Annotated in this window: 53 protein-coding genes, 1 other RNA gene and 1 other annotated feature (1 of these 55 running past the window's edge); of the genes, 48 read left to right on the forward strand and 6 right to left on the reverse strand. The window is 40.9% G+C overall.

Annotated features, from left to right (window positions below):
• Window positions 1-202: 202 nt before the first annotated feature.
• Window positions 203-739, reverse strand: a complete 537-nt coding sequence (locus AAHB15_RS21850) for a transcription repressor NadR (RefSeq protein WP_335571320.1) — start codon at window positions 737-739, stop codon at window positions 203-205.
• Between the two features lie 59 nt (window positions 740-798).
• Window positions 799-1,941: an IscS subfamily cysteine desulfurase gene (locus AAHB15_RS21855; RefSeq protein ID WP_342043344.1), complete on the reverse strand. Its 1,143-nt coding sequence runs from the start codon at window positions 1,939-1,941 to the stop codon at window positions 799-801.
• 99 nt (window positions 1,942-2,040) lie between these two features.
• Here AAHB15_RS21855 and nadB point away from each other — a divergent pair, with 99 nt between their 5' ends.
• From nadB to yajC, 12 genes are all read left to right on the forward strand, one after another.
• The gene (gene nadB / locus AAHB15_RS21860; protein WP_335571322.1) at window positions 2,041-3,618 is read left to right on the forward strand and encodes an L-aspartate oxidase; all 1,578 of its coding nucleotides are present in this window, start codon (window positions 2,041-2,043) and stop codon (window positions 3,616-3,618) included.
• Window positions 3,587-4,435 carry a carboxylating nicotinate-nucleotide diphosphorylase gene (gene nadC / locus AAHB15_RS21865; protein WP_335571323.1) on the forward strand — a complete coding sequence of 283 codons (849 nt, stop codon included), beginning with the start codon at window positions 3,587-3,589 and terminating at the stop codon, window positions 4,433-4,435. Before nadB ends, nadC begins: the two co-directional genes overlap by 32 nt.
• 1 nt (window position 4,436) lies before the next feature.
• Window positions 4,437-5,534, forward strand: coding sequence for a quinolinate synthase NadA (gene nadA, locus AAHB15_RS21870; RefSeq protein ID WP_335571324.1), 1,098 nt, complete (start codon window positions 4,437-4,439; stop codon window positions 5,532-5,534).
• Between the two features lie 263 nt (window positions 5,535-5,797).
• A complete protein-coding gene (gene safA, locus AAHB15_RS21875) occupies window positions 5,798-7,675 on the forward strand; it encodes a SafA/ExsA family spore coat assembly protein (RefSeq protein ID WP_342043345.1) in 1,878 nt (625 codons plus the stop codon).
• Window positions 7,662-8,651 (forward strand): phosphotransferase, encoded by a 990-nt coding sequence (locus AAHB15_RS21880; RefSeq protein ID WP_335571326.1) that lies wholly within the window; start codon window positions 7,662-7,664, stop codon window positions 8,649-8,651. The genes safA and AAHB15_RS21880 overlap by 14 nt, the downstream gene beginning before the upstream one ends.
• Window positions 8,652-8,738: 87 nt before the next feature.
• Complete coding sequence (locus AAHB15_RS21885; RefSeq protein ID WP_335571327.1) at window positions 8,739-9,428, forward strand: YhcN/YlaJ family sporulation lipoprotein; 690 nt, start codon at window positions 8,739-8,741, stop codon at window positions 9,426-9,428.
• Window positions 9,429-9,561: 133 nt separating this feature from the next.
• Window positions 9,562-10,110 carry an intercompartmental signaling factor BofC gene (locus tag AAHB15_RS21890; RefSeq protein ID WP_335571328.1) on the forward strand — a complete coding sequence of 183 codons (549 nt, stop codon included), beginning with the start codon at window positions 9,562-9,564 and terminating at the stop codon, window positions 10,108-10,110.
• 212 nt (window positions 10,111-10,322) lie between these two features.
• Entirely contained in the window at window positions 10,323-10,934 is a 612-nt protein-coding gene (gene ruvA / locus AAHB15_RS21895) for a Holliday junction branch migration protein RuvA (protein WP_335571329.1), read from the forward strand.
• A gap of 10 nt (window positions 10,935-10,944) precedes the next feature.
• Window positions 10,945-11,946 (forward strand): Holliday junction branch migration DNA helicase RuvB, encoded by a 1,002-nt coding sequence (gene ruvB, locus AAHB15_RS21900; protein ID WP_098529866.1) that lies wholly within the window; start codon window positions 10,945-10,947, stop codon window positions 11,944-11,946.
• Between the two features lie 51 nt (window positions 11,947-11,997).
• Entirely contained in the window at window positions 11,998-13,026 is a 1,029-nt protein-coding gene (queA, locus tag AAHB15_RS21905) for a tRNA preQ1(34) S-adenosylmethionine ribosyltransferase-isomerase QueA (protein WP_098529867.1), read from the forward strand.
• Between the two features lie 27 nt (window positions 13,027-13,053).
• Window positions 13,054-14,193 (forward strand): tRNA guanosine(34) transglycosylase Tgt, encoded by a 1,140-nt coding sequence (tgt, locus tag AAHB15_RS21910; RefSeq protein ID WP_335571330.1) that lies wholly within the window; start codon window positions 13,054-13,056, stop codon window positions 14,191-14,193.
• A gap of 28 nt (window positions 14,194-14,221) precedes the next feature.
• The gene (yajC, locus tag AAHB15_RS21915) at window positions 14,222-14,521 is read left to right on the forward strand and encodes a preprotein translocase subunit YajC (protein ID WP_098529869.1); all 300 of its coding nucleotides are present in this window, start codon (window positions 14,222-14,224) and stop codon (window positions 14,519-14,521) included.
• 142 nt (window positions 14,522-14,663) lie between these two features.
• Here the strand turns inward: yajC and AAHB15_RS21920 are convergent, their stop codons facing one another.
• Window positions 14,664-15,080 (reverse strand): TIGR04086 family membrane protein, encoded by a 417-nt coding sequence (locus AAHB15_RS21920; RefSeq protein ID WP_335571331.1) that lies wholly within the window; start codon window positions 15,078-15,080, stop codon window positions 14,664-14,666.
• A gap of 191 nt (window positions 15,081-15,271) precedes the next feature.
• Between AAHB15_RS21920 and AAHB15_RS21925 the strand changes: the two genes are divergently transcribed.
• Window positions 15,272-15,934 (forward strand): DUF421 domain-containing protein, encoded by a 663-nt coding sequence (locus tag AAHB15_RS21925; RefSeq protein ID WP_335571351.1) that lies wholly within the window; start codon window positions 15,272-15,274, stop codon window positions 15,932-15,934.
• Window positions 15,935-16,037: 103 nt separating this feature from the next.
• Here the strand turns inward: AAHB15_RS21925 and spoVB are convergent, their stop codons facing one another.
• On the reverse strand, window positions 16,038-17,588 hold the full coding sequence (spoVB, locus tag AAHB15_RS21930) for a stage V sporulation protein B (protein WP_335571332.1): 1,551 nt from the start codon (window positions 17,586-17,588) through the stop codon (window positions 16,038-16,040).
• A 148-nt stretch (window positions 17,589-17,736) separates the two neighbouring features.
• Between spoVB and AAHB15_RS21935 the strand changes: the two genes are divergently transcribed.
• The 6 genes from AAHB15_RS21935 (at window position 17,737) to dtd (ending at window position 26,351) form a co-directional block, all read left to right on the forward strand.
• Window positions 17,737-18,033, forward strand: coding sequence for a post-transcriptional regulator (locus tag AAHB15_RS21935; RefSeq protein ID WP_335571333.1), 297 nt, complete (start codon window positions 17,737-17,739; stop codon window positions 18,031-18,033).
• 127 nt (window positions 18,034-18,160) lie between these two features.
• Window positions 18,161-20,425: a protein translocase subunit SecDF gene (gene secDF, locus AAHB15_RS21940; protein WP_335571334.1), complete on the forward strand. Its 2,265-nt coding sequence runs from the start codon at window positions 18,161-18,163 to the stop codon at window positions 20,423-20,425.
• Between the two features lie 101 nt (window positions 20,426-20,526).
• Window positions 20,527-22,890 carry a single-stranded-DNA-specific exonuclease RecJ gene (gene recJ, locus AAHB15_RS21945; protein WP_335571335.1) on the forward strand — a complete coding sequence of 788 codons (2,364 nt, stop codon included), beginning with the start codon at window positions 20,527-20,529 and terminating at the stop codon, window positions 22,888-22,890.
• A complete protein-coding gene (locus AAHB15_RS21950; RefSeq protein WP_335571336.1) occupies window positions 22,881-23,393 on the forward strand; it encodes an adenine phosphoribosyltransferase in 513 nt (170 codons plus the stop codon). The genes recJ and AAHB15_RS21950 overlap by 10 nt, the downstream gene beginning before the upstream one ends.
• Window positions 23,394-23,702: 309 nt before the next feature.
• Entirely contained in the window at window positions 23,703-25,898 is a 2,196-nt protein-coding gene (locus AAHB15_RS21955) for a RelA/SpoT family protein (protein ID WP_335571337.1), read from the forward strand.
• 12 nt (window positions 25,899-25,910) lie between these two features.
• Window positions 25,911-26,351 (forward strand): D-aminoacyl-tRNA deacylase, encoded by a 441-nt coding sequence (dtd, locus tag AAHB15_RS21960; protein ID WP_335571338.1) that lies wholly within the window; start codon window positions 25,911-25,913, stop codon window positions 26,349-26,351.
• Between the two features lie 160 nt (window positions 26,352-26,511).
• Here the strand turns inward: dtd and AAHB15_RS21965 are convergent, their stop codons facing one another.
• A complete protein-coding gene (locus AAHB15_RS21965; RefSeq protein ID WP_335571339.1) occupies window positions 26,512-28,266 on the reverse strand; it encodes an SH3 domain-containing protein in 1,755 nt (584 codons plus the stop codon).
• A 166-nt stretch (window positions 28,267-28,432) separates the two neighbouring features.
• On the opposite strand from AAHB15_RS21965, the gene AAHB15_RS21970 reads away from it, so the two are divergent.
• The 8 genes from AAHB15_RS21970 to AAHB15_RS22005 all read left to right on the forward strand — a co-directional run bounded on the left by AAHB15_RS21970 (window position 28,433) and on the right by AAHB15_RS22005 (window position 35,486).
• Window positions 28,433-28,609: a hypothetical protein gene (locus AAHB15_RS21970; RefSeq protein WP_186446430.1), complete on the forward strand. Its 177-nt coding sequence runs from the start codon at window positions 28,433-28,435 to the stop codon at window positions 28,607-28,609.
• Between the two features lie 60 nt (window positions 28,610-28,669).
• Window positions 28,670-28,908 (forward strand) — a binding site (T-box leader).
• A 114-nt stretch (window positions 28,909-29,022) separates the two neighbouring features.
• Window positions 29,023-30,294: a histidine--tRNA ligase gene (hisS, locus tag AAHB15_RS21975; RefSeq protein ID WP_335571340.1), complete on the forward strand. Its 1,272-nt coding sequence runs from the start codon at window positions 29,023-29,025 to the stop codon at window positions 30,292-30,294.
• 13 nt (window positions 30,295-30,307) lie between these two features.
• Window positions 30,308-32,077 (forward strand): aspartate--tRNA ligase, encoded by a 1,770-nt coding sequence (aspS, locus tag AAHB15_RS21980; RefSeq protein ID WP_335571341.1) that lies wholly within the window; start codon window positions 30,308-30,310, stop codon window positions 32,075-32,077.
• A gap of 67 nt (window positions 32,078-32,144) precedes the next feature.
• A non-coding RNA gene (ssrS, locus tag AAHB15_RS21985) (6S RNA) lies at window positions 32,145-32,338 on the forward strand.
• Between the two features lie 314 nt (window positions 32,339-32,652).
• Window positions 32,653-33,420: a tRNA threonylcarbamoyladenosine dehydratase gene (locus AAHB15_RS21990; RefSeq protein WP_098529882.1), complete on the forward strand. Its 768-nt coding sequence runs from the start codon at window positions 32,653-32,655 to the stop codon at window positions 33,418-33,420.
• A gap of 194 nt (window positions 33,421-33,614) precedes the next feature.
• On the forward strand, window positions 33,615-34,544 hold the full coding sequence (locus AAHB15_RS21995; protein WP_335571342.1) for an ABC transporter ATP-binding protein: 930 nt from the start codon (window positions 33,615-33,617) through the stop codon (window positions 34,542-34,544).
• On the forward strand, window positions 34,537-35,106 hold the full coding sequence (locus AAHB15_RS22000) for an ABC transporter permease (protein WP_342043346.1): 570 nt from the start codon (window positions 34,537-34,539) through the stop codon (window positions 35,104-35,106). The genes AAHB15_RS21995 and AAHB15_RS22000 overlap by 8 nt, the downstream gene beginning before the upstream one ends.
• Complete coding sequence (locus AAHB15_RS22005; RefSeq protein ID WP_342043347.1) at window positions 35,079-35,486, forward strand: hypothetical protein; 408 nt, start codon at window positions 35,079-35,081, stop codon at window positions 35,484-35,486. The genes AAHB15_RS22000 and AAHB15_RS22005 overlap by 28 nt, the downstream gene beginning before the upstream one ends.
• Before the next feature lie 78 nt (window positions 35,487-35,564).
• Here the strand turns inward: AAHB15_RS22005 and AAHB15_RS22010 are convergent, their stop codons facing one another.
• On the reverse strand, window positions 35,565-36,839 hold the full coding sequence (locus AAHB15_RS22010) for a replication-associated recombination protein A (protein ID WP_342043348.1): 1,275 nt from the start codon (window positions 36,837-36,839) through the stop codon (window positions 35,565-35,567).
• A gap of 224 nt (window positions 36,840-37,063) precedes the next feature.
• On the opposite strand from AAHB15_RS22010, the gene cymR reads away from it, so the two are divergent.
• The 21 genes from cymR to AAHB15_RS22115 all read left to right on the forward strand — a co-directional run.
• Complete coding sequence (gene cymR / locus AAHB15_RS22015) at window positions 37,064-37,483, forward strand: cysteine metabolism transcriptional regulator CymR (protein WP_098529886.1); 420 nt, start codon at window positions 37,064-37,066, stop codon at window positions 37,481-37,483.
• Window positions 37,484-37,584: 101 nt separating this feature from the next.
• The gene (locus AAHB15_RS22020) at window positions 37,585-38,727 is read left to right on the forward strand and encodes a cysteine desulfurase family protein (RefSeq protein WP_342043349.1); all 1,143 of its coding nucleotides are present in this window, start codon (window positions 37,585-37,587) and stop codon (window positions 38,725-38,727) included.
• 35 nt (window positions 38,728-38,762) lie between these two features.
• Window positions 38,763-39,881 (forward strand): tRNA 2-thiouridine(34) synthase MnmA, encoded by a 1,119-nt coding sequence (gene mnmA / locus AAHB15_RS22025; RefSeq protein WP_342043350.1) that lies wholly within the window; start codon window positions 38,763-38,765, stop codon window positions 39,879-39,881.
• A 257-nt stretch (window positions 39,882-40,138) separates the two neighbouring features.
• The gene (locus AAHB15_RS22030; RefSeq protein WP_342043351.1) at window positions 40,139-40,792 is read left to right on the forward strand and encodes a tetratricopeptide repeat protein; all 654 of its coding nucleotides are present in this window, start codon (window positions 40,139-40,141) and stop codon (window positions 40,790-40,792) included.
• A gap of 30 nt (window positions 40,793-40,822) precedes the next feature.
• The gene (recD2, locus tag AAHB15_RS22035; protein WP_342043352.1) at window positions 40,823-43,234 is read left to right on the forward strand and encodes an SF1B family DNA helicase RecD2; all 2,412 of its coding nucleotides are present in this window, start codon (window positions 40,823-40,825) and stop codon (window positions 43,232-43,234) included.
• Between the two features lie 25 nt (window positions 43,235-43,259).
• Window positions 43,260-43,736, forward strand: coding sequence for a PRC-barrel domain-containing protein (locus tag AAHB15_RS22040; protein ID WP_335574130.1), 477 nt, complete (start codon window positions 43,260-43,262; stop codon window positions 43,734-43,736).
• A gap of 11 nt (window positions 43,737-43,747) precedes the next feature.
• Entirely contained in the window at window positions 43,748-43,939 is a 192-nt protein-coding gene (locus AAHB15_RS22045) for a hypothetical protein (RefSeq protein WP_098529891.1), read from the forward strand.
• 50 nt (window positions 43,940-43,989) lie between these two features.
• Window positions 43,990-44,124: a YrzQ family protein gene (locus tag AAHB15_RS22050; RefSeq protein WP_144564148.1), complete on the forward strand. Its 135-nt coding sequence runs from the start codon at window positions 43,990-43,992 to the stop codon at window positions 44,122-44,124.
• Between the two features lie 93 nt (window positions 44,125-44,217).
• Window positions 44,218-45,282: an AI-2E family transporter gene (locus AAHB15_RS22055; protein WP_335574129.1), complete on the forward strand. Its 1,065-nt coding sequence runs from the start codon at window positions 44,218-44,220 to the stop codon at window positions 45,280-45,282.
• 516 nt (window positions 45,283-45,798) lie between these two features.
• Window positions 45,799-48,435, forward strand: coding sequence for an alanine--tRNA ligase (alaS, locus tag AAHB15_RS22060; RefSeq protein WP_335574128.1), 2,637 nt, complete (start codon window positions 45,799-45,801; stop codon window positions 48,433-48,435).
• Window positions 48,436-48,547: 112 nt separating this feature from the next.
• On the forward strand, window positions 48,548-48,814 hold the full coding sequence (locus tag AAHB15_RS22065) for an IreB family regulatory phosphoprotein (RefSeq protein WP_098529895.1): 267 nt from the start codon (window positions 48,548-48,550) through the stop codon (window positions 48,812-48,814).
• 3 nt (window positions 48,815-48,817) lie between these two features.
• Window positions 48,818-49,234, forward strand: coding sequence for a Holliday junction resolvase RuvX (ruvX, locus tag AAHB15_RS22070; protein WP_098529896.1), 417 nt, complete (start codon window positions 48,818-48,820; stop codon window positions 49,232-49,234).
• Between the two features lie 13 nt (window positions 49,235-49,247).
• On the forward strand, window positions 49,248-49,547 hold the full coding sequence (locus tag AAHB15_RS22075; protein ID WP_098529897.1) for a DUF1292 domain-containing protein: 300 nt from the start codon (window positions 49,248-49,250) through the stop codon (window positions 49,545-49,547).
• 176 nt (window positions 49,548-49,723) lie between these two features.
• The gene (gene mltG, locus AAHB15_RS22080) at window positions 49,724-50,860 is read left to right on the forward strand and encodes an endolytic transglycosylase MltG (protein WP_335574127.1); all 1,137 of its coding nucleotides are present in this window, start codon (window positions 49,724-49,726) and stop codon (window positions 50,858-50,860) included.
• Window positions 50,861-51,153: 293 nt separating this feature from the next.
• Window positions 51,154-51,798: an O-methyltransferase gene (locus tag AAHB15_RS22085; RefSeq protein ID WP_335574126.1), complete on the forward strand. Its 645-nt coding sequence runs from the start codon at window positions 51,154-51,156 to the stop codon at window positions 51,796-51,798.
• 5 nt (window positions 51,799-51,803) lie between these two features.
• Entirely contained in the window at window positions 51,804-52,733 is a 930-nt protein-coding gene (locus AAHB15_RS22090) for a peptidase U32 family protein (protein ID WP_335574125.1), read from the forward strand.
• Window positions 52,734-52,799: 66 nt separating this feature from the next.
• Window positions 52,800-54,074 (forward strand): peptidase U32 family protein, encoded by a 1,275-nt coding sequence (locus tag AAHB15_RS22095; RefSeq protein WP_335574124.1) that lies wholly within the window; start codon window positions 52,800-52,802, stop codon window positions 54,072-54,074.
• Window positions 54,071-54,706, forward strand: coding sequence for a uridine kinase (gene udk, locus AAHB15_RS22100; RefSeq protein ID WP_335574134.1), 636 nt, complete (start codon window positions 54,071-54,073; stop codon window positions 54,704-54,706). Before AAHB15_RS22095 ends, udk begins: the two co-directional genes overlap by 4 nt.
• 160 nt (window positions 54,707-54,866) lie before the next feature.
• The gene (gene greA / locus AAHB15_RS22105) at window positions 54,867-55,343 is read left to right on the forward strand and encodes a transcription elongation factor GreA (RefSeq protein ID WP_098529902.1); all 477 of its coding nucleotides are present in this window, start codon (window positions 54,867-54,869) and stop codon (window positions 55,341-55,343) included.
• A 56-nt stretch (window positions 55,344-55,399) separates the two neighbouring features.
• Window positions 55,400-57,166, forward strand: coding sequence for a peptidoglycan D,D-transpeptidase FtsI family protein (locus AAHB15_RS22110; RefSeq protein WP_342043353.1), 1,767 nt, complete (start codon window positions 55,400-55,402; stop codon window positions 57,164-57,166).
• Window positions 57,167-57,235: 69 nt separating this feature from the next.
• Window positions 57,236-57,671 carry the 5' portion of a YrrS family protein gene (locus AAHB15_RS22115; RefSeq protein WP_342043354.1) on the forward strand. Its footprint extends 170 nt past the window's final position, so the window shows 436 of its 606 coding nt (coding positions 1-436); its start codon is at window positions 57,236-57,238; its stop codon lies beyond the right edge, outside the window.

The following is a 57,671-nucleotide window of genomic DNA, read 5'->3' on the forward strand; positions in this document are numbered from 1 at the left end:
ATCTGCAGCGGGTCTCTTATTACTAAGAAATGAATATTGACTTCGAGAATTGTCCAGCTCCAGCTCCCAGCGACTAGTAGACTTCGCCCATCTCCCTACGATAGGTCAACATCGAATCGCTTTCGCTCTTCGTGTTTCCTTTATCTAAGTCGAAGTGCTCCAGTCTATACGTCGCTAAACGGTCGCTTCCGCTTTTCTTTTTTTATTCAATTATATATCCCTCAGCTTTCAGGGCTTGTTCCGCCTGATCTAAGACTTGCGTACTTGAAGCTGAAATCGTATGAAGGTGGAAGCCTCCGGTTAATTCAGATAATAAGGAAGCCTTCGAGTTTTTAATATTTTCCATAAATTGCTTCACCTCATGGCGGTTAGAAACCATGATAGAGGCAGTTAAATCGCCGTATACGGAGTGTTCAATTTTAACATCTTTTACAAGCACACCATGGTCAACAAGTAAATTCAATTCATTCTCTGTGTCTTCCGGTGTATGTTTGCAGGCAATGGTTCTCTCAAATCTAGGGGTGCCGGAGCTGGTCTTTAAATAGATATAGCCTTGGCTCGTGGCAATGATTGGTTCATTTTTAGCTTTAAGAAGGGTAATATCTCCAACAATAACTTGTCTGCTAACATTTGTTCTAGTTGCTAGTTCACTGCCGGTGAGCGGTTCAGAGCTGTCTTTCAGCTGCTGGAGGATGAACGACCTTCTTTCCTCTCCCAAAATTTTCTTTTGCTCAGCCATAAAAGATCTCCTTTAAATTTAATCTATCTACCTATTCTAGCACAGTTTGTTTCTTTCTATCACGGAAGCCGTTTGAACGATTTCACAATGCTGACCACTGTTTCCCCAAGTTTAACGACTTCCTCAATTGTTGAGGATGAACCAAAAGAGATCCGAATAAATTCCTTTGCTTCGTCTTTCTCTAAGCCTAGTGACTCCGTTACTTTTGCAGGGGTTTGCATTCCGATTTGGCAGGCGCTTCCCGTTGAGATGGCAAATCCAAGACGGTTGCATTCGAGCATCATCCATTGTCCCTCAATACCAGAAATCCGCAACCCAATAATATTGGCAAGCTGTCGATCGTCATCGGCTTGATAAATGTCCACCCATTCTTTTACCGGCTTCAGTGCTTCAATAAATGCTTTTCGGAGAGATTGAAATTTAGTTTGGTCCTCTTCAAGTCGTCCGATAATTTTCTGAGCAGCCGCCGTCATGGCAGCGACCGCCGGAACATTGACTGTTCCAGGCCGAAAGCCGCTTTCATGTGAACCCCCCGGGAAAAATGGCTCCCAAGAAAGGTTCGGGTTAATATAGACCCCGCCAATCCCTTTAGGCCCATAGATCTTGTGACCGGAAAAAGAAAAGCTGCTGACCAAGGGGGTGATATTTTTTACATTTATTTTTCCAAAGGACTGGACAAAGTCGCTGTGGAAATGAATTTTGTTTGCACTGGCTATTTTCGCCATTTCCTCGATTGGCTGGATGGTCCCAATTTCCGAGTTAACATGCTGCAATGTAATTAAAATCGTTTCTGGTCTAATCGAACGGAGGACGAGGTCCAAGTCAATCAAGCCATTTGAATTAAACGGAATAAGGGTGACTTCGTAGCCATCCTGTTTGTGCCGCTTTAAAACACCATGGACAGAGGAATGTTCTGCCATGCCCGCTATAATATGTTTGCCGCTCTTTAGTGGAGCAGACAAAAGGGCCTCGATCGCTAAGAAGTTTCCTTCCGACCCGCCGCTTGTAAAATATAAGCCTTTTTTATCAATGCCAAAAATATTTGCCAATTCTTCCCGGCAATTTTCCAGTAAAAATTGAGACTGACTGCCGATATCATGCAAACTTTGGGTGTTCCCAAAGTATTCTGTTGCCACTTTTACATAAACCTCAGCAGCATCCCGATCTAATGGAGTTGTCGCAGCAAAATCAAAATATATCATCCTAATTCTCCAATAATCTATTTTTTTAGTACTTGTTTTTAGTTTAATTCTGTGTAAATATATATGTCAAGACACCTGTTAATGCCAGGAGGGTCATCCATGATAAATGACGATGTAGTAATTATTGGAAGTGGGATAGCCGCGTTACAGCTGGCTGTTCAATTAAATAATCATTTAAATGTGAGAATACTCACAAAGGGGAAATTAAGAACGGCAAACTCTTATCTAGCACAAGGGGGCATTGCTGCCGCTTTAGGAGCAAATGACCACCCATCCAAACATATCGGGGATACACTTGAGGCGGGAAGATTTCATAATAACCCAGATACTGTCAGGGAAATAATTGCCGCTGCCCCATCCTTAATCCGAAACCTGTCACAGCAGGGAGAGGTTTTTGATAAGGATTCAAATGGTGAATTATTTTTAGGAATGGAAGGAGCCCATAGCGAAAAGAGAATTGTCCATGGCGGTGGTGATGCCACTGGTAAAAACGTCATGGAACATTTAATCAGCAGGCTCCCCAATAATGTAACGATTGAAGAAGATGTATTTGCTTACGAATTACTTTTAAACGCTGAAAAAACTCGCTGTGTGGGCGTTAAAGCAAAACAATCGGATGGGACGATACAAAAGTTCTATGGAAGCCATATCATTATGGCCTCCGGCGGCTGCGGGCAATTGTTCACTTACACCTCAAACGCTGGTACTGTATGTGGTGATGGCATCGCGATGGCCTACTTAGCAGGTGCAGAAATTGTCGATATGGAATTTATTCAATTTCATCCGACCCTTTTGTATATCAACGGTGAAACAAAAGGATTAATTTCTGAAGCCGTTCGAGGTGATGGGGCGACCCTTGTGACCGAAGATGGAACCCCTATTATGGAAGGGATTCATCCCATGAAAGACCTGGGTCCAAGGCATGTGGTTTCACAAAGAATCTATGAATTTCTTAAAAAAGGGAAACAAGTATTTTTAGATATTAGCAGTATTAAAGAATTTAGCAAAAGATTTCCTACCATTACGGCTATTTGTGAAGAAAACGGAATTTGTTTAGCGGACGGGAAAATCCCGGTTGCTCCAGGCAGCCACTTTTTAATGGGCGGTATTAAAACGGACTTAATGGGCCGTTCTTCCATTAATGGGTTATATGCGATCGGAGAAGCTGCCTGTACAGGACTGCATGGCGCCAACCGCTTGGCGAGCAATTCTTTATTAGAGGGGCTTTATCAAGGTGACCAATTATCAAAATGGATCAATGGCACCGGAACAGAGTATCAAGAATTTGATTCTAGAGATTTCTTACCACCAGTTATCACTAAGACGCTGAATTTACCGGATATTCAGCGAATCAAGGATTTGATGATGGAGCGGGTAGGGATTGTTAGGAATGGAGCCAATTTGAAAAAGCAGCAAGCTTGGCTGGCTCAATTTAATGCCGATCAAATCCAGTTAGATACATGTTCCAGATCGGATCTATCCAAAATCTTTATGGTGATTACAGCGAGTCTGATTACTGAATCCGCCTTACAAAGGACAGAAAGCCGCGGCGGTCACTATCGGAGTGATTATCCGTTAGAAGACAATCAAAATTGGTTACGTCAATCAATTACTCATAAAAAGAATCTGGGATTGGAGAAAAATAATGAACTCATTAAAACTGCGCTCGCAACTTGAGGAATTTTTTATTGAAGATATTGGCGAACAGGATTTAACAACCGATTACATTTTTTCGGATGATACCACGGGGAAAATTGTTTTTCTTTCAAAGGATGAGGGTGTCTTTTGCGGGGAGGAAATTATCAAATCCGGTTTCCATCTTTTAAATCATGACCTTATCATTGAGCTGTTTGTGAAGGATGGCCAAGCAATCGAGAAGGGCCAAGAGCTTGCCCATGTCTCAGGGAAAATTGCTGACTTACTAAAAGGAGAGCGCGTGGTCCTTAACCTTGTTCAAAGAATGAGCGGCATCGCCACCTTAACGCAAAAGACGGTTCATACTCTAGATAGCGGTCATACAAAGGTATGTGATACACGAAAAACAACTCCAGGTTTAAGAATGCTTGAAAAATACGCGGTTCGCTGCGGTGGAGGTTTTAATCATCGCTTTGGTTTATACGATGCAGTCATGATTAAGGATAACCATATTTCGTTCGCAGGCTCGATTTCAAAGGCAGTGGAAGCTGTCCGAAAAAAGGCTGGTCATATGGTAAAAGTTGAGGTTGAGGTAGAAACGGAAGAACAAGTGCTGGAAGCAGTTCAAGCTGGTGCGGATGTAATTATGTTTGATAACCGAACACCTGATGAAATTAAGGAGTTTATTAAACTGGTCCCAGCTGGTATCATTACTGAGGCTTCCGGCGGTATCCAATTAGCGAACATCGCTGACTATCGTGATACAGGTGTAGATTATATTTCCCTCGGGCTTTTGACCCATTCCTATAAAGCTCTTGATATAAGTGTAAAAGTAATATGGGATAAAGGAGATGAGTAGAATGAGCTTCTTAGAAACTTTACAAAAGAATGTGATGATTCCTGAAAAATACAAGCAAATGACGAGGGAAGAACTTGAAAACCGCGTAATCGAGGTAAAACAACAGCTTGGCTCACGTCTGTTTATTCCAGGTCATCATTATCAAAAAGACGAAGTAATTCAGTTCGCCGATGCAACCGGTGATTCTTTAAAGTTAGCACAATTATCGGCTGAAAACACGGAAGCAGAGTTCATTGTATTTTGTGGTGTACATTTTATGGCAGAGACGGCCGATATTTTAACAAGCGACAATCAAAAGGTATTTCTGCCTGATATGCGGGCCGGCTGTTCAATGGCCGATATGGCCGATATCCAGCAAACCGAAAGAGCTTGGGAAAAGCTTCAAGAACTGTTTGGAGACACGATCCTTCCCTTAACATATATCAATTCAACCGCGGCCATTAAGGCGTTCGTTGGTGGAAAGGGTGGAGCAACTGTCACCTCCTCCAATGCAGAAACAATGGTTAAATGGGCGTTAGGTATCAAAGAACGGATTTTATTTTTGCCTGATCAGCATTTAGGCCGGAATACGGCAGCGGATTTAGGGATTGGATTAGATGAGATGGCGATTTGGAATCCAATCTCGAATGCCCTTGAATATGAGGGAGATGTTTCAAAAATAAAAGTGATACTTTGGAAAGGGCATTGCTCTGTCCATGAAAACTTTACCGTTCAAAACGTCGCCGATACACGCGTTCAATATCCCGATATGAAAATTATCGTTCATCCGGAATGCCGCCGGGAAGTCGTTGAATTAGCCGATATGGCGGGCTCCACAAGTTATATTATCAAGACAATCGAAAAAGCAGAGCCAGGTTCAGCTTGGGCGATTGGAACCGAGATGAATCTAGTAAAACGCATTATCAATGATCACCCGGATAAACAGATTATCTCATTAAATCCGCATATGTGTCCTTGTTTGACAATGAATCGGATTGACTTGCCGCATTTAGTTTGGAGTTTGGAGACATTAGAGGAAACTAACAATATCATTAAAGTAGAATCAGACATTACTGAAAATGCAAAATTAGCCTTAGACAGGATGTTAAAAAATTCATAAACAGCGAAAAAAAGATGTAATTTATCTAATTGCATCTTTTTTTATTTTTAAAAGGGTCATTTTTCTACTTTGATGATATATCGGCGGTTTTTTCTAATATATCGGCAAAACAAGACCTTTTATCAGCGAAACCAATCTCGCCATATCTTTGGGGACTTATTCATAATTTTATAAAAGGAAGCATAAGTTTTTTTGAAGTATATTAGCACTTTGCCCATTTTCACATACACTATATGGACTTATGCCATAGGAGGGAAATCAGAGTGAAGATCCATATCGTACAGAAAGGGGATACTCTTTGGAAAATCGCCAAGAAGTACGGCGTGAATTTTGAAGAGCTGAAAAAATTGAATTCACAGCTCAGCAACCCTGATATGATTATGCCCGGTATGAAAATAAAAGTTCCAACTTCAGGTGGATCGATAAAGAAAGAAGCACCGATGGGAATGAAACCGGAAACGTCAATCAACTTAGGAACTAAAAAGGAAATGCCCATTGCTGAGCATCCGTTTGCCAAAGAAAAACCAGTTCCACTGCCAATCAAGGAAGCACCAATTGTGAAAGAACAACCAATCGTGAAAGAAAAACCGATTGTAAAAGAACAACCAATTGTGAAAGAAAAACCGATTGTAAAAGAACAACCAATCGTAAAAGAAAAACCGATTGTAAAAGAAAAACCGATTGTAAAAGAACAACCGATTGTAAAAGAACAGCCAATTATAAAAGAAGCACCGAAAGCACCATATACTCCAAAAATGCCACTGCAAATCATCCCGGAAATAGATATAAATAATTATTATACGTCTAACATGACAAACATGACCGTCCAGCCACAGCTTCCTCCTAAACCTGCCAATATACTTCCCGAGGTCAAAGAAGAACCAAAGAAAGAAATTCCAGTTCCTCCACCAGCACCAATACAAGAGATGCCGGTTCAGTCACCGCCGCTGCAAGAAAATTGTGTACCGATGACACCTGTCATGCCAGGCCCTGGATTCTGCCCTCCATTTGATGGAATGCCGATGCCGCATTTTATGCCTTATCCTGCAGTCCAAGGAGCAGGTTATCTGCCACACCCTGGAATGGTTCATGGAACACCTGGGTTTAATCCAGCTGTTGCCGGTACTTCGGTTATGCCGGGGCAATTTTTCCATGACGAGTCATCATCGTTCATGCCGCAAATGCCTGGTGTAAACCCTGCTTATAATCCTGGAGCCGCAATGGGATCCCCAATGCCTATGATGGACCCGGCCGCTTATGGTCAAACACCAATGGGCTATGGAGGCATGCCAGGCGGACCAAGCCAAATGCCAATGGAGTATGGAGGAGTGCCAGGCGGACCAGGCCAAATGCCAATGGGCTATGGAGGAGCACCAGCGGGACCAAGCCAAATGCCAATAGGATACGGAGGAGCACCAGGCGGACCAGCGCAAATGCCAGCTGAATATGGAGGAGTGCCAGCCGGTGCAGCGCAAATGCCGACGGGCTACGGAGAGGTTCCTGGAGGATACGGTCAAATGCCAACCGGTTACGGCGAAATGCCAGCTGGATATGGTCAAAACCCAATGGGCTATGGAGGAGTGCCAGCTGGGTACGGTCAGATGCCAATGGGGTATAGTGGAATGCCAGGAGGATACCCTGGAGAACCAATGGCAGGGGCTCAAGGTTATCCCGCTTCATATCAAGGGGGAATGACTCAAGCCCCTCCAGGAACGCCTGGTACCATGTATGGCAACCCTGGAATGGTTAATCCTTACGGAACGGGAACCGCACCATACGGATATCCACAAGTGGGAGGACCTGGACCGCAAGTAATGGGTGTACATGATTTTGAATCTTCTGACCTTCTTCCACCTACTGCAGGGGCACAAATGCCTTATATGCCGACAGCCCCAACACAAGGGCCGCCAGTAGGAACAGGAGCTCTAGGTGACTGCGGCTGTGGTGGAGGAATGCCGCCTGCTGGGATGGTTCCACCAAACGCACCGGCAAGCTTTGTGCCGCCAACACCGCCAATTTACAGTGCACCATATACAGGACCCATGAATGTTGCTCATCCGCCATATATGAATCCTTACGGTGTGGGACCAGCTGGAACAAATCCTTACGGTATGCCAGGTTACCGTGATGAAAGCAATTAAAACATCCCGCAGCCAAAAAGGAGACGATGATTACTTGAATCGTCTCCTCTCTTATTTTAAATCACAGTTTTATGAAAAAATTATTCAGCTGGTTCCGATTCAAAAGTCTGTTTATTTATTAAAAACCGAAAGTAATACTTATATTATGAAAGGATATCGTTCCCATAACAGACTAAAGCTTCAAGAGGCTTTTACAGCAACATTAAGAACAGAGGGATTTTTGAAAACCTATATATTCTTAACTAATCCGATGAAAGAACAGCTCTTTTTTGAGGGAACCTATTTTGGCTGCATCGAATATATTCCTCCACATAAAACAGCCTTTTCCTATCATTCCCATCGTAATCGTCAAGAAGGGCTTGATTTGTTGAAACAATTTCATCAAACAACCGCTTCAGTTGAAAATAGGTACCGTACTTTACTGCCCAAGGGTCTGTTAATTGAAAAATGGACGGAAAGACTCAAAGTCTTTTCGGGCAATCTTCCTTTAATAAAGTATTATCTAGATGATTACATGATTTCTGAATTGATATCTTGGGCCAATTGGTCACTGGCGGGTATGATAAAAAAACGACGCTTTTTTCAAAAGGAACAAGATGTTATTCTTCACGGCGATGTCGCCTATCATAATTTTCTTCGTGACCAAAATGGACAGCTGAATTTAATTGATTTTGATTTAATTAGTATTGGCCCGCCCTCATTTGATTATTTACAGTATGCCAATCGAATTCTTCCCTCTATCGATTGGTCATTGGATAAATTGGGAAGTTTAAAGCAAATAGGAAAATATTTAGATGAAGAAGCCTTTTTGTATGCCTTAGCTTTCCCGAGCGATATTTTTCGAGAATGGAATCGACTGATTCGGCAAAAAGCCTATACCGACAAAGCAAAAATAAGGCAGGTTATGGATTTAACAGTCAATCAATTTCATCTGCGGAAAAAATTTATCAGCCAATTACAGGAAAAAGTGAAATGATTTTATCAGAATGAATTACAACGGAAGATAACACCCTATAAATGAGCAGAATATTATGCTCAGATTGTACTCTAGGGGGTTTATCGCTTGAACAATAAACAGTGGATGATTCCTCTTTCCTTCTCTTTATTATTAGGTGTAACTGGATGTGCAAATGATAATAATCGTGCTGGGAATAATGGAAATAACCTAGCTCGGCCGATTGGTTATTATTCAAATGAAAATCACGCCAATAACGATTATGACATACTACGGGACAATGATGGTACCATAACGGAAATCATGGACCATAATTTAGGCGTGGAAGATCAAGCCGTTGATGAAAAAACCAGAAGGCAGATGCAAAAAAGAGATGAAAATGGGAATCCCCAAAATCCAACGGTCCCTAGAGCCAAAACGGATCGGAACTTTTTCCAGCGTGACAACCGTTTTAGCACAAGTGATCTGAACTATCACGGTCACTTGAGTGCCAAAAATGGGAACAACGGGGTAGTGACAGATCCAGAGTTCCAGGATCGTTTTACAGCTAAAATTAGAAACAAAGTGGAAAATATCGATAATGTCAGGAATGTAAGATCTGTTGCTTATGGCAATACCGTGATTGTTTCGGTTTCTTTGCATGACCATGATCGGTCAGCTGAAACAAAACAAGCTATTAAGAACGCGGTTCAGCCTTACGCAAAAGGAAAAGACGTTCAGGTTATTACTGACGATGGAACGATGGGCCGTATGAAGAACATTCATAATGATGCTCAGAGGGAAAAGGGTGGTAACTAATCCAGTCTCAATCCAGAGGCAAGCTTTCGGGCTTGCCTCTTTTTTTATAATTTTCTAAAGGATAATAAGGCAAATAAAGGCTAAACTAGTACTGTAAGGTATGTTCAATAATTAACATTAAGAGGTGAGTAACATGAGGGTCATTTGGATAGCAATGTACAGGTACACATTAGCCGTATTTGCTGTTATTCTCTTCATGTTTATCGTAAGTGTTCCATGGCTAATACCAACAAGCTCGGCTGCACAGCAGGAATACCAAACACCGAGAACAGAGCCGTTCAACTTGACGGTTATCTTGGAAAGAGTCTATCTTGATGGGGAAGTAAGTCAGGAATTTGTGCACGAGACATGTTGGAAAATGGATAATTTTTGGGCTAAATATGACCAATGGCAGCTTACCAACATTAACGAGTCAACCTATGTATTCCGAAAGCAGGTTGACGATATCTCCCCATTATTAAAAGCAAATGGATTTTTTGGTGTCACAGAAGATGGTGTCTTAACGATCTTTAATGGCCGGCCAGGACAATCACGGATTATTCAGTCATTCTTTCAAATAGATATCAAGAAACTGGAGAGTAAAAAACAAGAAGAATTAATTCAGGGTATCCCAATTAAATCCAAAGATCATTATGTTGAGGTTTTAGAGACATTTGAACCTTATTCTTTAAAAAAAGAGTAAACGTGTCAAATTCAGACTGATTGAGTCAAATCAGCCTGTTTTTTTATGTTAATAGCTTTTTTTACTCCATCTCAACTTTAGACATACTGAATTATTAGACTTTTTAGGAAGAAACGATTTTCTTCAATAACCTTCTGAACTTATGTTAAAATGAAAGACAGCTGATTTTTCAAGAGAAAAACCTTTGAGGTTTATTTGGGGAGAGAAGACGATTGTATGAATTTATAAAAGGGATGGTAGAATTTGTCGGCCCAGAATACATTGTCGTTGAAAATAATGGGATCGGCTACCAAATTTCGACACCCAATCCGTTTATTTTTGCCGGTAAAATGGAAACAATGGTAACGGTTTATACCTATCATTATGTCCGCGAAGATGTTATCGCCCTATACGGATTTGAAACAAGAGAGGAAAAGAGACTTTTTACCAAATTATTAAATGTCTCGGGGATTGGCCCTAAGGGGGCGCTGGCCATTCTAGCTTCAGGTGAAGTCCAGCAAGTGGTAAATGCTATTGAAAATGAAGATGAAAGCTTTCTTGTAAAATTTCCAGGCGTCGGCAAAAAAACAGCGCGGCAAATGATTCTTGACCTGAAAGGGAAATTACATGATATCGTTCCCGATTACTTTCCTAATCTTTTTAATGCGGATGAATTTCAAATGCCTGAGCAGTTAGTCAATTCGTCCTTCGAAGAAGCCATCCTTGCCTTAAAAGCCCTTGGCTATTCTGAGAAAGAAATTAAAAAGATTTCTCCTGAATTACAAAAAGAGCAGCTTTCAACCGATCAATATATTAAAAAAGCCCTTCAGCGGCTTTTGAAATAGGTGATAATTCATGGACGAGCGGATTATATCGAGTGAAGTGAATGAAAGCGAGATTACGATTGAACAAAGCCTGAGGCCGCAAACATTAAAGCAATACATCGGGCAAACTCAAGTAAAAGAAAATCTCGAGATATTTATAAAGGCTGCAAAGATGCGGAAGGAGACGCTTGATCATGTTCTTCTTTATGGACCTCCGGGATTAGGGAAGACAACACTTGCGGTTATTATTGCCAATGAAATGGGAGTGAATATCCGGACAACCTCAGGACCTGCTATCGAACGGCCTGGCGATCTAGCTGCCATTCTAACCTCTCTTGAACCTGGGGACGTTTTATTTATCGATGAAATTCACAGGCTCCCACGGACAATTGAAGAAGTTCTTTATCCAGCGATGGAAGACTTTTGTCTGGATATTGTCATCGGAAAAGGGCCAAGTGCGAGGTCCGTCCGGCTTGACCTTCCGCCGTTTACATTAGTCGGTGCTACTACCCGGGCAGGCTCTTTATCCGCTCCGTTACGCGACCGATTTGGAGTTTTGTGCAGGCTCGAGTATTATAAGGAAGATCAACTAAAAAATATTGTGTTGAGAACAGCTGATTTGTTTGAAACTGAAATGGATGAACCTTCTGCAGCTGAAATTGCCAGAAGGGCAAGGGGAACCCCAAGAATCGCCAACCGTCTTCTACGCCGGGTGAGGGATTTTGCACAAGTGAAGGGGAATGGTACAATTGACCTGTCCCTAGCAAGACAAGCATTGGAATTACTGCAGGTTGACCGTTTAGGACTTGATCATATTGATCACAAGCTATTAAAAGGTATTATAGAAAAGTTCCGCGGTGGACCGGTTGGGCTTGATACGATTGCCGCCTCAATTGGGGAAGAGGCAGAAACGATTGAAGATGTGTATGAACCATACCTCCTGCAAATCGGCTTTTTACAGCGAACCCCGCGTGGCAGGGTCGTAACTGGTGCAGTATATCACCATTTTGGCATGGAGGTGCCAATGGAATAAACTTAAGTTTTACCTGTTTGGAAGATTTCATATAAGTAAGGTGTGTTAGATATGAAAGTAGATTTATTTGATTTTCACTTGCCTGAAGAACTAATTGCTCAAGTCCCTCTAAAAACAAGGACCGACAGCCGATTGATGGTTTTAAATAAACAAACAGGCGAAATCAAGCATGAAGTGTTTAAAAATATCACTGAATATTTGCGTGAAGGGGACTGCCTTGTTTTAAATGATACCAAGGTACTGCCTGCACGCCTTTTTGGTGTGAAAAACGATACCGGTGCCAAGATTGAAGTCCTTCTTTTAAAACAACTTGAAGGCGATCAGTGGGAAACACTTGTGAAACCGGCAAAAAGAGTGAAGGTAGGGACAGAAATCGTCTTTGGCGATGGAGTGCTTACAGCCGTTTGCATCGACGAGTCAGACCATGGCGGCAGAGTATTAGAGTTTAAATATACTGGTATATTCTACGAGGTACTTGATCAGTTAGGTGAAATGCCGCTGCCTCCCTATATAAAAGAACAGCTGGACGACCGTGATCGTTATCAGACGGTATATGCCCGTGAACCGGGGTCGGCCGCTGCTCCAACTGCAGGTCTTCACTTTACGGAGTCCCTGTTGGAGGAAATCAAAGCAAAAGGAGTACATATAGCATTTATCACGCTTCATGTAGGCCTTGGGACCTTCCGCCCTGTCAGTGTGGAAGATGTATTGGAGCACGATATGCACGCTGAATTTTATATGGTTACAGAAGGCACCGCAAAGCTGCTGAACGAGGTTAGGCAGAGTGGGGGAAGAATTGTAACAGTTGGAACCACATCAACAAGGACATTAGAAACCATAGCATCTGCAAATAATGGACAATTTACCGCCGGAAGTGGCTGGACAAGTATCTTTATTTATCCTGGCTATGAATTTAAGGCCATTGACGGTATGATTACTAATTTCCACTTGCCAAAGTCCACACTGATCATGTTGGTTAGTGCTTTAGCTGGCAGAGAGAATATTTTGCATGCCTACAATACAGCCGTCGCTGAACGGTATCGCTTTTTCAGCTTTGGTGATGCAATGTTCATCATCTAGTGTAAGCAGTAGGAAGGAGACAACAATTTGACTGCGATTCGTTATGAATTAATTAAAACATGTAAACAAACGGGGGCCAGGCTTGGTCGAGTACATACACCGCACGGATCTTTTGACACACCGGCGTTTATGCCTGTCGGGACATTGGCAACCGTAAAAACAATGTCACCTGAAGATTTAAAAGAAATGGGTGCAGGGATTATTTTAAGTAATACCTACCACTTATGGCTCAGACCTGGACATGAAATCATTAAAGAGGCTGGCGGCCTTCATAAATTTATGAATTGGGACCGGGCTATTTTAACCGACTCAGGTGGTTTTCAGGTATTTAGTTTAAGTGAATTCCGTAAAATTGAGGAAGAGGGAGTTCATTTCCGTAATCATATGAGTGGTGAGAAACTATTTTTATCACCGGAAAAGGCTATGGAAATTCAAAATGCCCTAGGTTCCGATATTATGATGGCATTTGATGAGTGCCCGCCGTTTCCTGCCACTTTTGAATATATGAAAAAGTCCGTTGAGAGGACGTCAAGATGGGCTGAGCGCTGTTTAAATGCTCATCAGCGTCCACAAGACCAGGGATTATTTGGGATCGTCCAAGGCGGCGAATATGAAGAGCTCCGCAAACAAAGTGCAAATGACCTTGTCTCACTTGACTTCCCAGGTTATGCAGTAGGCGGGTTATCAGTCGGAGAGCCAAAGGATGTCATGAACCGTGTCCTTGAATTTACCACACCAATGTTGCCAACAAATAAACCTCGCTATCTAATGGGAGTTGGCTCACCGGATTCTTTGATTGACGGAGCGATTCGAGGAATTGATATGTTTGATTGTGTATTGCCAACACGAATTGCCCGAAATGGTACGTTAATGACGAGCACTGGACGCCTTGTGGTGAAGAATGCACAATTTGCCCGGGATTTTGGACCGCTTGATCCTGAGTGTGATTGCTATACATGCCGAAATTACTCGAGAGCTTATATCCGTCACTTAATTAAATGTGATGAAACGTTTGGAATTCGTTTAACGTCTTACCATAATCTCTATTTTCTGTTAAGATTAATGGAGAAGGTCAGACAAGCCATCATGGAAGACAGGCTTGGAGATTTCCGCGAAGAGTTTTTTGAACGTTATGGTTTTAACAAGCCTAACGCGAAAAATTTCTAATGGAACTTTTTTGAAAGGAGGGAACAAGATGCAAGGTATTGGTACAATCATTCCATTAATATTAATGTTTGTGTTATTTTATTTCCTATTAATTCGTCCACAGCAAAAGCGCCAAAAAAAGGTTGCGAACATGCAAAACGAATTGAAAAAAGGGGATAAAATCGTCACGATTGGTGGTCTTCATGGCTTTATTGACTCGATTGACGATAATAAAGTTGTGATTAAATGTGGTGACGGCAGCCGTCTTACATATGACCGCAATGCCATCCGTGAAGTAACTGAATCCGCAGCTGGTGCAAGTGAAGGAAGCGTAAGCCTTAACAAATAAGGAATCATAAAAAGGAAGCCATACATGTATGGCTTCCTTTTCTATTAGATAAGAAAGTATTAAATGACTTTAAAATGATCTAGCTGCAGCGCCTAGGAAAAAATGAACTACTTTTTCCCTGTTCAAGGCGCTTCCGCTTTACTTACGCCGACCTCCGAGAATTGTTGGCAGCTATATTTACTCCCAATATTCCGCCCATCATCGCAATCAATGTATAGCAGGTGTGATATATTACTTGTTCCGCATCAAACAAGCGGTCATAGCCAAGGTATTGAAACAAAAAGACAACAAATGAATAAATAATCCCTGTTAGTCCCCCGATAAGCCAGCCTTTTTCTTTTCGTTTTCCTCCTGAAAGAAAACCGCCGCCAAACAGCCCGATGAATGATAAGGCTGTAATCACATATTGAAGTGATCCCTCTTGAGCGGATGTAAATCGAAGGATAAACGCAAAAATAAGACTGCAAACTAGGGCAAAGGCAAAAATAAAAATTAATCCATACAGTATGGATACCCCAAAGCTTTTCGATTCGATTTTAACTCTCCCCCTTCGTTCCAAGACCATACCTTCCTCTTTTTTAGCTGGCCAAGTCCTAGACAGTTATTCTTCCTAGTACAAGCGTATTCAGGCTAAACACAAAGTAGAATAGATATTTCTGCACGGCCATTATTTTTTGGAACTAACTTCCTTTCATAAATGCTTAGAATAAACCCGATACTATTCTGTGATTTAAAAAAAGGGGCGGACCAATAGTGGAATATGTATCGATCGTGTTTCGGACCATTGTATTTTATATCCTCATCCTGATTATTTTTCGGGTGATGGGCAAACGCGAAATTGGTGAACTTAGTATTCTGGATCTTGTCGTATTTATTATGATCGGTGAGATGGCGGTCGTTTCCATTGAGAATCATCGTTCTCCGTTATTACACACGATGGTTCCCATGTTAGTCTTAATGGCCATTCAGATAATCATGGCAATATTATCATTAAAGAGTAAAAGGTTTCGTGATTTAGTTGATGGGAAACCAATCATTATTATTAACAGAGGAAAGATTGATGAGAAGGCCATGCGGAAGCAGCGCTATAATTTTGATGATTTAATGGTGCAATTAAGAGAAAAGGACATCCGCAGTATTGCGGACGTTGAATTTGCTATTTTAGAGCCCTCCGGAAGTTTATCTGTGATAGAAAAATTAAAAAATCCTGAAGATCCGACAAAGCAGGGCGACATCACGATCCCTTTAATAATGGATGGACAAATTGACGAAGAAAATCTAAAACGGATCAATAAAACAAATCTCTGGCTCCGGCAGGAATTGAAAAAGAAGGGATACCGGGAAATTAAAGACATTTCTTTTTGCAGTTTTGAAAATGGAAACTTTTATATCGATTTAAAGGACTACGATTAAGAAGACACGCCCATAAGGCATGTCTTCTTTTAGTTGGTTTAAATTAAATTCGACTTTGAAAATTGTCCAGCTCCAGCGCCCAGCGACTAGTCCGCTTTTCTGATCACGAAGGGATTAGGTTTCCGAACCATGGAATCCGCTTTAGTTCCTCTTTTTTAATTAGGCGGAATAAAACAAGCATGACAATATAAGAAACTATCATAGCGAATGCCGCTGTGATGACACGCACAATTAAATGTTCCTGTAAAAGGAAATGTTCAAAAAGATAATAGCCCAGCCAGCCTGAGAGCCCCATCACGAGGAATCCCTTTAAATAGTCTCTTGTATAAAAGGAAAAGGAAACCTTCTTTAATACGGTTGCAAAATGTAGTCCGGTTACAAGGACAAAACCAACGACAATCCCTAGGGCAGCGCCATTAATCCCGAATGAGGCTTGAGAGGCAAGTAAGAAAATTACAGCTGTTTTAACAACTGAACCAATTAGACTATTAATCATCGCTGCTCGCGCAAGGTTTAAGGCCTGTAACACTGCCTGTAAGGGCCCTTGATAGTAGTAAACCAACATAAATGGAGCCATAAGACGGATAAAAAAGGATCCTTTTGTAGAGCCGTACATCAGGTGCATGAGCGGGTCCGCTAATACATAGAGGATAATCACGGCAAGTCCGCCTGTTAAAAACACAAACCGCAATGCTTGCTGTAATCGATATTCAATAATATTATGTTGATTCTTAGAATTGGCCTCACTAATAGCAGGTACAAGGGAGGTTGCCAGCGAAAAGGTAACAAAGGAAGGCAGCATTAACAACGGCATGGCATAACCGGTTAAGGCACCATATTGCTTTGTAGCATCGCCGGCAAGCACACCTGCTAGGGCTAGACTGTGGGCCACGACAATCGGTTCAAAAAACCAAGATATCGAGCCAATCATTCTGCTTCCCATCGTAGGCAGAGCGATTTCCATTAAGTCTTTAAAAGTTCGCTTTCCTTTTTGAACAAATTGAAAAAAGTTTTTTCTCAGCTTAAACCGTTTTTTTAATTTAAAGGTAGTCAGTAGATAACCGAGAGAAAGCAATTCACCTAAAACGGAGGCTGCCATGGCCGCTGCCGCCGCATATTCCACTCCGTAAGGGAGAAATGTTTTAGTGGCTGTAGCGATTAACGTAATTCGGACAAATTGTTCAAGTATTTGTGAAATGGCTGATGGACGCATATTTTGCCGGCCTTGAAAGTATCCTCGCAACACAGATGCCACTGCGATAATTGGAAGTGCTGGGGCAATCGCGATCAGAGGATAGTATGTTCTTGGGTCGGTAAAGAGTGTGGTTGATAGAATAGGTGCCAGTAAAATCAATGCTGGTGTAAAGATTATCGATAAACCCACCGTGATCGCCAGGGATACGACTAGGATTTTTTTGATTTCGGCATGATCACCTTTGGCCTCCGCCTCTGCAATGTTTTTCGAGATAGCAACCGGAAGACCTAACTGAATAATCGTTACAACAAGAATGAACGTAGGATATGCCATCATATATAAACCGACGCCTTCTTCGCCTATACTTCTTGCCAGAACAATCCGATAAATAAAGCCTAGGACTCTTGTGATAAAACCTGCAACTAAAAGGATAAAAGTCCCTTTTAAAAACTTCGACATTTAGGTTCCCACCTTCTCAAATAAGAAGAATTCATATACAATTAACTATATGCCTAGTGGTGGACAAAGCATGACAAGTTGTATCAGCTTTTTGAATGGTTTTGATAAACGGTGAATTTTCAAACGAGATTTTGGGGAGGCAGAGAGAATGGATAATAGTCACGTAAACGAAGAGTTCCGTACCCAAGTACAGCCGGCAATAAAAAGCAAATTAGAGGAGTTTCGACTGCTGGGAATTGATTCTGTATCAGAACAAGGTTTTTGGGAATTCTTAGTAAAGAAAAAGTGGAAAAAGGTAAAACATGAGATGAGGCTTCACGAAATGATCCAGGATATTCTCTCTGTTAGGGTAAGTGACTATCTAAATTATGTAACAATCGAATCCTATAAAACTTCCGAATTCTCGATTGATAATGTAGAAGAGCTTAAGGAGCTTTTTAAATAAGAAAAAATGTTAAATTGACAGCCTGTATAAGTTATTTCATAATGAAAGAAGTGACTTTTTCATTATTCTTAAATAGGGGTAAACGTACAGTGCTTTATTCACATGCACTAAGGAGGAACATTACATAATGGTAAAGCGTAGTAGAATTATTGCTTTCTTTCTTTTGATTCTCATTTTTGGAAGCACAATTGGAGCAACAACAAAGAACATCTTAAATAATATGAAGCTTGGACTGGACCTTCAAGGTGGATTTGAGGTCTTATACGAGGTTCAGCCAGCGAAAAAAGGGCAAAAAATTACAAAGGACGTCTTGGCTAGTACTGCAGAAGCCCTCGATAAACGGATTAATGTCCTAGGAGTAAGTGAACCTAGCATTCAAATTGAAGGTACTAACCGAATTCGTGTTCAGCTTGCCGGCGTAAAAGACCAAAACAAAGCAAGGGAAATCTTGTCCACACAAGCAAATCTTACTTTCCGGGATGCCAATGACAAATTAATGATGGACGGGTCTGATCTGAAGCAAGGGGGAGCTAAGCAAACCTTTGATCAAAATGGGGCACCAAGCGTTACTTTATCATTAAAAAGTGCTGATAAATTCCGTAAAGTCTCTGAAAAAATTATGAATATGGCGCCAAACAATTACCTAGTTATTTGGCTGGATTTTGAAGAAGGAAAAGATTCCTTTAAAACGGAAGTAACCAAAGCAAAGCCAAAATTTTTATCGGCTCCGACTGTAAAGGAGATCTTTAATCAGGATTCCGTTTCCATTGTCGGCAGCTTTACAGCAAAAGAAGCGCAAACTTTGGCTTCTCTATTAAATGCTGGTTCCTTACCTGTAAAACTGAAGGAAGTTTATTCCACTTCTGTTGGGGCTAAGTTTGGGGAACAGGCCTTACATGAAACAGTTTTTGCTGGAATTGTCGGTATAATAATCATCTATTTATTCATGATTTTCTATTATCGTTTTCCAGGGTTTATTGCTACGATTACGTTAACCATTTTTACATATCTAGTGCTATTAATTTTCGATTGGATGAATGGAGTCCTGACCCTGCCGGGGATTGCTGCAATCATCCTCGGGGTAGGTATGGCAGTAGATGCCAACATCATCACTTATGAACGAATTCGTGAAGAATTAAAGGTAGGCCGAAGCCTAAAATCAGCGTTCGAAGCTGGAGAGAAACATGCCTTTACAGCTATATTTGACGCAAACTTAACAACCATTCTTACCGCATGTGTGTTATTCTTCTATGGGACAAGTTCTGTTAAAGGGTTTGCGACTATGTTAATTGTGAGTGTTCTAATGAGCTTTTTGACCAATGTATACGGGTCAAGGCTGCTATTAGGACTATGGGTGAAGAGTGGTATCTTTAATAAAAAACCTGGTTGGTTTGCCGTACATCCTTCACAAATTAAAAGTATTAATGACAACGTTGATACTGTCGACCTGCCAACCAGATTCGATAAAATTGATTTTATTGGATTAAGAAAGAAAGTATTTATTTTATCTGGAACTCTTATTCTCGCAGGTGTTATCGTTCTTGCTATTTTCCGCTTGAACTTAGGTATTGATTTTTCAAGTGGTACTCGTATAGAGGTACAATCGAAGACGCCATTAACTACAGAAGAGGTTAGAAGCGCTTTTACTAATCGCGGATTAAAACCGGATGATGTAGTAATCTCAGGTAACAACAATCAAATTGGTGCTGTTCGAATGATTGGTGTATTGTCTAAAAATGAGATTGCTTCTTTAAAAGCAGATTTTAAAAAGGAATATGGCTATGAGCCGAATGTCAGCACAGTTTCTCCGACTGTAGGTAAAGAACTGGCGAAAAATGCCTTTATTTCCGTACTGCTGGCATCAATAGGCATCATTCTCTATGTTTCAATCCGATTTGAAGCCTATATGGCCATTGCAGCTATTGCTGCCATCCTTCACGACGCATTCTTTATGATTGCCATTTTCAGTATCACAAGACTTGAAGTAGATTTAAACTACATCGCGGCGATTTTGACGATTGTTGGTTATTCAAACCATGATACAATTGTTACGTTTGACCGGGTTCGTGAAAATATGCAAAAGAAAAAACGTCTTAAAACGGTTCAGGATATTGCTGATGTGGTAAACGTAAGTATTCGTCAAACGTTAACTCGTTCCATTAATACAGTTTTTACAGTACTAGTTACTACAGCATGCATAATGATTTTTGGAAGTCCTTCAATTCGTAATTTCTCAATTGCATTGTTTGTCGGATTAATTGTCGGTGTTTATTCATCCGTCTTTGTCGCAGGCTCTTTATGGTATGTTATGAAGTGTAAGGAACTGAAAAAGAAGGGTGTCATTAGAACCGTTAAGGAAAAAAGAAAATACTCTGATCAGCCTCAAGTCTAGTATGTGTGAAAAAACTGCAAATCTTTTTGCAGTTTTTTCTTTTGATTGAAAGCTTTGATAGGCTCCTGTATAATTAGAAAGTCTGAGGGGTGAACGTACCAATGTTAAAATCAAAAACAAAATGGATTGTTCGCAATTCTGATCACAATCTCGCCCAAATGCTTGTAAATGAATTGAAGATAACACCGCTAGTTGCATCCCTACTTGTAAACCGTGGACTTAATACCGTAGACTCTGCTCGGTATTTTTTATTTGGAAAAGATGAGTTTCACGATCCTTTCTTATTAAAAGGAATGGAAACAGCGGTTAAGCGAATTCGTGAGGCGATTGAAAAACAAGAACCTATCCTCATTTTTGGAGATTATGATGCAGATGGTGTAAGCAGCACCTCGGTGTTAATGATTACACTTCGTGATTTAGGGGCAAACGTCCAATTTTATATCCCTAATCGTTTTACAGAAGGTTATGGACCAAACGAACCCGCATTCCGTCAGGCGGCGGAAAATGGTATAAAATTGATTATTACCGTCGATACAGGAATAGCTGCCGTTCATGAAGCAGCAGTTGCACAAGAAATTGGCTTGGATCTTATTATTACCGATCACCATGAACCTGGACCGGTTTTACCAGAGGCCCTTGCAATCATTCATCCAAAACTGCCTGATAGCATTTATCCATTTCGTGAACTGGCCGGAGTAGGAGTAGCTTTTAAACTGGCCCATGCATTGTATGGGGAAGTTCCCGAGCATTTATTTGAAATCGCCGTTATTGGCACGATTGCTGACTTAGTATCGTTAAAAGGTGAAAATCGCCTTATCGCTAAAAAAGGCCTCGAAAAACTTAAAGTAACTCAAAATATTGGACTTAAAGCAATTTTAAAAGTAGCTGGTGTGGATCTGATGTCGATCAATGAAGAGACGATTGGATTTACACTTGCACCTAGAATAAATGCGGTCGGCAGGCTGGAAGATGCCGATTTAGCCGTTCAATTGTTATTGACTGACGACCCGCACGAAGCGCAAAGCTTAGCAGAAGAAATGGATGCCTTAAATAAAACAAGGCAGGAGATTGTCAATGCTATTACGGTTGAAGCGATCGAAGAGGTTGAAAAAAACTACCCAATTGAGACCAATAAAGTACTTGTTATTGGTAAAGAAGGCTGGAATCCCGGTGTTATTGGAATTGTTGCCTCAAGACTTGTCGAAAAGTTCTATCGGCCAACGATTGTGCTGAATTTTGACCCGGATAAAGGGGTCGCCAAAGGCTCGGCAAGAAGTATTATTGGCTATGATTTATTTAAAAATTTATCCACCTGCCGAGAACTTCTGCCGCATTTTGGCGGACATCCGATGGCGGCAGGGATGACTTTGAAACTTGAAGACGTTGCAGAGCTTCGTGAACGCTTAAACCGCCTTGCTGACGAGCAGCTGACGGATACCGATTTAATTCCGATAACACAGCTCGATGAGGAGATTCGTCTTGGAGATATTAGCTTATCGTCATTAGATGAACTTAGTTTGCTGGCGCCTTTTGGAATGGATAACCCGAAGCCAAAAGTGTTAATAGAAAATGTGGCAATTACAAGTATGAGAAAAATTGGCAGTGAACAGAACCATCTTAAGGTTTTAGTCAATGAAGAAGGTTCAACCCTTGACGGAGTTGGTTTTGGTTTGGGCACTCTCGTTGATCATATTTCACCTGCCTCAAAAATTTCATTAATTGGAGAATTATCTATTAATGAATGGAATAATATACGTAAACCACAAATCTTTATTCATGATATGGCTGTTCATTCGTGGCAATTATTCGATTTTCGCGGGCAAAAGCGAGCGAATCATATCGAAACCACAGTACCTGCTGAAAACAGAAAAATCATCATTTTTAATAAAGAAAACCTTGAGAAATTAAAACCTGAATTGCGGTCTGAAGTGATCTTTATTCAAGATATGGAAGAGGCTAAGGCGTTTGATGGGTACAAAGCTAATGTTGCATTAGTGGATTTCCCTCCGTCAAAAGACCTTTTAAATGGATTGTTCGCTGGAAAAGAACCTGCAAGAATTTATGCTTATTTCTTTAAAGAAGCAAGCGATTATTTTTCCACTATTCCTACACGCGATCATTTTAAATGGTTCTATGCCCTTCTGTTAAAAAAAGGCCCAATCGACCTGAAACTCCATGGTGATACTATCGCGAAACACCGTGGCTGGTCTCAGGAAACGATAAAATTTATGTCAAAGGTGTTTTCTGAACTGGATTTTGTTACAATAAACAATGGATTTATTACTTTAAAAACTGGAGCGCAAAAGCGTGACCTGACTGATTCCAAAACTTATCAAACAAAACAGGCCCAGTATGCTCTTGAAAGAGAATTATTGTTTTCCTCATTTCAAGAATTAAAAGGCTGGTTCGATCAAGTCATTCAAGGATCGGTTGAATCTGAGGAGGCAATTGAAGAATGGATTTAAGAGAATTTATTACAATCGTACCCGATTGGCCAAAACCGGGGATTAAATTTAAAGACATCACCCCTTTAATGAATAATGGTGAAGCCTATAAATACGCAACAGATCAAATCGTAGCATACGCAAAAGACAGGCAGATTGACATTATTGTCGGACCGGAAGCACGTGGCTTTATTATTGGCTGCCCGGTTGCCTATTCGTTAGGAGTTGGGTTTGCACCAGTCCGTAAAGAAGGAAAGCTGCCAAGAGAAACAATTAAGGTAAGCTATGGTTTGGAATATGGTAAGGATGTTTTAACTATCCATAAAGATGCCATTCAACCAGGACAACGGGTGTTAATCACAGATGATTTGCTGGCAACAGGAGGCACGATTGAAGCAACAATTAAGTTAGTAGAGCAGCTTGGCGGTGTTGTAGCGGGTATTGCTTTCTTAGTAGAATTGAGCTATTTAGAAGGCCGTAGTAAACTAGACGGCTACGATGTTCTTACATTGATGCACTATTAATGGAGAATCGAGGGCACTCAGGAAACGAGTGCTCTCTTTATATAATGGTAAAGGTGAGTTTTTTAACGTGAAACTCATGTAGAGCAGCTCCATAAGAGTAAAAAACGACAAAAATTTCGTAATTTAGTAAAAAAACAGCACAATCTCTTTACAACTTCGCTATTTTTTTCGATAATAGTAACAATCATTCTAATTTAGTAACAATTTTTTTCAAAATTATTTATATAGATAGACATTTTGATTTAGTCTAAAAGATAGAGTTCCAAAAAACTTTGATATAAAAAATGAGATGAAAATAAAGGTGATTTCATGGCGAACGATCAAGTGTTAACGGCCGACCAAGTCATCGACAAGACCAGAAAGTATTTGAATGATGAGCATGTTGAACTAGTCAAAAAAGCTTATGAGTACGCGAAACATGCCCATCGTGAACAATATAGAAAATCGGGAGAGCCATATATTATTCATCCTATTCAGGTTGCCGGTATTTTAGCCGACCTTGAAATGGACCCGGCAACGGTGGCGGCTGGTTTTCTCCATGACGTTGTAGAAGATACCAATGTAACCTTAGGGGATATTGCAGAGGCTTTTAACGGCGAAGTGGCAATGCTTGTTGATGGGGTTACAAAGTTAGGGAAAATTAAATACAAATCTCATGAGGAGCAGCAGGCGGAGAATCACCGGAAAATGTTTGTGGCAATGGCGCAGGACATACGTGTGATCCTTATTAAGCTCGCTGACCGCTTGCATAATATGCGGACACTTAAACATCTTCCTATGGAGAAACAGCGCCGAATTTCAAATGAAACACTTGAAATTTTTGCACCTTTAGCTCATCGTCTTGGTATTTCTAAGATTAAATGGGAGTTGGAAGATACCGCATTAAGATATTTAAATCCGCAACAATATTACCGGATTGTCAACTTAATGAAGAAAAAACGTGCAGAACGCGAGCAATATTTGGATGATGTCGTTGAAGAAGTGAAGGGCCGCCTAGATGAAGTATCTATTAAGGCAGAGCTTTCAGGGCGACCAAAGCATATCTACAGCATCTATCGAAAAATGGCACTGCAAAATAAACAATTCAGTGAAATCTATGATTTGCTAGCGGTTCGAATTGTAGTGAATAGTATTAAGGACTGCTATGCCGTTCTTGGCATTATTCACACCTGCTGGAAGCCAATGCCAGGTCGTTTCAAGGACTATATTGCGATGCCGAAACCGAACATGTATCAGTCCCTGCACACAACGGTTATTGGACCAAAGGGAGATCCGCTTGAAGTACAAATCCGGACGTACGAGATGCACCGAATTGCGGAATTTGGGGTTGCGGCCCACTGGGCATATAAAGAGGGAAAAGCGATTAGCGATAGCTCGACCTTCGAGCAGAAACTTACCTGGTTTAGGGAAATCCTTGAGTTCCAAAATGATACGGCGAATGCCGAGGAGTTTATGGAGTCATTGAAAATTGATTTGTTTTCCGATATGGTATTTATTTTTACACCGAAGGGTGATGTTATCGAACTGCCATCCGGTTCTGTTCCTATTGATTTTGCCTATCGGATTCACTCTGAAATCGGTAATAAGACAATTGGCGCAAAAGTGAACGGTAAAATGGTGACACTGGATTATAAGTTGAAGACCGGCGATATCATTGAGATCCTCACATCAAAACACTCATACGGACCAAGTCAAGATTGGTTGAAGCTGGCTCAGACATCACAAGCCAAGAACAAGATTCGCGCATTCTTTAAGAAGCAGCGCCGCGATGAGAATGTCATTAAAGGCAAAGAGCTGGTTGAAAAAGAAATCCGTAATATGGAATTTGATCTTAAAGAAATTTTAACACCGGACAATCTGAAAAAAGTCGCTGAGAAATTTAACTTTATGAATGAAGAAGATATGTATGCGGCAGTTGGATATAACGGTGTAACAGCCTTGCAGGTGGCAAATCGCTTAACGGAAAAAGAACGGAAAAAACGTGATAAGGAACAATCGGCAACCATTGCCAATGCCATTACCGATTTAAAAGCCTTCCCGTCAACGAAAAAGCGGGAATCAGGTGTACGGGTTCAAGGGATTGATAACCTGTTAATCCGGCTGTCAAAATGCTGTAGTCCAGTTCCAGGTGATGAAATTGTTGGTTTTATTACGAAGGGGCGCGGTGTCTCTGTCCATCGTTCCGATTGCCCTAATATTGATTCCAATGATGCTCAATCTAGATTGATTCCGGTTGAGTGGGAATCTTCCTTGAACGACCGTAAGGAGTATAACGTTGATATCGAAATCAGCGGTTATGACCGTCAAGGGCTCCTTAATGAGGTACTCCAAGCGGTTAGTGAGACGAAGACCAATATTTCAGCTGTTACCGGGAAGTCTGATCGGAATAAAATGGCGACGATTATTATGTCGATTGCCATTCATAATGTTAACCACCTCCAAAAGGTTGTGGAGCGCATTAAGCAAATCCCAGATATTTATTCGGTTCGCCGGATCATGAATTAAGGAGTTTCTAGCATGAGAATAGTAGTACAGCGCAGCAAAGAGGCTAAGGTAACTGTCGATGGTGAAATAACCGGAAAGATTACCAAAGGCTTTGTCCTGCTGGTTGGGGTGACACACGAGGATAAGGAAGAGGATGCCGCCTATTTAGCGGATAAAATTGCTAACTTACGGATCTTTGAAGATCATGATGGGAAAATGAATCATTCTTTATTGGATGTTGGCGGAGAAATTCTCTCTGTCTCCCAGTTCACCCTGTATGGGGACTGCCGAAAAGGCCGCAGACCTAACTTTATGGAAGCGGCAAGGCCTGAACAGGCAGTGGTCTTATATGGAGCCTTTAATCAGATGCTTCGTGACAAGGGAATTACTGTTGAAACTGGTGTGTTTGGCGCCATGATGGATGTGGAATTAATCAATGATGGCCCTGTAACGTTGATTGTAGAAAGCAAGTAGGCAGCCTTGGCATTCATGCCGGGCTTTTTTTGTTGGATTAGAGATGTTGTTTATTTTATTAACAAAAAATGGGCCGATATTAACAAATTGGCCAACCCGCCATCTAATTTTCACAAAAAAAAGCTCCGGAAGAATAAACATTCCGGAGCCTTGCAATTAGTTAGTTATTTTTAAAATACCGCGCCAAGCCAACATATAGCCCCGAAGCTGCATTTTCTTGAAACATACTTGAGTTAAGGGTAATTTCTTCTTGGGGGTTACTCAAATACCCCAGTTCAATGAGAGCAGCTGTTTGACTGTTTTCCCGGATGACATGGAAATCACCAAATCTTACTCCACGCCCACTTAAATCCGTTTGGGCAATGGTGGAAGTATAAAGCGAATCTGCCAGTCCTTTTTGATAGTCATAATAATAATAGCCTGTCATTCCCCGTGAACTTCGGTCTAGGCTGCTGTCGTAATGCAGGCTGATAAAGGCATCGGCTCCATTTGCCGTGGCCGCATACACCCGAGATGGCAGGGGAATAAATGTATCCGTACTTCTAGTAAGGTAGACATTGGCTCCGGCCGCTCTTAATTTATCGTATAGTAGTCGTGCGGTTCGAAGTGTCAGTTCTTTTTCTAGTGTACCGTTCGCACCTGTTGTTCCATTATCTCCGCCACCATGTCCTGGATCGAGGATAATTGTTTTATTTTTAAGGTAGCTTTCGGCTCCGCCTTTATGAATTTGCTGATTGGACCCATTGTTTGAAACGATCCATCCAGCCACGTAGCCTGTTTTTCCGTTCCTTAATTGTATCTCGTACCAGTCATTTACAATCCTTTTTACCGTAAACCGATCTCCCTCATCAGCCAGGGCAACTACCTCGGATTGGGCATCTGCGTCTCTTCTAATATTTGTTCCGTTATGTAAAATCGTAACAGTAGTTACTTTTAATGGTTGTTTTCCTTGAGAAGAAGCTGTCGTTTTCTCAAGAAACAAGCCTGATACCCAGCCAAAACTACCAGACTTATACTCTATTTTTACCCAATTATATTTCTCATCTAAAATAGTAAACTGTTGGTCCTGTGAAACAGTACCAATGATGTCCGAGTTTAGCGAGGAGTCTGAACGGACACTTAAACTTTCCGCAGTTACGGTTCCAGTGACCCCTGTTACACTTTCTGTTTGGGTATCATTTGAAGTCTCTGATTGAGTGTCAATAAACTCCGCTCTTACCCAGCCTTTAATATCTGAAAAACTAATTTTCAGCCATTTATTTTGTTTGGAGATAATAGAGACGTCCGTCCCATTTGTTAGTTTTCCGACAATTGCACTTGAGACGTAAGGCTCTTCTCTTATGTTAACTGTATCGGCATTCACTTTCCCCATTTCGGTATTTTCAGATGAATCCGAGGAAGAATTATTTTGTCCGGTTTGGAGATCTAAGAATTCTCGAATGACCCATCCTTCACCGAAGAGGCTGCTGATTTTATACCAATTTTCATTTTGGTCAAGGACTGTTACCTCTTGACCTTGAGTTAAAGAGCCTACCATCGGGAAGCTTGTCCCAGGACCGGAACGTATTCTTAATTGATCGGTATTAACTTTTGCTTTTTTGCTTCCAGTACTTGTTGCTTCGGTCCCTGAATTTGATTCATCGTCCTTCGTGACGAGCCAATTGACTATCCAGCCAGTTTGGCCTAACGATAATTTAATCTCAATCCAATCATCTTTTTCTTTTACAATTTGATACTGTTCGCCTCGTTTTGCTGTCATGATATTGGGATAGCTTAATCCTGGGCCGCTGCGGACATTTACCGTATCTGTGGATATCGTAACAGAACCACTTGAGGCATTGCCTATTCCTTGCGGCAGGAAGGTACCGAAAGCGAGAATAATAGTGAATAAGAGCAGTGTATACTTTTTTGTCATCGTAACCTCCTTCTTCTGTTTATTTTATCGTAAAAAAGCCAGAAATTCATTCCTTAATTGGTTAATTACGCTAATTTTACTAGAAGTAAGCCATAAAAATCACATAAACATGTAAGATTTTTACCAGAGTGGAAATACTAGAAAAAAAGACTGAGGTGATTGGGTTATGAGGTCGAGTGAAAAGGGAATGAACATACAGTCAATGGATGGCCGTCTTTTTGGAGTAGATTTTCATGATTTTATCCAAAAAGAGGGTCATTCGAACTCCATTGAACTTGCATCTGAATTTGGGTTGACGATGGGTGATGTCAGAAAGTTAAAAAAACATATGGGAAGGTCTTAAATGTCTCTTGACATTACCATTGTTGCTACGTATTATTATATAAATATAAAAGATATTTCGGAATAACCAATGATGGAGCATAGTAATTAAGATAATCCATGAAAAGAGAGGAAATGCCTTAGGCTGAAAGCATTTCTACATGTACCTTAGTGAAAGAACACTCCGTAGGCTTCTCTCTGAAAAAGCAGCTGCTTTAGTAGGAGATGAACGTTGCAGGCGTTAACTGTTTAAGAGGAAGAGCATTTTTTCATGTTCTTCAACTAGGGTGGCACCGCGGGACTAAAACTCTCGTCCCTTGTATGACTACAAGGGATGGGAGTTTTTTTGTGTTTCCAGAAAAAGCAAGCACCCCTAACAGCGTCTATTTAACAATATCTACATAAGCGTTATGTTTATAAAGGAGGTAAATCACCATGTCGATCAGCATCCCGAGAGGCACGCAAGACATACTGCCTGGTGAAGTAGAAAAGTGGCAGCTAATTGAAGCAAAAGCAAGAGAACTTTGTGAAAAATACCAATATCAAGAGATTCGTACACCAATCTTTGAACATACAGATCTTTTTTCTAGAGGCGTTGGAGATAGCACCGATATTGTCCAAAAAGAAATGTACACCTTTGAAGACAGAGGCAAACGCAGTATAACGCTTAGACCTGAAGGAACAGCGGCAGTCGTCCGCTCGTTTGTAGAGAAGAAAATGTTTGGTCTTGCTAATCAGCCTGTAAAGCTTTATTACATGGGACCTATGTTCCGTTATGAACGCCCGCAGGCAGGACGATTCCGCCAGTTTGTTCAATTTGGTGTGGAGGCATTAGGCAGTAACGACCCAGCGATCGATGCAGAGGTAATTTCTTTAGCCATGAATCTCTATAAAGAAATGGGATTGCAGAAGCTAAAACTTATCATCAACAGCTTAGGGGATAGAGAAAGCCGGACGGCTCACCGTGAGGCGCTTGTGAATCATTTCAAACCTCGGATTGGGGAGTTTTGTCATGACTGTCAAAACCGTCTTGAAAAAAATCCGCTTCGAATCCTGGATTGTAAGCAGGACCGTGACCACGAATTAATGAAAACGGCGCCTTCAATCTTAGATTATTTGAATGATTTTTCAAAAGCTTATTTTGAAAAATTACAACAGTATTTAACGCAGCTCGATATTCCATTTGAAGTCGATCCAAACTTAGTCCGCGGTTTAGATTATTATAACCATACTGCATTTGAGATTATGAGTAACGCGGAGGGCTTTGGAGCCATTACCACCCTTTGCGGAGGCGGACGGTATAACGGGCTTGCAGAAGAAATTGGCGGCCCTGAGACACCTGGTATCGGCTTTGCTTTAAGTATTGAGCGGTTTATTGCTGCCCTTAATGCGGAAGGTATTGATCTTGAAATCAATCAAGGAATCGACGTGTTTGTAGCTTCACTTGGGGAAGAAGCAAAGGATTATACCGTCGGACTATTGCAGCAGCTTCGAATGGCTGGTTTTTCTGCGGAAAGAGATTACTTGGACCGGAAAATCAAGGCCCAATTTAAAGCAGCTGACCGTTTAAAGGCTAAATATGTAGCGATACTTGGAGACGATGAGCTTAAAAATAACAAAATTAATGTTAAAAATATGGCTACAGGTGAACAAGTAGAATTAGACCTAAACACATTTATTAAACAATTCCAGGAATTGCAAGCTTAAAAGGGGGATAAACATGTTTGGCAGATCGTATTTTTGTGGAGAAGTTCCAGAATCAGCAGTAGGTGAGAAGGTAACATTAAAGGGTTGGGTTCAAAAACGCCGTGACCTCGGCGGGTTAATCTTTATTGATTTGCGCGACCGTTCCGGAATTGTTCAAGTAGTGTTTAATCCAGATACATCAAAGGAAGCACTGGAAATTGCAGAAACAATCCGTAACGAGTATGTTCTAAATGTGGTCGGAACTGTTGTCGGCCGTGAAGCAGGAACCATTAATGAAAACATTACAACCGGAACGATTGAAGTTCAGGCTGAAGAAGTAACGATTATCAATGAGGCGAAAACGCCGCCGTTTCAGATTTCTGATCGGACAGATGCCTCAGAGGATATCCGCTTAAAATATCGCTACTTAGATTTTCGCCGCCCGGTTATGTTTGAGACGCTGAAGATGCGCCATCAGGTAACAAAACATATACGAAACTATCTTGACAGTGAGGGTTTCTTAGATATTGAAACACCAATTTTAACAAAAAGTACACCAGAGGGAGCACGTGACTATTTAGTGCCTAGCCGTGTCCATCCAGGTGAGTTCTATGCATTGCCACAATCACCACAGTTGTTTAAACAATTATTAATGGTGGGCGGAGTAGAACGCTATTATCAAATTGCCCGCTGTTTCCGTGATGAGGACTTGCGTGCAGACCGTCAACCGGAATTTACCCAAGTCGATATTGAAACAAGCTTCTTAAGTCAAGAAGACATTATCAGCATGATGGAAAAAATGTTATCTGGATTGATGAAGGAAGTTAAAGGGGTGGAAGTCCCTGCAAGTTTCCCGCGTATGACCTATGCAGAGGCAATGAGCCGCTTCGGGTCTGATAAACCAGATACACGGTTTGGATTAGAACTTGTGGACCTTTCTGAAATCGTGAAGGATTCAGGTTTTAAGGTGTTTGCTGCAGCCGTTGCAAATGGCGGCCAGGTAAAAGCCATTAATGTAAAAGGCGCAGCCGAAAAATATTCTCGTAAAGATATTGATGCTTTAACTGAATTTGTCGCTGTCTACGGTGCAAAAGGCCTTGCTTGGTTAAAAGTAGATGCTGAAGGCTTAAAGGGCCCAATTGCTAAATTCTTCAACGAAGAGGATGTACAAGCAATCAAGGCTACACTTGATGCGGCTGATGGAGATTTACTATTATTTGTTGCCGATAAAAAGAGTGTTGTAGCAGATGCCCTTGGTGCATTAAGACTAAAACTAGGAAAAGAGTTAGGCTTAATCGACCCAAGCCGGTTTAACTTCTTATGGGTAACTGACTGGCCGCTGTTAGAGTACGATGAAGAAGAAGGCCGTTATTATGCAGCACACCATCCATTTACAATGCCATTTAGGGAAGACCTTGAACTATTAGATACAGACCCTTCCAAGGTCCGTGCACAAGCATATGACATTGTTTTGAATGGATATGAACTCGGCGGTGGATCACTGCGGATTTTCGAACGCCCGATTCAAGAAAAAATGTTTAGTGTGCTTGGATTTTCTCCAGAAGAAGCACAGGAACAGTTTGGCTTCCTCTTAAATGCCTTTGAATATGGAACACCTCCACATGGTGGAATTGCTATCGGTCTTGACCGCTTGGTGATGCTGCTTGCAGGCAGTACCAACCTGCGTGATACGATTGCCTTTCCAAAGACAGCAAGTGCAAGCTGCTTGCTAACAGATGCACCAGGTGAAGTTTCTGAGGCTCAATTAAAGGAGTTATATTTGTCACTAAATGTTAATAAATAGCAAGAATTCGCTTTCATAAAGTCTTGATGACCTTTTTAGGATATGATATGATAAGAGCAATTAAAGAAGAGTCCTGAAATGTACGTTGTGTTACCTGATGTTTTGACCGAACATTAATGATTCGGGAGTCTAGAGTTTTCTACATGCGTAAATGCCCCACCTATACGGTATAGGGACTTACAATAGCGGAAACAGGACACCCACCTGCTAGTAGCGGGATCAAAACGAAGGATCATAAGCGACGGCACCATTGGGACTCTTCGTTATTTCCTAAAAAATCACCTTCTGCTTAGGCAGAAGGTTTTTCTTTTATGAGATAAGAAAGTATAAAAGTTTTTGACTTTGAGAATTGTCTAGCTCCAGCGCCTAGCCCCTCGAGGTCATAAGCCAATCCGTCCAAAAGGTTAAAAAGCAACCTTTCGGCCGGCTCGTCTTATGCTTGTCGGGGCTGACCAAGGCGCTTGCGCTTTTCTAATGAATAATTCCTAGTTGATTACTTGTTTTTATAAGCAAGTATGATATATTCTTATGGTGAAAAAATATATAAAAGTGATTATAAATTTGGAGTGAAACTAATGCTGCATCAATTTTCTCGAAACGAGCTTGCTATTGGTAAAGAAGGATTAACTATTATGAAAAACAGCACGGTTGCTGTTTTAGGAATCGGCGGTGTCGGTTCATTTGCGGCGGAAGCTCTGGCCCGGTCCGGGGTTGGCAGATTAATTTTGATTGATAAAGATGACGTAGATATTACCAATATCAACCGTCAGCTAATTGCGCTTTTATCCACGGTTGGCAGACCAAAGGTAGAAATCATGACAGAGCGGATTAAAGATATTAACCCTGATTGTGAAGTGATTCCGCTAAAAATCTTTTATACAGAAGATACTTATGAAGAAATTTTTAGTCATAAATTGGATTTTGTTGTGGATGCTTCGGATACGATTGTTTATAAAATTCATTTAATGAAAGAATGCCTGAAGCGAAATATCCCGATTATTTCTAGCATGGGGGCAGCAAATAAAATGGATCCGACTCGTTTTAAGATTGCGGATATTTCGAAGACTCATACGGATCCGATTGCAAAGGTTATTCGCACAAAACTTCGCAAAGAACGGATTCACAAAGGGATTCCGGTTGTCTTTTCTGATGAAAGTCCAATAGTGATTCGTGAGGATATTAAAAAAGAAGTGGGAAATGAAAACGCGCCGATTCGGAAAGCGCAAATGCCGCCTGCCTCTAATGCTTTTGTACCTTCCGCAGCTGGCCTGATTATGGCGAGCTATGTTGTCAGAGAATTGTTAAAAGACATTAAAATTCAGCGCGTTGCTGATGAAAAATAAGCGATTTGCCCTAAACTCTTTGACGTTTAGGGTTTTTCTTTTTGCATCAGTCTTAAGACCTAGATAGTATCCATCCGGAGCCGTTTTAAATCGCTCCTCTTATTTGTTACAATACTTTACGAATTAGGAAGGAAATTTTTACTACATTCAGGTAAACTTGATTAGGATCGTTTGTTCCTGAGAGGAGAGAGAAATTGGAGACCATTGTAGAACTTAAAGAGGTTACGAAGGTTATTAAAGGAAGAACCATTATTGATCAAATTAGCTTCCGAGTAAATAAAGGGGAAGTGTTTGGATTCTTAGGTCCAAACGGAGCAGGGAAAACCACCACCATTCGGATGATTGTGGGTTTAATGGGGATTACTTCCGGTGACATAACTATTGGCGGTTATAGTATTAAATCTCAATTCGAGGAGGCAGTCGGTCATATTGGAGCGATTGTTGAAAATCCTGAAATGTATAAATTTTTAACAGGTTATCAGAACTTGGTTCATTATGCACGCATGTCGAAAGGAATCTCAAAAGATAAAATTGCGGAAACAGTAAAATTGGTAGGACTGTCAGACCGAATCCATGACAAAGTAAAAACCTATTCACTTGGAATGAGGCAGCGGTTAGGGCTGGCTCAATGCCTTTTACATGACCCGGATGTATTAATTCTTGATGAGCCTACTAACGGATTAGACCCTGCAGGGATTAGAGAAATACGCGATTATGTTCGCCTGCTGGCCAGAGAAAAAAATATGGCTGTGATTGTTTCTAGTCATTTACTGTCTGAAATGGAAATGATGTGTGACAGAATCGGAATCATACAGGATGGCAGGTTAGCAGATGTACAGCGCGTTAATGAATTTGTGCATGAAGGTACTGAGGTAACCTATGAGCTAGAAGTAGTACCTGCTGAAAAAGCGTTGAATCTTTTAGCTGTGAATTATCCAAATCTTAAAGCAAATCATTCAAGAAATGGCCTAACTATTGAATTAAGCAAAGAGGAAATCCCAAATCTAGTTAAATTACTGGTTGCCGAAGATATTTCCATTTTTGGGATTAAGGAAGTAGCGAAAACATTAGAAGATCGCTTCCTTGAAGTGACGTCTGAAAAGGAGGCGGCTTTGCGTGGTTAATTTAATTAAAAATGAATGGATGAAAATTTTTAGGCGCCCTGGAACAATCGTTATGATTGCTATTTTGGTTCTTTCCTTAGCTGTAGTTGCTATTGTCATTAAATCACAACAGAATAGTATGGATGTGCAGCAGGATCAAAATTGGCGGCAGGTCTTACAGGAGGAAAACAATGCTTTAAAGCAGCAGATGGCGAAAAGCCAAATCAAATCGGAGAAGCAATATTTTAAAAAAGAAATTGCGATTAATGATTACCGAATCAAACATGATATTCCACCTAAAGAGAAATATACGGTTTGGTCCTTCGTAAAAGATTCGTCACAGTTGATTATGTTAGCAGGCGTATTTATTATTATTGTAGCTGCTGGCATAGTGGCCAGTGAGTTTAACTGGGGGACAATTAAGCTGTTGTTAATCCGTCCCATTAACCGAACTAAAATTCTTTTAGCGAAATATGTGACAGTTCTATTATTTGCTTTTTTTATGCTGGCGACATGTTTATTTTCTCTAGTGTATTGGGTGCCATATTATTTGGTATGCCGGACAAAGCAGTTCCTTATTTAAATTATTTTAATGGCCACGTTACGGAACAGAATATGGTTGCCCATCTGCTCGTTTACTACGGACTAAGTTCTATTGATATGATTATGTTAGTAACCATGGCATTTATGATTTCTGCTGTATTTCGAAATAGTTCACTTGCGATTGGGCTCTCGTTGTTTTTATTATTTACCGGAGGTCAATTTACTGCTTTGTTAGCAATGAAATTTGACTGGGCTAAATATGTTTTATTTGCAAACACAGATTTAATGCAATATTTTGAAGGAACACCACTCGTCGAAGGAATGACAATCCCTTTCTCTATTATCATGCTAGTCATTTACTTCGCCCTATTCCAGTTCCTCGCTTTCTACGTCTTCAAAAAACGAGACGTAGCAGCATAAACACTATAAGAACATAAATAAAGGTGACAGGCACCATGTGAATTCTTCACATGGTGCCTGTCACCTTTTCTATTGTTTCTACTTTCTCGATCTGATTAATTTTTCGTATACGGTAGCTAGGGCTTGTTCGAATTTTCCTGTTTTTTTAGGCTGGTAGTATTTTTTGTTTTTTAGTTTGTTCGGTAAATATTGCTGAGGAACCCAGCCGTTCTCATAGTCATGTGGATATAAGTAGCCAATCCCTCTGCCAAGCTCTTTTGCCCCTTTATAATGGGCATCCTTTAGGTGGTCAGGTACTTCGCCGACAATTCCTTTTTGGATGTCATCTAGGGCCGCTTGAATGGCCAAAACGGCTGAGTTTGATTTAGGTGATAAGCAAAGTTCAATTACTGCATTTGCGAGTGGAATCCTTGCCTCAGGAAAGCCAATTCTTTCAGCTGTTTCGATGGCTGCTAATGTCCGTGCTCCCGCTTGTGGATTAGCTAGTCCTATGTCCTCATAAGCAATCACGATCAATCTGCGGCTGATACTGGGCAGGTCACCCGCTTCAATTAAGCGGCCAAGGTAGTGAAGGGCAGCATCCACATCGCTCCCGCGAATAGACTTCTGAAAAGCAGAGAGAACATCATAATGACCGTCTCCATCTTTATCGGCAACCAAACTTTTCTTTTGCAAACATTCCTCAGCCGTTTCCACATCAATATGAATAACGCCTTCAGCATCTTTATCGGTTGATAGAATGGCCAGTTCCAGTGCGTTCAATGAGCTGCGAACATCCCCATTTGACCCTTGAGAAAAATGCAATAATGCTTCTTCAGACATCTCTACTTTTTCTTTTCCATAGCCGCGCTCATCATCACGAAGCGCTCGCACTAAGGCTTGCTTGACTTCATCCGGGGACAAAGGCTTTAGTTCAAAAATTTGACAGCGGCTTCGAATCGCCGGGTTAATCGCATGATAAGGATTACTTGTTGTGGCCCCAATTAATACAATCATTCCGTTTTCCAGATAGGGAAGAAGAAAATCTTGTTTGGCTTTATCTAAACGGTGGACTTCATCAAGCAGCAGAATGACTTTCCCAGACATTTTTGCCTCTGCTGCCACAATCTCCATATCTTTTTTATTATTTGTTACCGCGTTTAATGTTCGAAAGGCGTATTTTGTACTTCCGGCAATGGCGCTTGCAATCGAAGTTTTCCCAATGCCAGGCGGTCCGTATAAGATCATCGAGGTAAGCTGTTTCGCCTTCACCATTCTAGCGATAATTTTCCCATCCCCAACAATATGCTGCTGTCCGACAACTTCCTCGATTGTTCGTGGCCGCATGCGGAATGCTAATGGTTTTTGCTGCATAATCATCTCTCCAAAATTGAACTGACTATCTTGCTTGAAAATTTATATTTTATAGTAGAATAGGTGCTGATTTAATAAATTACTAAATAGAATCTTCCAATTAACTTTACCATTTTCCATTGAAAAAGCATATTAAAGAAGAATATGATATAATTTTTAATGCCTATCAATTTACTGAGATTATTTTCATTAATAGATACATTAACGAATAAGGGGTGCAATAGATGAAGATTTCTACTAAAGGTCGTTATGGTTTGACAATTATGATTGAACTAGCTAAAAAACATGGTGAAGGTCCTACCTCTTTAAAGACGATTGCTCAAGCAAATGAACTATCCGAGCATTACTTAGAACAATTAATTGCTCCATTACGGAATGCTGGTTTGGTCAAAAGCATCAGAGGAGCTTATGGAGGATATGAACTGACTAATGCGCCATCAAAAATTACCGCAGGCGATGTCATTCGTGTGCTAGAAGGTCCGATTACCCCTGTCGAAGGGATTGAGGATGAAGAACCTGCTAAGCGCGAGCTGTGGATCCGAATCCGCGATGCGATTAGAGGTGTTTTGGATAACACCACATTAGAAGATTTAGCCAGCCACAGTGATGACCAGGAGCCAGATGGTTATATGTTTTATATTTAAGGTTAAAAATAAAAGCGAGGCAGTAATGGAAGTAGCAGCTATTAATTTATAATCTTTTTAGATGAATGATAAATGAGAATTATTTGATTGAAGGTGTAATTATGGAACGAATCTATCTCGACCATGCCGCAACGAGTCCGATGCATCCAAAGGTGATCGACAAGATGGTAACGATTATGAATGCTACTTTTGGGAATCCTTCGAGCATTCATTCATTCGGCAGGGAGGCTCGTCATTATATTGATTTAGCGCGGGCTGCACTTGCTCGCAGTATCGGAGCCCGGGAAACCGAGATTATTTTTACAGGCGGCGGGACTGAAGCAGATAATATGGCGTTATTTGGTGTCGCTGAAAGCTACCAAACAAAGGGCAGACATATTATCACAACACAGGTAGAACATCATGCTGTGCTTCATGCTTGCAAAAAGTTAGAAAAAATGGGATACGAAGTTACCTACCTGCCAGTGGATGAAACAGGGCGAATCGTAATAACAGACCTCCAAGCGGCATTAAGGGATGATACGATTCTAGTATCGGTTATGTATGGCAATAACGAAGTAGGAACCATCCAGCCAATTAACGAAATTGGTCAGCTGCTAGAAGGGCACCAAGCTATTTTTCATACAGATGCAGTCCAAGCATACGGGGTAGAAGACATCGATGTCAACGATAGTAACATTGATTTGTTATCTGTTTCTGCTCATAAAATAAATGGCCCAAAGGGAGTTGGCTTTCTTTTTGCAAGGTCAACGGTCAAAATAGCACCACTCCTCTTTGGTGGTGAACAAGAAAGAAAACGCCGAGCCGGGACGGAAAATGTTGCTTCAATCGTAGGATTTCATGAAGCGGTTTTGATAGCGAATGAAGAGCGGTCAGTTAAACGTGAAAAGTTTATTGAACTGAAAGAAATGTTAATAGAAAAGCTCCATGAAGGACAGGTTGAATTTAACATAAACGGATCGCTTGAATATTCACTGCCACATGTATTAAACTTAAGCTTTCCTGGAACTAGTGTGGAAGCAATGCTTGTCAATCTTGATTTGGCTGGTGTTGCCGTTTCAAGCGGCTCAGCTTGTACAGCTGGTTCGATTGAGCCTTCCCATGTTCTTGTTGCCATGTTTGGTAAACAATCAGAGCGGCTGACCAATTCCATTCGCTTCAGCTTTGGTTTTACTACGACAAAGGAAGAGGTTAGTAAAACCGCTGCAGAAATTGCGAAAATTGTTAAGCGCCTGAAAAAATAGATGCAGATGAATTGCTAGACGAGAGAGGTGAAAACATGGAAATAAAGGATCCAAAGGATACACGGGTAGTAGTTGGGATGTCAGGTGGAGTGGATTCCTCTGTTGCAGCCCTTTTACTGAAGCAGCAAGGCTATGATGTCATCGGCATTTTTATGAAAAACTGGGATGACACCGATGAAAATGGTGTGTGTACAGCAACAGAAGATTACGAGGACGTTATTCGTGTCTGCAATCAAATTGGCATTCCCTATTATGCGGTAAACTTTGAAAAACAATATTGGGACAAGGTATTTACCTATTTCCTTGATGAATATAAAGCGGGCAGGACGCCAAATCCTGACGTGATGTGTAACAAAGAAATCAAATTTAAAGCCTTCCTAGAACATGCGATGAACTTAGGTGCGGATTATCTTGCGACAGGACACTATGCCCGCGTCGAGTTCCGTGATGGCGAATATAAAATGCTTCGCGGCCTTGATGAAAATAAAGATCAAACCTATTTCCTAAATCAATTATCGCAGGAGCAGATAAGTAAAGTGATGTTCCCAATTGGTAATCTTGAAAAGTCCCGGGTTCGGGAAATTGCCAAGGAGGCAGAGCTTGCTACTGCAACGAAAAAAGACAGTACCGGGATTTGCTTTATTGGTGAACGGAATTTTAAAGAGTTCCTAGGTCAATATTTACCTGCACAACCCGGGAATATGGAGACGTTTGACGGTGAGGTCAAAGGCAAACATGAAGGGCTGATGTATCATACGATCGGCCAGCGTCATGGTCTTGGGATTGGCGGATCTGGTGAGCCCTGGTTTGCGATTGGTAAGGATTTAAAAAGAAATATCCTTTATGTCGGCCAAGGCTTCCATCATGAAAAACTTTATTCCGATGCGATTACAGCTGTGAATGTTAGCTGGGTTTCAAATCGTGAAAAGCCTGCTGAATTTGAATGCACAGCGAAATTCCGTTATCGTCAGGAAGACCATAAAGTCACAGTTCGCCTGTTGGAAGGCGATAAAGTTCAAGTCTTGTTCCATGAACCTATCAGAGCAATTACGCCTGGACAAGCTGCTGTTTTTTATCAAGGTGACGAATGCCTTGGCGGCGGAACGATTGATGAAGTTTATAAAAATGGTGAACGTTTAACCTATGTTGGCTAAAGAAGACCCTGATTCCTTTATTGGAGTCAGGTCTTTTTTTGTGAGTGTATTACTGTTTGGCGGAATAAATGGCAATTGGGGCGGAATTAATGTAAAAAGGCTCTAAATATTTCCAAAATTGCGCGGAATAAAAGCTGAATTCGGCGTAATAACTTCATAACCCGGCGGAATTCCACAATACAAACTCACCCTAAGATACAAACGGTAACTTTTAACTAAAATATGATATACTTTCTTTTAGGATTGGAGTTGAAAAAATGGATAAAAACCAATTAGGTGTACAATACATGCAAGAAGGTAACTGGGAAGAGGCTGCTAAGGCCTTTAACGATGCAATCGAAGAAAACCCAAAAGACCCAGTAGCCTATATCAATTTTGGCAACGTTCTTTCAGCAGTAGGCGACGACGAAAAAGCAATCAGATTTTATCAAAAAGCAATCGAAATCGACGAAAATGCCGCTGCTGCTTACTATAGTATCGGAAACATCCTCTTTAGCCATGACCGCTTCGCAGAAGCAAAACATAGTTTCGAGCAAGCCATGAAAAAAGGACTCGACTCTAGCGACACCTACTTTATGTTAGGTCTAACACTTCTGCAGCTAGACCAAGGCAAGCTAGCCCTTCCATACCTGCAGCGAAGTGTCGAGTTAAACGAGAAGGACTCAGAGGCCCGTTTCCAGTACGGACTATGCCTTGCGCAAAATGATCTTATTGATGAAGCCATCATTGAACTAGAAAAATGCATTGAACTAGACCCTGATCATACAGATGCTTATTATAATTTAGGTGTCTCGTATGCATTCAAGGAAAATCAGGCCCAGGCGCTTGCTATGTTTAACAAAGCACTCGAAATCCAGCCAGACCATGTACTAGCAGGTCATGGCAAGAAATTACTAGAACAAAATCTCTAATATATAAAAAAGCCGAAAGGAGGGAGTAGAATGGAAAAACAAGACACCCTTGATTTATTCGCGGAACAAGGAAAGTTTGTAAAGGGAAGACCAATTGTAACGATTTTCCATAACGAACAAAACCTCTATACAGTCCTTAGAATCCGCGTCGATGAAACCAATGATCAATACGATGACAAAGAAGCGGTCATAACAGGATATTTTCCAAAAATCCATGAACAGGAAACCTATGTCTTTTTCGGAGAGTTTAAAGAACATCCAAAGTTTGGACTCCAATTCCATACGAATCATTTTCGCAAGGACATGCCCCAAACGAAACAAGGGGTTATTGCCTATTTATCAGGTGAAATGTTTAAGGGTATTGGGAAGAAAACCGCGGAGAACATTGTTGAGACACTCGGTGAAAATGCGATTTCAAAGATTCTCAATCAGCCGTCATTACTCGATTCCATTCCAAAGCTCCCTCCTGAAAAGGCCAAAATGCTTTATGATACCTTGATGGAGCATCAGGGCCTTGAGCAAGTAATGGTCGCACTAAACCAATACGGTTTCGGGCCGCAAATTTCTATGCGTATTTATCAAGCCTATAAAGATGAAACTCTCTCCATTATTCAAAAAAACCCCTATCAGCTTGTCGAGGACATCGAGGGGATTGGTTTCGGCCGGGCGGACGAGTTGGGTTATCAGCTGGGGATTACCGGGAACCATCCGGATCGGATCAAAGCAGCCTGCCTTTACACGCTCGAAAATGAAAGCATGCAAACAGGCCATGTTTTTTTACACGCGGAGGATTTGCTTGAACAAGTAAAGTCACTACTTGAAGAAAATAAGCGCAATCAAATTGAGTTTACGGATATCTCAAGCGAACTGATTAAACTTGAAGAAGAGGGGAAAATAATTGGCGAGGAAAAACGAATTTATCTCCCGTCATTATTTTTCGCGGAAAAAGGTCTTGTTACGAGCATTAATCGTATCTTAAAGCAAACCGAATACAGCGAACAATTCCCTGAATCTGAGTTCCTTCTGGCATTAGGAGGCTTAGAAGAGCGTCTAGGTGTACAATATGCCCCTTCACAAAGAGAGGCCATTCAAAATGCGCTCATGTCTCCTATGCTCATCCTAACAGGTGGTCCCGGAACCGGTAAAACAACTGTTATAAAAGGGATTGTCGAGCTTTACGGTGAACTGCACGGCTGTTCGCTTGAACCAAAGGATTACTTTAAAAAAGATGAGCCGTTTCCGATATTATTAGCAGCCCCGACCGGACGTGCGGCGAAACGAATGACTGAATCCACTGGACTGCCTGCGGTAACCATTCACCGCTTACTTGGCTTTAATGGGACAGAAGGATTTGACCGTGATGAAGCAAGCCCGCTAGAGGGAAAAATATTAATAGTCGATGAGACATCGATGCTGGATATATGGCTTGCCAATCAATTGTTCAAGGCCCTGCCGGAACATATACAAGTCATCATGGTAGGGGACGAGGATCAGCTTCCATCAGTCGGGCCTGGGCAAGTGTTAAAGGATTTGCTGCACTCTGCGCGGATTCCGACTGTTCGCCTTACTGATATTTACCGTCAGGCAGAGGGGTCTTCGATTATCGAACTGGCCCATGACATTAAGAAGGGATTTTTACCGCCAAATGTCACCGCAAAACAGGCTGATCGCTCTTTTATTAAATGTTCAACAGCACAAGTCGCTCAGGTCGTCGAAAAAGTGGCCCTTAATGCCAAAAACAAAGGATATACCGCAAAGGATATTCAGGTGCTAGCACCGATGTATCGTGGGCCGGCTGGTATTGACCGCTTGAATGTCTTATTACAGGAGATCTTTAACCCTAATCCTGATGGAAAACGTAAGGAAATCGCCTTTGGCGATGTAAAATACCGAATCGGTGACAAGGTACTTCAACTTGTTAATCAGCCGGAAAGCAATGTATTTAACGGAGATATCGGTGAAATTATCTCGATTATCTATGCCAAAGAAAATACCGAAAAACAAGATATGATTTATATTTCCTTTGAAGGAAATGAAGTCGAATATACAAGGCAGGACTTAAATCAAATAACTCATGCGTATTGCTGCTCCGTTCATAAATCACAGGGCAGTGAATTTCCGATTGTCATTCTTCCGATTACAAGAAGCTACTATAGGATGCTGCAAAGGAACTTAATTTACACAGCCATTACCCGTAGTAAACAATCATTGATTATTTGCGGGGAAGAAGATGCACTAAGGATGGGGATAGAACGGGCAGATGAACTCCAAAGACAAACTACACTCTGCCAAAAGCTGCAGGAATCCATTATAAATGTGACTCAAATGAATGTCGATATTTCGAGTGAGCTATCCTATGAGGAAGAAATGATGCAGGTCCATCCAATGATTGGAATGGAAAACCTTACACCTTATGATTTTCTAACTAATGACGGAAACTAAGAAATGTTCGGGGGGTGGAAACTCTTTGCGGACATTTTCTTTATTAAAAGGGCAGCCTGTTTTTGAAACCAAAAGTGGAACCAAAATAGGTGAGATTACCGATCTTTGTATAGCAAGCACCGGAAAAGTCGAAGGCCTATTAGTTAAAAAAGGGATATTCTTTAAGCAAACCTTCTTTTTGGACATTCAAAAAGTGGCCTCCTTTGGCTGGGATGGGGTAATGGTTGAGGATACCGGATATTTAGAAAAACTAAAAGAGAGTCCTGAATATACGTTAAACCATCAACATTCCTTAGACGGCATGATGATGCTTTCTAAAAGCGGTGAATCGCTCGGATTGTTAACGGATGTATATTTTCAGGAAGAATTGGGCACAATCGTAGGGTATGAAATTACGGATGGCTTCTTTTCGGAAATCACGGAAGGCAAACAAGTCATTCAATCCGGGAAGCCCGTCGCGATCGGAAAGGATGCCATTATCGTAGATGTAGATAATACGTGAGGTGTCTTTTCATGTTTAAGTGTCCCAATTGTCAGAGCAAAGATATCGGCAAAATTGGTATCAACCAGTATTATTGCTGGAACTGTTTTATCGAACTCTCTGTAAACAAAGGTATCATCAATACCCATCAGGTCGAAGAAGACGGGTCATTAAGTTCGTTGGATGATTTGTTTGAGGAAGAAGAACGTCGTTATACGATTTAAAACCGAGGGTTCCTCGGAAGTCTGGCCAATCTATTAAAGAGGTGAGACGAATGAATAAAATGATGACGACAATGGTTGCTTTTGGTGCAGGGATGGCAGCGTACAATATAGCCCAAAGAAATAATATGATGTCAGCCCGCAATATGAAAAGGATTCAAAAAAAGGTAAAGCGCGCGATATTCTAGGTTATTCCCCCTCAAGGTCCTTGAGGGGGATTTTAGCATAACTTGTATATTTCCACCATCAGTCTCCAAAACTAATCGAAGGAGGTCCTTGACGTGGATATTCGTGTAAAATGGTATTATCGAATTGGGTTCTTGCTCCTTTTATTAATCGCAATCTTCATTTTTTTAAAGATTAGTCCACTATGGATGCCAATTGTTAAAGTAATTGGAATAATCATTTTTCCTTTTATTATTGCTGGTTTTATTACTTATTTACTGCACCCGATTGTAGAGAAATTGCATGAAAAAGGACTGCATCGTGGTCTTGCTATTATCCTCATTTATTTTATTTTTTTTGGCGGTATCGGCTTTTCATTATATAAGGGGATACCAGTCGTCGTTGACCAAATAAAAGATTTATCTGAAAGTGCTCCCGTCTTCGCTGAGCAGTATCGGGACTGGATTGCATTGCTGCAGAAACATACAAGGGAATGGCCAGATGGTCTGCAAGCAAGGGTTGATGAGGGAATCGATGCATTTGAAAACAAACTAAATTCTCTATTAACGATTATCGTCAACATCCTTGTTAACATTCTGAATTCCGCCTTACTGATGATGATTATTCCGTTTATAACCTTCTACATGCTAAAAGATTATCCGTTATTAAAAAGGACTGTTTGGTATTTAACGCCTAAAAAATGGCGCAAGAAGGGCTCGGTGTTTCTTAAGGATGTAGACCAATCACTTGGCGGTTACATAAGAGGGCAGCTGCTCGTTTGTATTATTATTGGCAGTATTTCTTCGCTGTTATTTTGGCTCTTTCATTTAAATTATCCATTGCTTTTAGGGTTGATTGTCGGTGCCACTAATGTAATTCCTTATTTTGGTCCAATTATCGGGGCTGTCCCCGCAGTTATTATTGCTGCCACCATCTCGATGAAATTGGTTATTATTACGATTGTCATTGTCTTTGGATTACAGTTTCTTGAGGGTAACATTTTATCACCTTATATAGTGGGAAAGAGTTTACATATGCACCCTTTGTTAATTATGGCGGCCTTAACGACTGGTGGTGAAGTTGGCGGGATTTTAGGGTTAATCCTTGCCGTTCCGATCCTTGCCGTCCTCAAAGTGGGCATTATCCATGCAAAAAACCACCTAATGAAGGAATCAAATTGACAAACGTTTTATTGGTGGCTATAATTCGTGATATAGAATAATTGTTTGAAAATGTAGAAGGATTGAGTATGTTGTAGTCCATCTGTAACGCTTAGCGTAAAAGAGAGGAGCTTCCCAGGCTGAAAGAAGCTCTAGATGAAGGATAACAGAAAGCTAATCTGGAGTGCAGCTAATCACTGCCGTCACTGCCGCGTTAAGGCGGATTTTGAGAGATGGATACAGAATTTTGTATTCATAATCAGGGTGGTACCGCGAGACAAGCTCTCGTCCCTGTTTTGGGATGAGGGCTTTTTTGTATGCTTTTTTTAAAATTGGCTGTGTTAAAGGTTATTGTTAATTTTTAGCATGTTGATTGGAGCGGAAGGCGCGAAGACTCCTGCGGGAGTACGTGGCTGGGGAGACCCCACAGGCGCATAGCGCCGAGGAGGCTCCCCGGACCGCCCGCGAACCGCTCGCGCCTGGAGCGGAAATCAACTCTTAAGTTAACACAGCCTTAAAATTAAGGAGGTCTATAGAATGAAAAAATTAACAGGAGCTCAAATTCGTTCCATGTTTCTGCAATTTTTTAATGAGGAAAAAGGACACAACATTGAACCAAGTGCCTCACTTGTCCCGCATGATGACCCATCATTATTGTGGATCAACAGTGGAGTTGCAACCCTAAAGAAATACTTTGATGGTCGTGTGGTTCCAGAAAATCCAAGGATTACGAATGCACAGAAGTCTATTCGTACAAACGATATCGAAAATGTCGGAAAAACAGCCCGTCACCATACATTCTTTGAAATGCTAGGTAACTTCTCTATAGGAGATTATTTCAAGGACGAAGCGATCGTTTGGGCTTGGGAGTTTTTAACTTCCGATAAATGGATTGGCTTTGACCCAGAACTGCTAAGTGTTACGGTCCATCCAGAAGATCATGAAGCTTATGACATTTGGAATAAAAAGATTGGCATACCTGAGGAAAGAATCATCCGCTTGGAAGGGAACTTCTGGGACATCGGGGAAGGCCCTAGTGGACCTAATACCGAAATTTTCTATGACCGCGGTCCAGAGTATGGCGATGACCCTAGTGATCCTGAATTATATCCTGGCGGTGAGAACGAACGCTACCTTGAGGTTTGGAATCTGGTATTTTCTCAATTTAACCATAATCCTGATGGTACATATACGCCGCTTCCTAAGAAAAACATTGATACAGGGATGGGGCTCGAGCGGATGGCGTCCGTTGTGCAAAATGTTCCTACCAATTTTGATACTGACCTATTTATCCCAATTATCCGGTCAACAGAAGAAATCTCTGGCGTAAGCTATGGCGTAGAGAAGGAACAAGATGTTGCTTTCAAAGTTATTGCTGACCATATTCGTACGGTTGCCTTTGCTGTTGGTGATGGAGCCCTGCCATCAAACGAAGGCCGCGGCTATGTGCTGCGTCGTTTACTGCGCCGTGCAGTTCGCTACGCAAAGCAAATCAATATTAATCGTCCATTTATGTTTGAACTTGTACCGGTAGTTGGCGAGATTATGCAGGACTATTATCCGGAAGTAAAGGATAAAACAGAATTTATTCAAAAGGTTATCAAAAATGAGGAAGAGCGTTTCCACGAAACCCTTCATGAAGGATTAACGATTTTAGCCAGTGTAATCAGCAAGGAAAAAGAAAAGGGCAGCGATACAATCTCTGGAGCAGATATTTTCCGCCTCTATGACACATACGGTTTCCCTGTTGAATTAACAGAAGAGTATGCAGAAGAAGAAGGCATGAAGGTTGATCATGATGGATTCGAGATTGAAATGGAGCAGCAGCGTGAACGTGCCCGGGCAGCCCGTCAGGATGTCGATTCCATGCAGGTTCAAGGCGGTGTCCTCAGGGACGTTAAACTTGAAAGTAAATTCGTCGGTTACGATGAACTAAACACTCATTCTTCCGTAATAGCCATTATTAAAGACGGTGAACTTATCGAACAGGCTGAAATGGGTGAAGAAGTACAGGTTATCCTTGACAATACTCCTTTCTATGCAGAAAGCGGAGGTCAGATAGCTGACCGGGGCTTCCTTAAAGGTGACGGGGTGACCGCTCTGGTTAAGGATGTTCAAAAAGCACCAAATGGTCAAAACCTTCACAAGGTAATTGTGGAGAGCGGCAAGTTGAAAACCAATCAACAGGTAACCGCTGCGGTTGACGCTGAAAATCGGGTCAAAATTATTAAAAACCATACGGCAACACATCTGCTTCATCGCGCCTTAAAAGATGTACTTGGGGAGCATGTTAACCAAGCGGGCTCACTTGTTGAACCTGAGCGTCTCCGTTTTGACTTTTCCCACTTTGGTCAAATAAAACCGGAAGAGTTGGAACAAGTTGAACGAATTGTTAACGAAAAGATTTGGCGCAATATTGAAGTAAATATTAGCTTAAAGCCAATTGCTGAAGCAAAAGCATTGGGAGCAATGGCACTGTTTGGTGAGAAATATGGCGAAATTGTCCGCGTGGTTAGAGTCGGAGATTACAGCTTAGAACTTTGCGGTGGATGCCATGTACCAAATACCTCTGTCATTGGTCTATTTAAAATTGTTTCAGAGAGCGGAATTGGTGCCGGAACTAGAAGAATTGAAGCTGTAACAGGCGAATCAGCTTATAAATTATTAAATGAGCAGGTTGGTTTATTAAAGGATGCAGCTGATAAATTAAAAACCAATCCAAAAGATATTGGCAGCCGGATTGACGGTCTGATGACTGAAATTAAGCAGCTTCAGCGCGAAAATGAATCACTGGCTGCAAAGCTTGGAAATATCGAAGCTGGCAACCTTGTTTCAAATGCTAAAGAAATTGAGGGAATAACGGTTTTATCTGCAAAAGTACAAGCTGCTGATATGAATAACCTGCGGAATATGGCTGATGATTTGAAACAAAAGCTTGGATCAGCTGTGATTGTCCTTGGAAGCGCACATGATGGAAAAGTAAATCTGATTGCAGCAGTTACAAAGGACTTAATCGAAAGAGGCTATCATGCTGGTAAATTGATTAAAGAGGTTGCTTCCCGATGCGGCGGCGGCGGCGGCGGCCGTCCGGATATGGCGCAAGCCGGCGGAAAAGATCCAGAAAAATTGGATGCAGCACTTCAATTCGTTGATGAATGGGTGAAATCCATTTGATAATGGGACAAAGTAGTGTAAAATGTAAATAACTAACACTAGAAAAGCTGCAGTACGTAGCACTGCAGCTAGACATTACATTTCTCGTCAAATAATAAGCGAGGTGCATGAAATGAGCTCATTTGATAAAACGATGCGGTTTAATTTTCCAGAAGAGCCGTTTGAACATGACGTAAACGATGTTCTTTTGCAAGTCTATGAGGCCTTACAGGAAAAAGGATATAATCCAATCAACCAAATAGTTGGATATTTACTATCAGGAGATCCTGCCTATATTCCACGTCATCGTGACGCTCGTAACATTATACGTAAGCTCGAACGGGATGAAATTATTGAGGAATTGGTAAAATCCTATCTAAAACAACAACGAGAGGGTTAATGAATGCGCGCAATGGGATTAGATGTAGGCTCAAAAACCGTCGGCATTGCTTTGAGTGATGAGCTAGGCTGGACGGCCCAGGGCTTGAAGACCCTCAAAATCAATGAAGAAAAAAAACAGTTTGGTTTTGAGGAAATTGGGCAATTAATAAAGGAGTATCAAGTCGATACAGTCGTTATCGGATTACCTAAAAATATGAACGGGACGATTGGACCACGCGGGGAGGCAAGTAAGCAATATGCAGCCGAAATTGAGAGCAGATTTTCTGTTCCAACCGTTTTGTGGGACGAGCGGTTAACAACAATGGCTGCTGAACGTGTCTTGCTTGAGGCTGATGTCAGCCGCAAAAAGCGCAAGAAGGTCATTGATAAAATGGCAGCAGTTATGATTCTCCAAGGTTATCTTGATAGCAAAAATTAATGAGGTGAAGAGAATGGCACACGAACATAATCAGGAAGAAGATCGTTACATTACGCTTGTCGATGAAAATGGTGATGAACAATTATTTGAAATACTTTTCACATTTGACTCTGACGAGTTTGAAAAATCCTATGTATTCTTTTACCCAGTAGGTGCAAATGAAGATGAGGAAGAGGAAATTGATATCCTCACCTATGCTTATATTCCAACTGAGGACGGCGGTTTCGGAGAGTTAATGGAAATTGAAACGGACGAAGAATGGGATATGGTAGAAGAAGTATTTAATACCTTTAACGAGGAACAAGAAGAATAAGTTTTAAAACCGGCTGCTAATTTAGCCGGTTTTTTTAATCTGGATTTTTTGACATATAGTATGATAAATTGACATTTTTCGTACTATATGCTGAAATTATTATTGATATCTATTTTAAGATAATTTATATAGATAAGAATAATAATGTAACATTGGTCTTGGGAAGGGGGAACAGAATGACAAAAAAAGAAAAAGGCAATAAACAAGATGTCATTCGACAAAAAATGCTAGAACAACATTATGAAGCGAAGATTGTCCGCAAAATTGTTTTATTTATAGCTATATTCCTGCTATTATTCATAGTTTTAATTGGCGGTGGAGGTTACCTCTACATTCAGTCTGCCCTTAAGCCTATTGATGCAGATAGTAAGAGGTATAAAACAGTAGATATCCCAATCGGATCTTCTGTGACAGGAATTGGTGAGAGGTTAGAGAAAAATGGAATTATTAAAAATGCAAAGGTTTTTAAGTACTATGTAAAGCTTAAAAACGAAGGCGGCTTTATGGCGGGAAAATACCAGCTAAGCCCTTCTATGGATGTTCCTGAAATTGTCAGTCGTTTGAAAACAGGAAAAGTTTTGGCGGTAGCAACCTTTAAAATCACCATTCCTGAAGGTAAACAGCTGAAGGAAATTGCCGCGATTATCGCAAAAGCTACTCATCAAAATGAAGCAGATGTATTTAATAAACTAAATGATAAACAATATATCAAATCGCTTATGATCAAATATCCTGATATCTTAACAGATGAAATCTTGCATTCTACTGTAAAGTATCCGCTCGAAGGGTATTTATATCCGGCAACCTATCCATTTTTCAAGCCAAATCCTTCCGTTGAAGAAATAGTTACGGCCATGCTTGATAAAACAAGAATAGTATTGTCTGATTACACGGAAAAAAGTAAAGAAAAAAAGTTATCCATCCATCAATTATTAACGATGGCCTCTCTTGTTGAGGAGGAAGCAACCGGTAAGGCTGACCGGAAAACGATAGCCAGTGTATTTTACAATCGGCTTAAATCAGGAATGCCGCTCCAAACAGACCCTACAGTGTTATATGCGCTAGGAAAACACAAAGAAAAGGTTTATTATAAGGATTTAGACGTTAATTCTCCATATAACACCTATAAAAATACGGGACTGCCGCCGGGGCCGATTGCCAATTCCGGCAGGGTTTCTATTGAAGCAGCACTTGATCCGAATCAAACCAATTATTACTATTTCCTAGCAACAGCAAATGGCGATGTAATTTTTACAAAAACATTAGCTGAGCATAATCAAAAAAAGGCTGAGTATATTTCCAATAAAAAATAATCAGAACTTGGGGGAAAGATTAGCATTCCCCCTTTTTTTATGGTAAAATAATTCAGGTGTTTTAATAAGTAATCTATAGCGTAACCCACAGTTAAAGGAAACTGGAGGCAGTAACTGCCCCAAAAGCACTCAAGCTTTTCAGCTTGTCTGGATATCCTCATCTGTGAGCGCTATTTTTTCATGTCTAAAGAATTCTTCTTTGGCAAATACTAAAAGCATTTGATTTTAAGAATGGTCCGGATTTTAGCGTCCCGCGCTGCCGGCTATCTTATGAGGATAGAGGTGACGGCAGCTTGTTAAATAATGAGAAGCTGCATTCTTATATAGAGAGTCTATTTTCTGACAGGAACGCCCTGTTTAGCGAAATGGAGAATTATGCAAGTGAACATCATGTTCCGATCATGGAACTGGCCGGAATTGAAACCATGCTGCAATTATTGAGAATCCACCGGTCATGTAGAATACTTGAGGTTGGTACAGCGATTGGTTATTCGGCATTACGAATGGCTGCAGCCCTTCCTGAGGCAAAAATTGTCACGATTGAACGGGATATCGAGAGAATTCAAACAGCAAAAGAATATATCCAGCGATCCGGCAGGGCTGAACAAATCATCTTAATTGAGGGAGATGCCCTTCTTGTGGAGGACGCTATTCGCAGCCATGGTCCTTTCGATGCCATTTTTATTGATGCAGCTAAAGGCCAATATAAAAAGTTTTTTGAGCTTTATGCAAAGTATTTGACAGCTGAAGGGATGGTTGTTACAGATAATGTCTTGTTCAAAGGCCTTGTTGCAGAAGCGGAAATTGAATCAAAAAGAATCCGAAATCTTGTCAAAAAAATAGATGAATTTAATCAGTGGTTGATGAACCACCCTGAGTATGATTCTGTTATATTACCAGTTGGTGACGGAATTGCTATTAGCACAAAGAAGAGGTGAGAGGAATGAAAAAACCAGAATTACTTGTTACTCCTTTAACTGTTGATGATATTTTGCCATTAGCAGAAGCAGGTGCGGATGCGTTTGTAGTGGGGGAACAGCGCTATGGTCTTCGGCTTGCAGGTGAATTCAACCGCGAAAATGTCCGCAAGGCGATTGAATTAGCACATAGTAAGGGAAAAAAAGTCTATGTGGCAATGAATGCAATTTTTCATAATGAAAAAATTGCCGAGCTTGGTGACTATATTCAATTTGCAAATGAAGCAAAGGCAGATGCGATTATTTTCGGTGACCCAGCAGTTTTAATGACGGCAAAAGAAGTGGCTCCTGAGATGAAGCTGCATTGGAATACAGAGACAACCGGGACTAACTGGTTTACCTGTAATTATTGGGGCTCAAAGGGTGCGAAACGTTCGGTTCTAGCTCGTGAGATTAACATGGATGCCATTGTTGAGATAATAGAGAATGCGGAAGTGGAAATTGAAGTACAGGTTCATGGTATGAGCTGCATGTTCCAATCTAAACGTTCCCTGCTTGGAAACTATTATGAATATCAAGGCAAGGTTATGGAAGTTGAAAACCGCAAGATGGAAGAAAATATGTTTTTGCATGATAAAGAACGCGGTAATAAATATCCAATTTTTGAAGATGAAAATGGAACCCATATTATGAGCCCAAATGATATTTGTATCATTGATGAGCTCCAAGAAATGATGGAGGCCGGTGTCGACTCGTTTAAAATTGATGGGATTTTAAAAAGCCCAGAATATATTTTAGCTGTTACTAAAGCCTACCGTGAAGCCATCGACTTATGTGCTGAAAATCCAGATGCGTACGATGATAAAAAGGACGAGTTGTTAGAAGCAATCGAAGAAATTCAGCCAGCCAATCGTTCATTAGACACAGGATTCTTTTTCAAAGAAACGGTTTATTAGAAAAGTGGAGGCGACTGTTTAGTGCCGACTCAAAAACATTGAAATATTTATGGGAGGGGTTCAATCGTGAATACAGTTAAAGACAAAATTTCTGAAATCATTGATGGAAAACGTGTCATTGTAAAGAAGCCGGAACTCCTTGCTCCAGCAGGCAATCTTGAGAAATTAAAAATTGCTGTACATTATGGTGCGGATGCCGTCTTTATCGGCGGCCAGGAATATGGCCTTCGTTCGAATGCCGATAACTTTACCTTCGAAGAGATGAAAGAAGGAGTAGAATTTGCAAAGAAATACGGTGCAAAAATTTATGTAACAACGAACATTTTTGCTCACAATGAAAATATTGACGGGTTAGAAGAGTATATTTTGGGCTTGAAGGAAACCGGGATCGCAGGAATTATTGTAGCGGATCCGCTCATCATCGAAACATGCCGCCGCCTGGCTCCAGAAATTGAGATCCATATTAGTACCCAGCAATCACTTTCCAATTGGAAGGCAGCCCAATTTTGGAAAGAAGCAGGAGCAGAACGAGTCGTTTTAGCCCGTGAGGTTGGGGCGGATGAAATTAGAGAAATGAAGGAAAAGGTTGATGTTGAAATTGAAACCTTTATCCATGGGGCGATGTGTATTGCCTATTCCGGCCGTTGTACATTGAGTAATCACATGACAGCAAGGGATTCAAATCGAGGAGGCTGTTGTCAATCTTGTCGCTGGGATTATGATCTCTATAAACTCGAAGGCGAGGATCAAGAAACTGCGCTGTTTGGCGGAGAGGACGCACCATTTGCGATGAGTCCTAAAGACCTTAATTTAATCCAAGCTATTCCGAACATGATTGAGCTTGGAATCGACAGCTTGAAAATTGAAGGACGGATGAAATCGATTCATTATATCGCTACTGTCGTTAGTGTCTATCGTAAAGTCATTGATGCCTACTGTGCAAATCCAGATCATTTTGTTATTCAGAGAGAATGGTTAGAAGAGTTAGACAAATGTGCAAACAGAGAAACGGCTCCAGCCTTTTTTGAAGGAATTCCAGGGTATAAAGAGCAAATGTTTGGTAATCATAGCAAGAAGACAAAGTTTGAATTTGTTGGTCTTGTATTGGATTATAACGAAGAAACACAAATCGTAACCTTGCAGCAGCGTAACCATTTTAAACCCGGGGATGAAGTGGAATTCTTTGGACCTGAAATCGAAAATTTTACACATGTAGTGGATAAAATTTGGGATGAAAAAGGAAATGAATTGGATGCTGCGAGACATCCACTTCAGATTGTACAATTTAAATTGGACAAACCGGTATACCCTAACAACATGATGCGAAAGGAGAACGCATAATGCGCAAACCGGTTGTTATTGGTGTAACCGGCGGCTCAGGCTCCGGAAAAACTAGTGTAACAAATGCCATCTATGAAAGTTTGAAAGATCTCTCTATCTTAGTCCTACAGCAGGATTATTATTATAAAGACCAGCACAATGTTCCATTTGAGGAACGATTAAAAACGAATTATGATCATCCGCTTGCCTTTGACAATGACCTTCTGATTGAACATATTGAGAAGCTTTTACGCTATGAAGCAATCGATAAACCTGTTTATGATTATTCCATCCATACACGCTCTGATCAGGTGATTCCTGTTGATCCTAAAGAAGTAATTATCTTAGAAGGAATTTTAGTCCTTGAGGATGAGCGTCTACGGAATCTAATGGATATTAAATTATACGTTGATACAGATGCCGATCTAAGGATTATCCGCAGGCTAGAGCGAGACATCAGCGAACGAGGGCGAACGTTTGATTCGGTAATCGCCCAATATTTAAACGTTGTCCGGCCGATGCATAACCAGTTTATAGAGCCGACTAAACGATATGCAGATATCATTATCCCTGAAGGCGGGCAAAATCATGTGGCGATTGATTTAATGGTCACAAAAATTCAAACAATTCTTGAACAAAAGTCATTTTTATGACACAATAGCAAAAGAATAGACGTAAATAAATAGTTATAGTGCGCGCCCTTTTTTAAAAGGACGCGCTACTATGTATTTACCGTATGGTATTATACCTACATAATAATATTACATACACAATTCTTATGGGGGATTGTGAAGACTAGAAGGAGTGAGGGTATTGGCTACAGAGAAAGTATTTCCAATGACACAAGCAGGAAAAGAAAAACTTGTCCAAGAACTTGAATACTTAAAATCAGTTAAGCGTAAAGAAGTGGTAGAGAGGATTAAAATTGCCAGAAGCTTCGGCGATTTATCTGAAAACTCCGAGTATGATTCTGCGAAGGAAGAGCAGGCATTTGTAGAGGGACGAATTACTACCCTAGAAAATATGATTCGTAATGCCAAGATTATTGCTGAAAGTGAAATGGCAGCAGACTCTGTTTCGTTAGGCAGCTCTGTTACGTTTATTGAGCTTCCAGACGGTGAAGAAGAAACTTATTCCATCGTAGGTAGTGCTGAGGCTGACCCGTTTGAAGGAAAAATTTCAAATGACTCACCTATTGCTAAAAGTCTTTTAGGGAAAAAAGTGGGCGACCAAGTAACAGTTCAAACTCCAGGCGGAGAAATGAGCGTACGGATTGTTTCCATTAAATAATTAAACAATTGTTTGAAAACCTCTAACCTCGTCAAAACTTTTGACGAGGTGTTTTTATGTGGAAAAGACGGGCACTTGGTTGGCTTATTGTATGTATTACAGGTTTGGCATTTCTTTTAGTCCGGCTTATGGAAATTCAATTAATTGAAACAGAGACGTTTTCAAAGCATAACGTCAATTTACTTGAGGAAAGTGTCAAGCAAAGAACACAAGAGTTAGTGATTGATAATGGCAGGGGGAATTTTCTTGATCGGAATGGAGATATGCTTACCCATAATAAAGTTTCTGTCCTAGTCCTGTTTCCTTTTTTAAAAAAAATCGACTGGGATGCGAAAAAAGTTTCTGAAATTACCGGAATCTCAGAGAACGTACTAAAAATGGCTGTTGCAGGGGCGAAAAAGCCGTTTGCTTATGGTGACCCACAACCATTGGAGCTAACTTCATCACAAATGGAACGAATTAATCAATTAAATATACCTGGTGTTTTTGCGATTGAAAAAAAGTTTGAACGATCCCATATACCTGCAGAACAATTGATTGGTCTGACGGGTGAAAACCCAGAGGAAGTGAAAAAACGTTATCCTAATAAAGAATTATCAGAGAAAACCTTGCTTGGTGTATCAGGGCTTGAAGAAAGCTTTGATGAATTTCTGCTTCCTGAAGGGAAATCTAAACTAGTTTATCATGTAGATGGCTCCGGCGGTCCTTTATTTGGCATCAATGTTAAGTATGTCGACCCAGCCAATCCTTTTTATCCTGTTAATGTTCGTACTACCCTTGATAAAGGTATCCAGCAAAAGGCCGAAGACTTAGTGGACAAGTACCAAATTAAAAAGGGCGGTCTTGTCCTGCTTAATATTGAAGATAACACTGTCCTTGCAATGGTATCCCGGCCTGCTATTAATAAAAAGGATCCCTACAGCGGTGCAGGAATCACCAATAAAATGTTAAAACAGCAGATTATGGGTTCTGTATTCAAGACCGTTGTCGCAGCGGCGGCAATTGATAATGATCTTGATAACCCTTTGCGTCAATTTAATTGCAGTATGAAAATAAACGGGAAACCTGAACTAAAATATAATTATGGTATGCTTAATTTCACGAATAGTTTTGCAAGAAGCTGTAACCGTACGTTTGGGGAGCTTGCTAAGGAATTACAAAAAAAGGACCCGCACCTATTAGAGGAATATGCAGACAAACTTTCATTAACCACCACAGTGGGCTGGCAGGGAGATGTCTATCATACCAGTGATTTCAAACAGCTTACAGAAGAGGAGTCTGGCCGTGTATTTGTTTCGGATGAGGAAAGGAAGGATGCCAACATCGCAGCGATGTCCGGAATCGGCCAGCATGAAGTCCGCGCAACCCCTTTAGCAGTTGCGAATATGATGGCAACTATTGCAAGAGGGGGGAGAAAAGAGATGGTTAGGACAGTGTCCAAAATTGAATATAAAAATGGGACCACATTGGTGGATTTTCCTGTCCGAAGCCTTGAAGGGGATTCCATTTCCCCGTACACCAGTATGAAACTGCAAAAATTACTGCGCGAGGTTGTAACTAATCCTAATGGCACAGGCAGGTGGTTTAAAGATTTACCATATGAAGTTGCCGGAAAATCAGGGACAGCTGAAACAGGAAAATATTTGGCAGGTAAGCAGCTTCATAATAAATGGTTTGCCGGATATTTTCCTTATAAAAATCCAAAATATGCACTTGTCGCTGTGAATTTGGATGTGTTAGATTCCGGGGGCGGTGTGAATTTGTTATTTGCAGATATGGTGAAGATGCTCTATGAAACAGATTATGAAAAAAGTAGTAAGTAGGTTTTCCCTTCAAGTTCTCTTTAAATCATGTTAGAATATTAAGAGCCTTATTTTTAGGAGGGAAAAATCTTGAGCAATAATTCCAATTCTCGGTCGGGTTATCGAGCGAAACGAAAAAAAACAAATGTGGTTTTGAATACTTTGATTGTTGTTGTCCTGCTATTAATTATCTTCGTTGCATATAATATATTTTCATCAGGAGATGACAATGCTTCGTCGTCAAAGACGGAAAGTACAAAAACGGAACAAACAAAAACTACAGATAAAGAAAAAACAACCGATAAGAAGACAAAGGACGACACTGTATCAAGTGATGACAGTTCATCAGAGGATAAAACGGCAGACGAACAGGATAGTGAAGAAACAACAGCTCCGGAACAGCCGGATGATACACAGGCTGTTGTTACTGATGATGGAAGTTCTTCTACGACACAAACTAGTGAGCATAAAATGACATTTGAGGGTGAAGATTGGCAGGCGATGTTAAATGCCATTTCCAATGCAA

This window comes from Bacillus sp. OTU2372 (genome assembly GCF_038440275.1).
GTDB classification, from domain to species: Bacteria; Bacillota; Bacilli; order Bacillales; family Cytobacillaceae; genus Neobacillus; species Neobacillus bataviensis_B.

Bases quoted from the DNA above. Each gene is read 5' to 3' on its own strand.
- AAHB15_RS22090 (WP_335574125.1), top strand. From the start codon at position 51,804: ATGAAAAAACCAGAATTACTTGTTACTCCTTTAACTGTTGATGATATT.
- nadA (WP_335571324.1), top strand. From the start codon at position 4,437: ATGAGCTTCTTAGAAACTTTACAAAAGAATGTGATGATTCCTGAAAAA.
- mltG (WP_335574127.1), top strand. From the start codon at position 49,724: ATGACAAAAAAAGAAAAAGGCAATAAACAAGATGTCATTCGACAAAAA.
- alaS (WP_335574128.1), top strand. From the start codon at position 45,799: ATGAAAAAATTAACAGGAGCTCAAATTCGTTCCATGTTTCTGCAATTT.
- AAHB15_RS21990 (WP_098529882.1), top strand. From the start codon at position 32,653: ATGCTGCATCAATTTTCTCGAAACGAGCTTGCTATTGGTAAAGAAGGA.
- spoVB (WP_335571332.1), bottom strand. From the start codon at position 17,588: ATGTCGAAGTTTTTAAAAGGGACTTTTATCCTTTTAGTTGCAGGTTTT.
- ruvB (WP_098529866.1), top strand. From the start codon at position 10,945: ATGGACGAGCGGATTATATCGAGTGAAGTGAATGAAAGCGAGATTACG.
- AAHB15_RS21970 (WP_186446430.1), top strand. From the start codon at position 28,433: ATGAGGTCGAGTGAAAAGGGAATGAACATACAGTCAATGGATGGCCGT.
- nadC (WP_335571323.1), top strand. From the start codon at position 3,587: ATGAACTCATTAAAACTGCGCTCGCAACTTGAGGAATTTTTTATTGAA.
- AAHB15_RS22050 (WP_144564148.1), top strand. From the start codon at position 43,990: ATGAATAAAATGATGACGACAATGGTTGCTTTTGGTGCAGGGATGGCA.
- AAHB15_RS22075 (WP_098529897.1), top strand. From the start codon at position 49,248: ATGGCACACGAACATAATCAGGAAGAAGATCGTTACATTACGCTTGTC.
- queA (WP_098529867.1), top strand. From the start codon at position 11,998: ATGAAAGTAGATTTATTTGATTTTCACTTGCCTGAAGAACTAATTGCT.
- AAHB15_RS21965 (WP_335571339.1), bottom strand. From the start codon at position 28,266: ATGACAAAAAAGTATACACTGCTCTTATTCACTATTATTCTCGCTTTC.
- AAHB15_RS22110 (WP_342043353.1), top strand. From the start codon at position 55,400: ATGTGGAAAAGACGGGCACTTGGTTGGCTTATTGTATGTATTACAGGT.
- AAHB15_RS22065 (WP_098529895.1), top strand. From the start codon at position 48,548: ATGAGCTCATTTGATAAAACGATGCGGTTTAATTTTCCAGAAGAGCCG.
- cymR (WP_098529886.1), top strand. From the start codon at position 37,064: ATGAAGATTTCTACTAAAGGTCGTTATGGTTTGACAATTATGATTGAA.
- AAHB15_RS22045 (WP_098529891.1), top strand. From the start codon at position 43,748: ATGTTTAAGTGTCCCAATTGTCAGAGCAAAGATATCGGCAAAATTGGT.
- ruvX (WP_098529896.1), top strand. From the start codon at position 48,818: ATGCGCGCAATGGGATTAGATGTAGGCTCAAAAACCGTCGGCATTGCT.
- dtd (WP_335571338.1), top strand. From the start codon at position 25,911: ATGAGAATAGTAGTACAGCGCAGCAAAGAGGCTAAGGTAACTGTCGAT.
- mnmA (WP_342043350.1), top strand. From the start codon at position 38,763: ATGGAAATAAAGGATCCAAAGGATACACGGGTAGTAGTTGGGATGTCA.
- AAHB15_RS22030 (WP_342043351.1), top strand. From the start codon at position 40,139: ATGGATAAAAACCAATTAGGTGTACAATACATGCAAGAAGGTAACTGG.
- recJ (WP_335571335.1), top strand. From the start codon at position 20,527: ATGTTAAAATCAAAAACAAAATGGATTGTTCGCAATTCTGATCACAAT.
- AAHB15_RS22010 (WP_342043348.1), bottom strand. From the start codon at position 36,839: ATGCAGCAAAAACCATTAGCATTCCGCATGCGGCCACGAACAATCGAG.
- AAHB15_RS21935 (WP_335571333.1), top strand. From the start codon at position 17,737: ATGGATAATAGTCACGTAAACGAAGAGTTCCGTACCCAAGTACAGCCG.
- AAHB15_RS21950 (WP_335571336.1), top strand. From the start codon at position 22,881: ATGGATTTAAGAGAATTTATTACAATCGTACCCGATTGGCCAAAACCG.
- AAHB15_RS21890 (WP_335571328.1), top strand. From the start codon at position 9,562: ATGAGGGTCATTTGGATAGCAATGTACAGGTACACATTAGCCGTATTT.
- AAHB15_RS21880 (WP_335571326.1), top strand. From the start codon at position 7,662: ATGAAAGCAATTAAAACATCCCGCAGCCAAAAAGGAGACGATGATTAC.
- AAHB15_RS22005 (WP_342043347.1), top strand. From the start codon at position 35,079: ATGCCGGACAAAGCAGTTCCTTATTTAAATTATTTTAATGGCCACGTT.
- AAHB15_RS22020 (WP_342043349.1), top strand. From the start codon at position 37,585: ATGGAACGAATCTATCTCGACCATGCCGCAACGAGTCCGATGCATCCA.
- AAHB15_RS21955 (WP_335571337.1), top strand. From the start codon at position 23,703: ATGGCGAACGATCAAGTGTTAACGGCCGACCAAGTCATCGACAAGACC.
- yajC (WP_098529869.1), top strand. From the start codon at position 14,222: ATGCAAGGTATTGGTACAATCATTCCATTAATATTAATGTTTGTGTTA.
- secDF (WP_335571334.1), top strand. From the start codon at position 18,161: ATGGTAAAGCGTAGTAGAATTATTGCTTTCTTTCTTTTGATTCTCATT.
- nadB (WP_335571322.1), top strand. From the start codon at position 2,041: ATGATAAATGACGATGTAGTAATTATTGGAAGTGGGATAGCCGCGTTA.
- recD2 (WP_342043352.1), top strand. From the start codon at position 40,823: ATGGAAAAACAAGACACCCTTGATTTATTCGCGGAACAAGGAAAGTTT.
- AAHB15_RS21855 (WP_342043344.1), bottom strand. From the start codon at position 1,941: ATGATATATTTTGATTTTGCTGCGACAACTCCATTAGATCGGGATGCT.
- AAHB15_RS21850 (WP_335571320.1), bottom strand. From the start codon at position 739: ATGGCTGAGCAAAAGAAAATTTTGGGAGAGGAAAGAAGGTCGTTCATC.
- hisS (WP_335571340.1), top strand. From the start codon at position 29,023: ATGTCGATCAGCATCCCGAGAGGCACGCAAGACATACTGCCTGGTGAA.
- aspS (WP_335571341.1), top strand. From the start codon at position 30,308: ATGTTTGGCAGATCGTATTTTTGTGGAGAAGTTCCAGAATCAGCAGTA.